This is a genomic window from Gilliamella sp. wkB292, from assembly GCF_001690235.1.
Classification (GTDB): domain Bacteria; phylum Pseudomonadota; class Gammaproteobacteria; order Enterobacterales; family Orbaceae; genus Gilliamella; species Gilliamella apicola_F.
Map to the genome: position 1 here is coordinate 1 of NZ_LZGO01000075.1, position 41,075 is coordinate 41,075.

General features: G+C 35.3%; 36 protein-coding genes. 23 read left to right on the forward strand and 13 right to left on the reverse strand.

Annotated elements, in window-relative coordinates; all coding sequences use genetic code 11:
• The first annotated feature begins 233 nt into the window (after positions 1-233).
• The 11 genes from A9G09_RS09895 (at position 234) to A9G09_RS09945 (ending at position 11,521) form a co-directional block, all read left to right on the forward strand.
• On the forward strand, positions 234-1,652 hold the full coding sequence (locus A9G09_RS09895; protein ID WP_065634673.1) for a hypothetical protein: 1,419 nt from the start codon (positions 234-236) through the stop codon (positions 1,650-1,652).
• Positions 1,653-2,015: 363 nt separating this feature from the next.
• Complete coding sequence (locus A9G09_RS09900; RefSeq protein ID WP_065634674.1) at positions 2,016-2,645, forward strand: nitroreductase family protein; 630 nt, start codon at positions 2,016-2,018, stop codon at positions 2,643-2,645.
• Between the two features lie 12 nt (positions 2,646-2,657).
• On the forward strand, positions 2,658-3,854 hold the full coding sequence (locus A9G09_RS09905; protein WP_065634675.1) for an FTR1 family protein: 1,197 nt from the start codon (positions 2,658-2,660) through the stop codon (positions 3,852-3,854).
• Between the two features lie 128 nt (positions 3,855-3,982).
• Positions 3,983-4,546 (forward strand): iron transporter, encoded by a 564-nt coding sequence (locus A9G09_RS09910; protein WP_065634676.1) that lies wholly within the window; start codon positions 3,983-3,985, stop codon positions 4,544-4,546.
• Positions 4,547-4,648: 102 nt separating this feature from the next.
• A complete protein-coding gene (locus A9G09_RS09915; protein WP_065634677.1) occupies positions 4,649-5,899 on the forward strand; it encodes a Fe-S-containing protein in 1,251 nt (416 codons plus the stop codon).
• A 21-nt stretch (positions 5,900-5,920) separates the two neighbouring features.
• Positions 5,921-7,210 (forward strand): ABC transporter permease, encoded by a 1,290-nt coding sequence (locus tag A9G09_RS09920; RefSeq protein ID WP_065634678.1) that lies wholly within the window; start codon positions 5,921-5,923, stop codon positions 7,208-7,210.
• 19 nt (positions 7,211-7,229) lie between these two features.
• A complete protein-coding gene (locus A9G09_RS09925) occupies positions 7,230-8,372 on the forward strand; it encodes an FtsX-like permease family protein (RefSeq protein WP_218056891.1) in 1,143 nt (380 codons plus the stop codon).
• A 9-nt stretch (positions 8,373-8,381) separates the two neighbouring features.
• Positions 8,382-9,041, forward strand: coding sequence for an ABC transporter ATP-binding protein (locus tag A9G09_RS09930; protein ID WP_065634679.1), 660 nt, complete (start codon positions 8,382-8,384; stop codon positions 9,039-9,041).
• A 21-nt stretch (positions 9,042-9,062) separates the two neighbouring features.
• Positions 9,063-9,536, forward strand: coding sequence for a DUF4418 family protein (locus A9G09_RS09935; protein ID WP_065634680.1), 474 nt, complete (start codon positions 9,063-9,065; stop codon positions 9,534-9,536).
• A gap of 108 nt (positions 9,537-9,644) precedes the next feature.
• The gene (locus A9G09_RS09940) at positions 9,645-10,856 is read left to right on the forward strand and encodes an ABC transporter permease (protein WP_065634681.1); all 1,212 of its coding nucleotides are present in this window, start codon (positions 9,645-9,647) and stop codon (positions 10,854-10,856) included.
• Positions 10,856-11,521 (forward strand): ABC transporter ATP-binding protein, encoded by a 666-nt coding sequence (locus A9G09_RS09945; RefSeq protein ID WP_065634682.1) that lies wholly within the window; start codon positions 10,856-10,858, stop codon positions 11,519-11,521. Before A9G09_RS09940 ends, A9G09_RS09945 begins: the two co-directional genes overlap by 1 nt.
• 28 nt (positions 11,522-11,549) lie before the next feature.
• Here the strand turns inward: A9G09_RS09945 and A9G09_RS09950 are convergent, their stop codons facing one another.
• Positions 11,550-12,131 carry a nucleoside triphosphate pyrophosphatase gene (locus tag A9G09_RS09950; protein WP_065634683.1) on the reverse strand — a complete coding sequence of 194 codons (582 nt, stop codon included), beginning with the start codon at positions 12,129-12,131 and terminating at the stop codon, positions 11,550-11,552.
• A complete protein-coding gene (locus tag A9G09_RS09955) occupies positions 12,128-12,538 on the reverse strand; it encodes a GNAT family N-acetyltransferase (RefSeq protein ID WP_065634684.1) in 411 nt (136 codons plus the stop codon). Before A9G09_RS09955 ends, A9G09_RS09950 begins: the two co-directional genes overlap by 4 nt.
• A 278-nt stretch (positions 12,539-12,816) precedes the next feature.
• On the opposite strand from A9G09_RS09955, the gene A9G09_RS09960 reads away from it, so the two are divergent.
• From A9G09_RS09960 to A9G09_RS09975, 5 genes are all read left to right on the forward strand, one after another.
• Positions 12,817-13,302, forward strand: a complete 486-nt coding sequence (locus A9G09_RS09960) for a GNAT family N-acetyltransferase (protein ID WP_065634685.1) — start codon at positions 12,817-12,819, stop codon at positions 13,300-13,302.
• Between the two features lie 87 nt (positions 13,303-13,389).
• Complete coding sequence (locus A9G09_RS09965; RefSeq protein ID WP_065634686.1) at positions 13,390-13,818, forward strand: universal stress protein; 429 nt, start codon at positions 13,390-13,392, stop codon at positions 13,816-13,818.
• Positions 13,819-14,197: 379 nt separating this feature from the next.
• Positions 14,198-14,326 carry a hypothetical protein gene (locus A9G09_RS13095; RefSeq protein ID WP_255307724.1) on the forward strand — a complete coding sequence of 43 codons (129 nt, stop codon included), beginning with the start codon at positions 14,198-14,200 and terminating at the stop codon, positions 14,324-14,326.
• Between the two features lie 61 nt (positions 14,327-14,387).
• Entirely contained in the window at positions 14,388-15,902 is a 1,515-nt protein-coding gene (locus A9G09_RS09970; protein ID WP_065634687.1) for a hypothetical protein, read from the forward strand.
• 39 nt (positions 15,903-15,941) lie between these two features.
• Positions 15,942-16,454, forward strand: coding sequence for a hypothetical protein (locus A9G09_RS09975; RefSeq protein ID WP_065634688.1), 513 nt, complete (start codon positions 15,942-15,944; stop codon positions 16,452-16,454).
• Between the two features lie 120 nt (positions 16,455-16,574).
• Here A9G09_RS09975 and rlmKL read toward each other — a convergent pair whose 3' ends face one another.
• The 4 genes from rlmKL to A9G09_RS09995 form a co-directional block, all read right to left on the reverse strand.
• Positions 16,575-18,695 carry a bifunctional 23S rRNA (guanine(2069)-N(7))-methyltransferase RlmK/23S rRNA (guanine(2445)-N(2))-methyltransferase RlmL gene (gene rlmKL, locus A9G09_RS09980; protein WP_065634689.1) on the reverse strand — a complete coding sequence of 707 codons (2,121 nt, stop codon included), beginning with the start codon at positions 18,693-18,695 and terminating at the stop codon, positions 16,575-16,577.
• Positions 18,696-18,929: 234 nt separating this feature from the next.
• A complete protein-coding gene (locus A9G09_RS09985) occupies positions 18,930-19,481 on the reverse strand; it encodes an MltR family transcriptional regulator (RefSeq protein ID WP_065634690.1) in 552 nt (183 codons plus the stop codon).
• A gap of 6 nt (positions 19,482-19,487) precedes the next feature.
• Positions 19,488-20,651, reverse strand: coding sequence for a mannitol-1-phosphate 5-dehydrogenase (locus A9G09_RS09990; protein ID WP_065634691.1), 1,164 nt, complete (start codon positions 20,649-20,651; stop codon positions 19,488-19,490).
• A 76-nt stretch (positions 20,652-20,727) separates the two neighbouring features.
• Entirely contained in the window at positions 20,728-22,602 is a 1,875-nt protein-coding gene (locus A9G09_RS09995; RefSeq protein WP_065634692.1) for a PTS mannitol transporter subunit IICBA, read from the reverse strand.
• Between the two features lie 303 nt (positions 22,603-22,905).
• Between A9G09_RS09995 and A9G09_RS10000 the strand changes: the two genes are divergently transcribed.
• Positions 22,906-23,658, forward strand: a complete 753-nt coding sequence (locus A9G09_RS10000) for a hypothetical protein (protein ID WP_065634693.1) — start codon at positions 22,906-22,908, stop codon at positions 23,656-23,658.
• 222 nt (positions 23,659-23,880) lie between these two features.
• Here A9G09_RS10000 and glmS read toward each other — a convergent pair whose 3' ends face one another.
• Entirely contained in the window at positions 23,881-25,713 is a 1,833-nt protein-coding gene (gene glmS, locus A9G09_RS10005; RefSeq protein ID WP_065634694.1) for a glutamine--fructose-6-phosphate transaminase (isomerizing), read from the reverse strand.
• 3 nt (positions 25,714-25,716) lie between these two features.
• Positions 25,717-27,102, reverse strand: a complete 1,386-nt coding sequence (gene glmU / locus A9G09_RS10010; RefSeq protein WP_065634695.1) for a bifunctional UDP-N-acetylglucosamine diphosphorylase/glucosamine-1-phosphate N-acetyltransferase GlmU — start codon at positions 27,100-27,102, stop codon at positions 25,717-25,719.
• 148 nt (positions 27,103-27,250) lie between these two features.
• On the opposite strand from glmU, the gene hemG reads away from it, so the two are divergent.
• Positions 27,251-27,823 carry a menaquinone-dependent protoporphyrinogen IX dehydrogenase gene (gene hemG, locus A9G09_RS10015; RefSeq protein ID WP_065634696.1) on the forward strand — a complete coding sequence of 191 codons (573 nt, stop codon included), beginning with the start codon at positions 27,251-27,253 and terminating at the stop codon, positions 27,821-27,823.
• Positions 27,824-27,950: 127 nt separating this feature from the next.
• Positions 27,951-29,777 (forward strand): translational GTPase TypA, encoded by a 1,827-nt coding sequence (gene typA, locus A9G09_RS10020; protein ID WP_065634697.1) that lies wholly within the window; start codon positions 27,951-27,953, stop codon positions 29,775-29,777.
• Positions 29,778-29,841: 64 nt separating this feature from the next.
• Here typA and A9G09_RS10025 read toward each other — a convergent pair whose 3' ends face one another.
• On the reverse strand, positions 29,842-30,261 hold the full coding sequence (locus A9G09_RS10025) for an RnfABCDGE type electron transport complex subunit B (RefSeq protein WP_065634698.1): 420 nt from the start codon (positions 30,259-30,261) through the stop codon (positions 29,842-29,844).
• The gene (locus tag A9G09_RS10030) at positions 30,261-31,973 is read right to left on the reverse strand and encodes a formate--tetrahydrofolate ligase (RefSeq protein WP_065634706.1); all 1,713 of its coding nucleotides are present in this window, start codon (positions 31,971-31,973) and stop codon (positions 30,261-30,263) included. The genes A9G09_RS10025 and A9G09_RS10030 overlap by 1 nt, the downstream gene beginning before the upstream one ends.
• 139 nt (positions 31,974-32,112) lie before the next feature.
• Here A9G09_RS10030 and sohB point away from each other — a divergent pair, with 139 nt between their 5' ends.
• The 3 genes from sohB (at position 32,113) to A9G09_RS10045 (ending at position 37,099) form a co-directional block, all read left to right on the forward strand.
• Positions 32,113-33,222 carry a protease SohB gene (sohB, locus tag A9G09_RS10035; RefSeq protein WP_065634699.1) on the forward strand — a complete coding sequence of 370 codons (1,110 nt, stop codon included), beginning with the start codon at positions 32,113-32,115 and terminating at the stop codon, positions 33,220-33,222.
• A 552-nt stretch (positions 33,223-33,774) separates the two neighbouring features.
• Entirely contained in the window at positions 33,775-35,475 is a 1,701-nt protein-coding gene (aspT, locus tag A9G09_RS10040) for an aspartate-alanine antiporter (protein WP_065634700.1), read from the forward strand.
• A gap of 28 nt (positions 35,476-35,503) precedes the next feature.
• Complete coding sequence (locus A9G09_RS10045; RefSeq protein ID WP_065634701.1) at positions 35,504-37,099, forward strand: bifunctional aspartate transaminase/aspartate 4-decarboxylase; 1,596 nt, start codon at positions 35,504-35,506, stop codon at positions 37,097-37,099.
• A gap of 763 nt (positions 37,100-37,862) precedes the next feature.
• On the opposite strand, the gene A9G09_RS10050 is transcribed toward A9G09_RS10045, so the two are convergent.
• The 3 genes from A9G09_RS10050 to A9G09_RS10060 all read right to left on the reverse strand — a co-directional run bounded on the left by A9G09_RS10050 (position 37,863) and on the right by A9G09_RS10060 (position 40,002).
• A complete protein-coding gene (locus A9G09_RS10050) occupies positions 37,863-38,048 on the reverse strand; it encodes a hypothetical protein (RefSeq protein ID WP_065634702.1) in 186 nt (61 codons plus the stop codon).
• Positions 38,049-38,329: 281 nt separating this feature from the next.
• Entirely contained in the window at positions 38,330-38,611 is a 282-nt protein-coding gene (locus tag A9G09_RS10055) for a hypothetical protein (RefSeq protein ID WP_065634703.1), read from the reverse strand.
• Between the two features lie 695 nt (positions 38,612-39,306).
• Entirely contained in the window at positions 39,307-40,002 is a 696-nt protein-coding gene (locus A9G09_RS10060) for a helix-turn-helix transcriptional regulator (protein WP_065634704.1), read from the reverse strand.
• Between the two features lie 534 nt (positions 40,003-40,536).
• Here A9G09_RS10060 and A9G09_RS10065 point away from each other — a divergent pair.
• A complete protein-coding gene (locus A9G09_RS10065) occupies positions 40,537-40,920 on the forward strand; it encodes an antiterminator Q family protein (protein ID WP_065633653.1) in 384 nt (127 codons plus the stop codon).
• The last annotated feature ends 155 nt before the right edge of the window (positions 40,921-41,075 follow it).

A 41,075-nucleotide genomic window follows, 5' to 3' on the forward strand; every position in this document is an offset into this window, starting at 1 on the left:
TACATTGATTGGGGAAAGTATGATAAAATATATCCTAAATCGGGCATCGGGCATCGGGCATCGGGCATCGGGCATCGGGCATCGTTAATTTTGATGATTTACTCTTTTTGGTAACTTGTCGTAATCAAATTGTTAAAACAATAAATTTTCATTCCTCTTTCAACACTCTATTATTCGCAATTAATTGGTCTACCTTTAAAATAGCTTCGCTTGTTATTTGTTTCTGTTTATGCATGTTTAATGTGCCAATTGTCGATGCATTAACCGCTAAAACTTCTTCTGCTATCAGAGGATCTTCTCCATTTATTTTATTTAACGGTGTTAATGATAATTTATTAACAATCAAGATTGGCAATGATGTTTATTTAAGTGATCCAGCTGGAAATATGATGAAATTAAACGAAAATGGTAATTGGGATAAAGTCCAAGCCATTCATTTTAATAATCCAGGTGATACTTTTAAAAGTGTCCAAACCATTGTCACACCCGATACAACAAACTATACTTTAGGCACCAATTTAGCACAAGATATTGATGGTGATGGCGATTTTACAATATCAGGCGCGATAAATGCCAATTGGCAAGATAAAAATGGTTTACAACTGCAAGCCTCTGATTTAAATGAATTACCTTCGAAATGTTTTGCTCCTTATAAACTGACTATAAATATTGATTCGAATGATGGTGTCCAATTAAAAACGGCTTTTGGAATTCCAAATCAAAAAACGTATGTAAAAAACTCTGCTGTATATTATATCTATCCTCATGATACTCAGCCATATGCTTGCTATGCTAGGCCGGGTAGCATGGAAAATAGCACGGGTATTTTTGCTGGTCCAACCAATATGTGGGATACATCAAAAGGATTTATAACACAATCGGGTTTATCTAGAAATTATAATCAGAATTTTCCTACTTTAGCTGGAAATGGTGTGTATTTCGATTTATTGATAACCAATGGGATGGAAAATTTAAATTGGCCAACAGTAAAAGTGGGTGATATTACTGCAACTGTAAGTAATATTACAAAAGACAGTGTAAGGGTGACATTAAATGGGCCAGCACCGACCTCTAGTGAATATGGTGCAACTGCACGTAAACCCTCGGTGTTACCTGCTAATTTTAAAATACAAGGTAATTTGAATGGTGTGAAGGTGGTTGAATATGGATTTCAATTACAAAAATGGTTTGTTGTTCGCGATAAGGATAAACTAGAAACTAGTGCTGGACAAGCCAACTGGTGTTTTGCGCTTGATGGTCAACCAGGTCGCCAAGAAACAATAACGGCTCAAGAATACCGTTTACCTGATCCGGTTGACTTTACGACTGCATCTGGTTCTTTTATGTTTGAAGGTGTAACAAGATATATATCAGGGTTAAATAATCCGAATATTCAAACAACAACAGATGGTGGGCGTTATTGGCGCCATATTAATGGTGGTGTTTTTAGTGAATGGGGAAATTTAACCAATTATGGTTTAAATGTTAATTTAGATAATTATTATTGGACAGGTAGAAGGCTTCAACAAAAAACTATTGATGATTGGGACTATTTTGTTGTTCGTCCAAGAGATGGAAATATATCGGCGCAGTTAGGTCACACAATTATTTATTCTACTTTTTGTTTTACCCCAGATTGGATGGATTGGTAATTTAATAGTAATGTTATTTCTTTTAATTTAGCTAATTTAGTTACATTGTCTATTTGTTGATTTGCGACGTTACACTAATTTTTGCACAGCGAAAATTAGTGTAAAAGCCATATTGGCGTCGGAGCAAATCGCAAAATGAGGTTAAAATATAACCAATTTCAGTGTTGATAGGTATAAATAACCATTAAAATCAAATCAAATCAAAATTCCCACTAAAATATTAAGTTATCTTATTAAAAATAAATTAGAAATATTTTTTGATTGTCAAATGATAATTATTATTATTTGTTGTTGATCATTACCATTATTAGCAATAAGATATCGCTATTATTACAAGTTAGCTAGAGGTGGACTGTGCCTTGCATGATGCGCAAATTAGTTATTGTTTTATTGTCATCAATATTTTCAATATCGTTATGTTATGGTGATATATCTTTACCCAACCCTCAAACCAAAGATGGAATGGGGCTATTTGAAAGTCTAAAAAAACGTGCTTCTACTCCCGGTGGTGGTTTCCCCGTTGGTAATTTATCTGATGATGAATTATCTACAGTGCTTTGGGCTGCAAGTGGCTTAAATCGTGGTAAAACGGGGTGGACGGTACCAATGGCGAATGGTAAAGCTCCCTATGTTCGTTTATACGTTGCGGGTGAAAAGGGTACCTTTTTATACGAATGGGATGGTCAATATTTGCGTGAAATTAATAATAAAGATATTCGTGCCGATATTGCGATGCAAAACTTTACCAAGCGCGCAGCTTATTCTTTAATTTTTGTGTTTGATCAAAACTCTCTTAAAGATACGCCAGTCGATCAGGCTAATGATTTTGCTCAAATAGCTGTGGGTGCAATGAGTCAAAACATTTACCTTAGTGCTGCAGCGTTAAAATTAAGCGCCAGATATATCCATTCTATTAAACCAGATGTCATATCCCAAGCGTTGCAATTGCCTGAAAATAGTAAACCAATTGGTATTATGTTATTAGGAAAATAAAAGGAATAAAAAGTGAAACGGTTTTTTGCATTAGTATTGTTGATAATTACAAGTGTGATTGTTTTTGCTCCCTCTTCTTACGCTGCTGAAAAAAAATATCAAAGCTGGAATGCTATCATTGATGAAATGGATAGCATACTCAATGATTCCTACGATATCTATTTTATGAAAGACAGTGATAGAGCAAAAGAGCGCGTAAATAACGCCTACTTCGGTTTCTATGAAAAGCATGGTGTCGAAAGGGCTGTGATGTCATATATTTCTGGTAAACGCGGTACCGATACCGAATACCAATTTGCTAAAATCAAACGTTTAATGACTGATGGCGCGCCAAATAAAACAGTACGAGCAGAAATCGACGTTTTATTAAAAATGCTACATGAAGATGCCAATGAGCTCGATGGCAAAAAAGAGAGCGGTTGGAGTATTTTATTAGCTTCATTTATTATTATTTTCCGTGAAGGATTAGAGGCTATTTTAGTTATTGCCGCTATATCGGCCTATTTAGTGCGTTCGGGCAACTTACCTATGGTTAAAGTTGTTTACATGAGCTCGTTATTTGCGGTATTTGCCAGTATTTTAGCGGCAATTGCGCTTCACTCTATTTTTGATATTAGTGGCGCTAATCAAGAAATGATAGAAGGTGTTGCAATGTTACTTGCCACCGTCGTGCTATTTTTTGTTAGTAATTGGATGTTTTCAAAAGCAGAAGCAAAAGCGTGGAAAAACTATGTTGAAGGTAAAGTGCAGACGGCGGTTTCATCGGGTAGTAGTTTTGCATTGGGATTTGCTGCCTTTTTAGCTGTTTTCCGTGAGGGTGCTGAAACTATTTTATTTTACCAAGCAATGTTGGCTGAAGCTAAAGAGCATATGGATATGGTGTGGTATGGTCTAGCCATAGGTTGTTTTGTGCTTGCTATTATCTTTATATTGATTCGTTTTGGTACTATGAAATTACCAATTAGACCATTTTTTATTGGCACAAGTACACTAATGTATATTATGGCTATAGCTTTTGCTGGCGGAGGTGTAAAAGAGTTACAAGAAGCCGATATAATTCCTGTAACGCCGGTTGATTTTGTGCATTCAATCGATATTTTAGGGATTTATCCAACCGTTGAAACGTTAATACCACAAATATTTATGATATTAGTTGTTATCATATCGGTGGTTTATTTGAAAGCTAAACATAATAAACAAAACGTTTGATCAATTTAGTTTGTTGTTTAAAAGTTGGTTAGATGTTGATTAATGATATTTCGAAGTCAATTTAAATAGCAAAAAAAGTAGTGATTGCTTTAATGATGAGTAATTAAATAAAAGTAAAGGAGTTTTCAATGAAAAAATTAGTATTAGTTGCGGGTATTTCATCAATACTTGCGTTATCATCTGTTGCTTATGCAGCAGCACCTGCTCCAGGCGAACAAAAAGGTTTTGAAGAGTTTCCAATCGGTGATGAAGTGACAGTTGGACCATTACATATTGGCGCGGTTTATTTTCAACCTGTAGATATGGAGCCAGCAGGCATGGGTGGTTTACCTGCATCAAAATCTGATATGCACATTGAAGCAGATATTTCAGCAGCAGAAGGCAATAAACTTGGTTATGGTGTTGGCGATTTTGTTCCTTACTTAACGGTTAAATATAAGATCCAAAAACAAGGTAGCGATAAAGCCATAGAAGGTAACTTTATGCCAATGAACGCATCGGATGGCCCACATTATGGTAACAATATTAAACTTGATGGTGCAGGTAAATATAAAGTGACATTTACTATCGAAAATCCAGAAAAACAAGGTTATTTATTGCATGTAGATAAAGAAACCGGAGTCGAAGGACGTTTTTGGACTAAACCAATTGAAGTTTCTTGGGATTTTGATTATATTCCTCGAGCATGGTAATGATATTTAAAAAATAGTATCAGTTATACTTAATATTTTGTAGTATTTATTATGGCGAGGTTTTCACTCGCCATAATAGGTTGTAACCATTAGGCAATTAATATGCTTCAATACCTTATAAAAATTACCGATAATACTTTTGTTCCCATTGTTGTATTAGCACTACTAAGTGCAATGATAGTTAGAGCAATACCTAATTATAATAAAAAAATCTTTACCTTCGGTTTTATAATAGGATTATTTGCAGCATTAGTTTATGCTATTTTGAAGCGAAATACAGGTTTTGCTGTTCGTGAATTTTATGATCTTGGCATCATCACCTTGTGGATGATAATTGCCATCCCATTGTTTATCTGCGCAATATTAAAAACACCAATCAATTGCCAGCTTGGCAAAATTCTATTTACCTTACTATCTGTGCTTGCTATTGGATTAATTGCTGCACAATTTTTACCAAATTTAATGCTTTATCCCTTTGAATTTTCAGTTGGGATGGAGTCAATCTTTAATAATGATTATCTATTCAAATGGGTTGGTTATTGCTTTGCTTTACTCGTTGCTGGATTAATTGCTGTATTTACTTTCCGTCTATGTAGGCGTTTATCTAATAAATTTGTCCAAGCAACTATTTTAATCGCTTTGCTTATATTTACGATTCAAAACAGTATCAATCTTATTCAAATTTTAATTGTAAGGCGATTTATTAAACCACAAAAATGGATGATGGAATTAGTGATTTTTGTATTAGGTCACGTTAATTTCTTTATCTTTATTTTTATGGCAATAGTGTTGTTATTGGCCATAGCGTTATATATCCAATCGAAAACAACATCATTAGTTGGCAGTAATCCAGCGCAAATACGTAAACTCAAGGCACAGTTACGTAGTGATAGGCGCACTTCATTATTACTCATCGCAGGTGCTGCAATAACTGCTTATACGGTAACAAGAGCACGTTACATTTTTGAAAAAGGTGTTGAACTTACGCCAGCTGAACCGGTTTCCCCTAATGCTGATGGTTTAATTGTTATTCCATTAGATAATGTCAATGATGGTAATTTACATCGATATGGTTACAAGGCTACCGATGGTACATTAGTTCGTTTTATTGTGATTAAAAAAAGCGAAAACGCCTATGGCGTTGGTTTTGATGCCTGTGATATTTGCGGTGCAAGTGGTTACTATCAACGCGGTAATCAAGTTGTTTGTATTTTATGTGATGTGGTGATGAATATTGCAACGATTGGCTTTTCTGGTGGTTGTAACCCAGTTCCACTTAAATATGAAATTATTGATGGGAATATGGTTATTCGTCCCGCAAACCTAGAAGCAGAAAAAGCACGCTTTAAATAAAGGTTAACAAAGGAAAAGTTTATGTTTCGCAGAATGTTAATTAGTGTATTAGTGCGTCAAAAAAAGAAATTATTTTTGATCGCTTTAACTGTAGCACTCGGTGTTTCACTTGCAACAGCAATGTTAAATGTTATGTTTGATGTTGGTGACAAAGTGAATCAAGAGTTAAAGGCTTATGGTGCTAATTTAAATATTGTCCCTCGCGGAACAGCGCTTGTTAGCGAAATGTACCAACTTGACGATAATAATGGCAAACAACAAGCTATGCAGTACATTAAGCAAGATGATTTAGTCAAAATTAAGATGATCTTCTGGGCTTATAACATTGTCGATTTTGCCCCCTATCTAACAGCTCAAGCCAATTTAAATGGCAAACCTATTACCATTGTGGGTACTTGGTTTAACAAACACCTGACTATTCCAACTGGAGATGAAGTTGATACCGGCATGTTAGCCATGAAATCATGGTGGACAATTGAAGGTAACACCATGAAAGATGATAATTTACAAGGTGTCATGGTGGGCGAAACTGTAGCTAAACAGTGGAATTTAAAGTTAGGTGATACCATCAATATTACGTCTCCACAAACAAATAATTCATTAACGTTAACGGTTAATAATATTTTTCACAGTGGTGGTGTAGAAGATTCACAGCTCTATGTCTCCCTGCCGGTAGTCCAAAAGTTAGCAAATAAAGAAGGACTCGTTGAACGAGTTGAAGTGAGTGCATTAACCACACCTGAAAACGAATTAGCACGTAAAGCAGCACAAGATCCTAATAGTTTATCAAGAACTGAATGGGATACTTGGTATTGTACCGCTTACATTAGTTCAATTGCTTATCAACTTGAAGAATTGATGCCTGATGTTCGGGTTAAAGCGATTATGCAAGTCGCTGAATCTGAAGGTTCTATACTGCAAAAAACACAATTACTCATGTTGCTATTAACCATTTTATCGTTAATTTGCTCGGCGTTGGCGATTTCAAATTTGGTCACAGCCAATGTTATTGAGCGAAGCACTGAAATTGGTTTACTTAAAGCATTAGGAGCAACAAATACAGCGGTCGCTATGCTGATATTAACTGAAATATTGATTATTGCCTTGTTAGGTGGAATTTTTGGTTACTTTATTGGCTTGGGATTTGCTCAAATTATTGGTCATACGGTATTTGGTTCATTTGTCGAGCCGAAAATGATTATTATTCCTTTAGTATTAATTATGGTTGGTTTAATTACCTTTGTCGGTAGTTTACCCGCTTTACGGATAATGATGTTTTTACGTCCAACAGATGTATTACATGGTCGATAAGAACAAAGGTAACTCGCTTATGATGAATAAAAATACACGCTTTATTATCAAAACCATTTTTAGCTCACTCATTCGTCGCCGATCGCGAATTATGATTGCATTGCTAGGGGTTGCTATCGGTGCTACCGTTTTACTTGGAATGATAACATTATGCTATGATATTCCGCGTCAAATGGGGCAAGAGTTTCGTTCTTATGGCGCAAATTTATTATTTATGCCCGCTAATAATCAACCGACTATGCCACTTGCTGATGTGAAACAAGCAGTAAATTTACTTCCTCAAGACAAGCTTTTAGGCGTCACTCCTTTCCGTTATGATGCTATTCGTAGCAATCAGCATCCTTATACCATTGTGGGTACTAACTTCGAACAAGTGACCAAAACTAGCCCTTATTGGCAAATCGAAGGAAGCATACCTAAAAATCCGAATGAAATCATGATTGGTACCGATATTGCTAATTTTACCAAACTGAAAATTGGCAGTACGATGCCGATTTCGGGTAAATCTAAACAAGATTCGCGCTTTGATGAAGATCTTAAAATTACAGGTATTATTAAAACAGGGCGAGCCGAAGATGGATTTATATTTATTGATTTACATGATTTAGAAGTTCTACTTGAAGAATCCGATCAGGCTGAAGTGGTTGAGGTGAGTATAACTGCTACTGAAGCAGAATTAAAACACTATGTTGAAACAATCAAAAACCACATTAATACTATCGATCCCCATTTAATAAAATGGGTAACACAATCAGAGTCTTCAGTTCTAGGTAAACTCTCATCATTACTTTATTTAGTCACTTTTGTGGTGTTAGTGCTTACTATGATTTGCGTTGCTACAACGATGATGACGGTTGTGATGGAACGCCGTAAAGAAATTGGACTCAAAAAAGCAATTGGGGCAAATAATCAAAGCATAGCTAAAGAGTTTTTAGCTGAAGGGTTGGTATTAGGTATCATTGGTGGCATGATTGGTGTAGTTTGTGGGCTTGTTTTTGCACAAGTTATTAGTACTAATGTCTTTGGGCGATCAATAATTATTGAGTTTTACCTTATTCCAACAACTATTATTATTTCTGCTCTTGTCACGGTAATAGCATGTTTAATTCCTGTAAAACGTGCTCTTGAAGTTGAACCCGCACTCGTATTGCGAGGTGAATAGGATCTAAGTATGAATATACTCGAAGTAAAGAATGTATCAAAAATATATGGCTCACTACATGCACTTTCAGACGTGAATTTAGCTGTTGAGGAAGGTAAATGGTTATCTATCATGGGACCTTCGGGTAGTGGTAAAACGACATTGATGAATATTATCGGTTGTATGGATAAACCGTCATTAGGCTCGGTAATTTTTGACGGACAAGATATCACCCAGCTTTCTCTACCCCAGTTAACCGAAATCCGTCGAGATAAAATTGGATTGATTTTCCAACAATTTCATCTTGTCTCATACTTAACAGCTTTAGAAAACGTAATGGTAGCGCAGTATTATCACAGTATGGTTGATGAAAAAGAAGCGTTACAGGCTCTAGAACGCGTTGGTTTAGCGGCCAGAGCAAAGCATTTACCAAGACAATTATCAGGCGGTGAACAGCAACGTGTTTGTATTGCTCGAGCATTGATCAACTATCCTAAACTAATCTTAGCCGATGAACCAACCGGTAATTTAGATGAAAACAATGAAGCAATGGTTATGAATTTATTACATCAACTGCATGAAGAAGGGAGCACTATTATAGTGGTGACTCACTCACCTGAGGTATCTCGGCATGCACAAACTACAGTTGTACTTGAACACGGTAAAGTGGCAAGTATTATTGATAATTAACCATTAAAAGAGGTTTATTATATGAAAAATCGCATGATTTCATCACTGTTTTTTATTGTGTTAGGCGCGTTATTAATATTGTTTCCAATGTATATTTTACCTGTTTGTCCCCTACCAGAACCTTCAGCTATGCCTGTTGATGCAATGAGCCAGGTAGCTGGCGGTGAACATATGCATAGTGCACCCGCTAAAATTATGAGATGTTTTTGGACTTTGCGAGCCGAACTCGGCATCGGTAGTTTAGTGATAGCCGTTGGTGTTTTGATGCTATTTAGTCGTACGATATTTGTCCGTATGGGATTAACAATGTCATTAGCTTGTATCTCGTTATTAGCGGCCGCGATTCCAACTATTTTAATTGGTGTTTGCCCTAACGAGATGATGCGATGCAATATGGGTGCTAAACCTGCTTTGGTTTTACTGTCTGGTTTGATATTTGTGGTATCAATCATCAATTTAGTCTATTTAAATAAAATATCCAAAAGATACGAGTAACAGATAAGCTAGTCAGATCATCACTCGCTTAAACAAGTTAACGCTTAGAATTTATCACTATAAATATTAATAGATAAATAAAGAGCCCAATAATTGCAGGAAATTAACATGCAAGAAAAGCCGATTACTATTTCTCATTTAGCATGGAAAAATATTCAAAGACGACCTTTTCGTAGTTGTTGTTTGATTATTATTATTACACTTTTTTCAGCCACACTATTTGGTGGCAGTGTGTTAATGAAAAATCTTAGTCAAGGTATTTCAGGCATGGCCGATCGGTTAGGTGCTGATATTCTTATTGTGCCTTATGGTTATGAAAAGAATATGGAAGTTGCTTTATTACGGGGTGAACCAAGTAGTTTTTATCTAAAAGTTGATTTAATTGATAAAATTAAAAATATTAAAGGGATTGAAGCTATTTCTCCGCAGCTTTTTATTGCTTCATTGAACGCGGGATGTTGTACGACTAAAGTACAGCTAATCGGCTTTGATGAGCAAAGTGATTTTGTTATTAAACCATGGTTACAAACCCAACTAAGCCAGCCATTAACCGACAATCAAGTTGTTGTGGGTGCTAAAATTACTTCACAAGTGGGTGATGAGATCCTATTTTTTAATCATCCTTTTAAAATAGCAGCTAAAATGGATAGCACAGGCATGGGTTTTGATACTTCAGTTTTTATGACAATGTCAGCTGCGCAAAAACTAATGAAAGAGGCTAAATTAATAGAAGGTGATGTTGATCATTTTTCTGATTATGCTTCTTCTATTTTTATTAAAGTAAATCATGACTATCAACCTAAAGATATTATTAATCAAATCATGCCAAAATTTGCCATGGACTATAATATCGATTTTGTTATGACTAAAGGGATGTTAAGTAATATTGCAAAATGGTTAAGTGGATTTTCAACTATTGTGTACAGTTTATCGGCTATTTTTTGGGTGTTAGCTATTATTGTGATCTTTGTTATTTTTTCATCCTCATTAAACGAACGTAAACGCGAGATCAGTTTATTACGCATACTTGGGGCATCACGCCGTGACTTAATTAAAATGTTATTAAAAGAGTCATTGATAATTAGTGCATTAGGTGGTATTGCTGGTATTATGATTGCTGCTATATTGATTTATGCTTTTAGTTTATTAATTTGCCAATCAATTGGTTTGCCATGCGTCAATATCTCGTTATTTGATGCAATAATATATGCCGTAATAGTGTTTATTCTCACCGTTATTATTGGCCCGCTATCTTGTATTTATTCTGCCTTATCTATGACTAAATTTGATACTTACAGCACATTAAGAGAGGGGGAATAATGTTACTTAGCGTTAAAAATCTGCGTAAAGATTATCGTCGCGCACAACAAACTTTTTCAGCTGTGGATAATGTTAGTTTCAACATGGAACAGGATGATTTTGTTTGTATTATGGGTAAATCAGGTAGTGGTAAAACGACTTTACTTAATATGATTGCAGGGTTACTGACGCCAACTCAGGGCAAAATTACCATTAATGATACTAATCTTTTTGAACTTAATGATGAGCAAGTTTCAGCATTTCGAAATCAGAATATTGGTTATATTCCCCAAGGCAGTAGTTTATTACCTAATTTAACAGCGCTTGAAAATATACGATTACCTTTTTATCTAACTAAGCGCGCCAATCAAACAAGCCTAAGTTATGCACAACAACTGTTAGAGAAAGCAAAGATAAGCCATCTGCAAGATGCTTATCCTGCAAATATGTCTGGTGGTGAAATGCGGCGTATTGCTATTTTACGTGCTTTGATTTGTCAGCCACAAATTGTGATTGCTGATGAACCAACAAGTGATTTAGATGACGAAAGTTCGACTGAAATTATGCAACTATTAACCGAAATTCATCAGCAAGGAACAGCGTTATTAATTGTGACACATGACCATGATGTCGCAAATTATAGCCAAAAAATAATTAAAATGGCTGCTGGTCGATTGGTCGAATAGTTTGCATATATTACATAAAATATGTGTATTACATGAAAAGTGGATTGCAGCCCATTTCTATCATAATTTTATTGAGCTTTAATAGCGGCAATCCCACCAATGAATTAATATCATCACCTTCTAACTTATCAAATAACGTTATTCCTAATTCATCGCATTTAAAGCTTCCGGCACATTGTAGTGGCCTTTCTTTTGCTATATAGGCATTGATTTCTGCATCGGTTAAATGACGGAACGTCACCTTAAAAGGTTCACATATTGTGTTCGATTGTCCACTAGCGGTGTTAATAACTGTCATACCCGTGTAAAAATAGAAGGATTTACCACTACTGTTACGTAATTGTTGACGAGCATTTTCAACAGTAAGGGGTTTACAAACTATTTTATCATCTAAAACACCCACTTGATCTGATCCTATGATTAAACAATTAGGATATTGAGTTATCAATGATTGTGCTTTAAGTTTTGATAGGCGTATGACTAGTTGTTCTGCTGACTCATTCGGTAATGGCGTTTCATCACAAATTGGTGGAACACATTGAAAAGCAATAGCTAACTTTTCTAATACTTTTTTTCGAGAAAGTGAAGTTGATGCTAAGATTATTTTCATTTAAGTTCTTCTTTTATTATCCAAGCTGAGGGGTGGCAGTTAAAACCGATATGACCGTAATACTCTACTGCTTGCGGCGCTGCCAGCAAAGTAATCGCACAATTTAAACCAGTATAATTTTGTATTTCTTTGATTAATTGTTTACCAATACCTTGTTTTTGGTATCTATTATCAACTGCAAGGTCAGCTAAATAAGTAATATAAACAAAATCGGTTAAGCAACGAGCAATACCAACAAGTGAATCGCCATCCCAAGCAGTAACGATTAGATTTGCATTATCTAACATAGCTTGAAACCGTTTATGATCATCAATAGGGCGGCGTTCACCTAAACTGCAATTATTATATAGCGTAATAGCTTGTGTTAATGTGGGTTTAATATTACATCTGTAAATGATATTAGTCATATGACTCCAATTTTAACTTAATCATACATAGATAGTGATAGCGATTTATGTTTTAAAGATTTAACTAAGTAATTACCACCAACTATCGATTGGGTATTATGTTATCGCTTTATTATTTAACAATCAATTAACTAAACAAGCCTAAAATTTAAAGTTGAATCTGCACTGTGATAACAATGATGTTACCTATGATATTAATAAAAATAATGAATATGATTTAATCGAAAAACAGGTGTAATTTAATTAAACAACCATTGTAAATGCTCAGGAAATGTCTTATGCCTTTAGTTACTTATAAAATTGCTAAAACTGCATGTGATTTTGAACAAGGGAAACAACTTTTTTCTGAATATGCTAATCTTTTTTGTCCAAGTTTGTACACGTTAACAATGGAGAATGCATTTAAATCCATTGTTCACACTTCATTATACCCAAAAGGAATGTTAATACTTGCTCACATCGGTATTTCGACTTCGGCAAGCATTGCAGGTTGCATTGGTCTTCGCCACTATGATAATTCAACTGCTGAATTAATAAATAAATATGTAAAAAAAGAATATAAAAGACTTTGTATTGGTCAAGAGTTGATTAAACTTGCTGTGCAACAAGCAAAATCACTTGGTTATGAAAAAGTTTATACCAATATATTATCGGCAATGACAGATGTTGTTGCTTTGTATGAAAAACTTGGATTTCAACTGTGTAAACCTCATAACGTTAATTCAGCTAAAGAAGTGATTTTGATGCAAAAAATCATTCGTTAATCAATTAAAAGCGAGTATGATGAATCAATCAGGATTGTATTAAAAATATAGGTAAGTTATAAATTTTTACACAGCGAGGTAACAGTTATGTATAATAAAATTTTGGTTCCTATTGATATCCTTGAGGACGAATTAACCCAAAAAGTCATTCCACATTTAGAATGTTTAGCTAAATTATCGAATGCCAAAGTTATTTTTTTTCATACTTTACCTGTTGCATCGGCCATTGTTAATGCCTATTCATTTGGATTTGATGAATTTAAAGATCAAGCAACCGTACAAACCGAGCAAGCACTACATAGGTTAATTGATTCGATTAATTTACCGCGTGAAAATTTATCATTTTCAATTGCTTTTGGTAATCCACGAGATGAAATTCTAGCTCTAGCTGACGAAATAAAACCTGATCTTATTATTTTAGGATCAAGGCGCCCAAATATTACCACCCATCTTTTAGGATCAAATGCATCGGGCGTGGTACGAGGCGCTCAGACTTCAGTATTAGTCGTTCGTTAGTTTTATAATTTAATTAATCATTATTAAGCAGGGAATTAATGAAGATTCCTTGCCTTTTTCGGAATTATTAAAACCAAAAACAATATTAACTTTATTGCTTTCTTATTTAACAATATAATTAATAATGTGTATTAAAGGTAACTAAGTTATTATTAATCGGCTTGATATCTATCTAGAACTTATGATCGAGTAAATTGATCATATTAGAACAATACTGTTAATCTATTTTACTAATATTCTTATAAAATAATAAAAGTTTAACAAAACTTAAAGATTCTGAGTTTGCTCAATTATATAAACTTGTTTATAATTTTGAGCACGTTAGATGGAAATAAAAATATGGAAAAAAAAGGAAGTTACTATTAGTATGATTAAAAATATGATAAAATACAATTGTATACAGGCCAGCCAGCCAGCCAGCCAGCCAGCCAGCCAGCCAGCCAGCCAGCCAGCCAGCCAGCCAGCCAGCCAGCCAGCCAGCCAGTCAGTTTCTAAAGTTATCTTGTAATGTTAAGTTTGCAAAAGCTTGTTTTTTTCGTCAAGTAAATCTCTTTTTTCTTATAGTTGTTTTGTTATTTTTTTTCAAAAATAATGCCCAAGCACTTACAGTTCAAACAGTTGAAGCTATTCGAGGTTCCCAACCCTATTTAACATTTGATAAAGGCTTAACTAAAGCGGAAAATGTTGATTCATTACTTGGAATTAAATTATCTGATGGTACATTCATTGCTGCTTCGCAAGATAATTCGACTAAATTACAACCCATTGAATTACCTTTTATAACTGATTCATTTAGTAAAATTCAGACATTTATACCCTTTCCTTCGTCGGGTAATAGTAGTTATCCTAATATTGGAATAAATAGTTTAATTCTTCCGCCTTATAACTATTGGGGCGATGATGATGGTGATAAAAATGCAAAAGCAACTGGCACTCTAAGTGTTAAATGGCAAGATGCAGGGGATAATGATATCACTAAAAAAGTTGGTATGAATTCTAGTAGTCAGTTGAACCCGTGTAAAAGTCCATATCGTTTAACAATAACGGCAACTAATGGTCAACTATCTACACAATATGGATTACCTAATATAAGTAATTTTTCTGGAGGTAGCCATACCTACTATTTAACACCCAAAAAAGGTAAAGCTTATGCTTGTTTTGCTCAGCCTAATTTAGTTTATGATAAAAGTACTTATTTATCGTCACAATATGATATTGATGTTGAAGGACCAGATTGGGGAACAAGTAAAGGTTTTGAGATACAAAACCTTGCAAAACCAGAACTGAATTTTCCAACTACAGGTTCAAATGGATTGTATTTTTATTTGTTATTAGGGGGAATTACTCCAACTCAAGTGATTAATGCTAATGGTCAAATTGTGACTGCAAGTAGTGGTGGAAATATTAGCTTACAGTTAAGTTTACAAGATGCGGCTTCAACAACTTGGACTGGTAAATTTAATTCAGTCGGTGAAAAGCAGACTTTATTAAAAATTACTTTGAAAGGTCCAAATAAAAATAGTACAAATAAGAGCTTTACTCCTTCAGTCTTTCGAATTTATGCCGATTCCACAAAAAAAGTTTTATTGTATAGTTTTAAAATACAACGTTGGTATATAGCACAACCAAGCGTTCAAATTAGTTCTTTCAATCAGGCTAAATCATTTTGTGATAGTTTAGGAAATGGCTATCGTGTACCAAATGTTACAGATTATACCAATGCAAACAATCAGAAATATGATTGGACAGGTGGCATTCCTGGTCGTTTAGGTAATATTGCTGCTTATCGACGTCAAATCAGTTATCGTAATGCAAACAATACCTGGATAGGGGGAATATTTAATGAATGGGGATGTGTCAGCAGTAGCTTATCCAATTCGCCTGGTGGGGCATATAAATGCAGTGGTTATGCTGGTACTGATTGGGATACATTTTATGGTTATTATTCCAATCAAATTTATCAAGGTTCTAATGTAAGTTATAAAGGAAATTATTACATTGTTGCCTCGAATGTTGGAGTGGTTGAGCCTGAAAGCTTTAATAGAGAAAATCGTAATGATCGTGCTGCTTGTGTTGTGCCCTAATTTTGCAAATAAACTATAGAAATAGGCGTTTTATTTTTTATGGATATTTTTGAAAAATTAATACAAAGTAAAAATAGTGACACTATTTATTTTTATAGAGAAGGTATTTTTGCTCAACTTTATGGTGTGTCACTATATTTGGCAATCAATCAATTAGAGTTACCGCTAACTTTACGAGCACGACGATATAAAAAGCTTTCAGATAGATACATATTATGTGCCGGATTACCGACTAAACTGTTAGAAAACTTATCTATAAAAAATTTGCAAAAAACATCATTTGGATATGAGTTGAAAAATGATTTGATTGTTGATTATCGTCATTATCAAATTTGGTATCAACAAAAACTTAACCAGTCATTGATTGAGCAAAATTTGCTTAATCGAACTCAACAAATAAATGAAAATTTAATCAGAGGGTTAAAGCCTATTTGGTTAAACGAAAAAGAGTATAATTTTATACAAACATGGCATCGAGGGAGGTATCGACCTGGATTAGAGCTTCAATTTATGGAAATGCTGCAAAGAAAAATTGCTTCCAGTTGTGCGTAGCACACTGGTGGCAATTTTTGATTAAAAAGTAGACAAAATAATGGTCTTACTAGTTAACTATACTTTTATAATTTATTTATAAAAAAGCAATACTGTCACAGTAATTGATAAACTTTCTAATTATTGATGTCTAACAATAAAACAGCAATGTATGTGTTTGTTACGTTTAAAATCTAGCGACTGGGTCTTGTCGGTAATGTCTTGATAGGTCAGTCCTAATTTTTGCATGCCGTCAGCATCCATTTTAAATCCACGTTTATTATTGGAAAAAACAATCGTCCCGTTAGGCCGTAATAAGCGTTTTAAATCAGTCATCAATTTTAGGTGATCACGCTGTACATCAAACGTATCATGCATTCTTTTTGAATTTGAAAACGTTGGCGGATCGATAAAGATTAAGTCAAATTGTTCTTCACTTTGTGCTAAATAAAGCAAGCAGTCAGCTTGAATTAAACGATGCTTTTTACCTGTTAAACCATTTTGTTTTAAATTACGATCCGCCCATTCTAAATAGGTGCGCGACATATCAACGGTAGTTGTTGATTTAGCGTTGCCAAGCCCAGCATAAACACTTGCACTACCTGTATAAGCAAAGAGATTAAGAAAATCTTTACCTTCGCTCATTTCGCCAATCATTTTACGAGCTAAACGATGATCTAAAAATAGACCTGTATCTAAGTAATCAGTGACATTGACCCAAAATTGGGTACGACGTTGGTTAATAGCATATTCATGTACTAAAAAGTAATCTTGTTTTTGTGCAAGTTTTTGGTATTGCTGTTTACCTTTCTGTTTTTCACGGGTTTTTAAAATCAATTGATCGGCATTAAGTTCAAGTACTGACATAGTGGCATTGATAATATCAAACAAACGTTGTCTGGCTTTTTGTTCTTCAATATTTTTCGGCGCAGCATATTCTTGAATTACGACTTTATCTTTATATCGATCGATTGCAACATTATATTCCGGCAAATCAGCGTCATACAGGCGGTAACACTCTAACTGTTGTTGTGCTGCCCATTTTTCCAGTTTTTGTTTATTTTTACGTAATCGATTCGTGAAATCCAAAGCTGGTAAAGTTGGTGAATTGAGTGATTGTGAATTATCTCGTTTAGCAATAACATAATTTTTTTGCACACAATCTAAAGGGCCATTTTTGGCTTTAAACTGTTTATCGGCGCGCATCTGTAAGCAATCTAATAATTGTGGTGCGCCACTGAATAATGATAATCGCCACCCACCAAAGTTTTGTTTAATTCGTTGACCTAATGCCGTATGTAAAGCAATAAGTGCAGGCTCACTTTCTAACCGTTCCCCATAAGGTGGGTTACTAATAATCATCCCTGTAGACGCTGTAGGCAAAGGGTTAGTGAGTTGAGTGACATCTTGCATAGCAAAAGTAATTAAATCACCTACACCAGCTTGAATGGCATTTTGTTCAGCACGCTGAAGAACAACCGAATTATTATCGTAACCGATAAATGGGGTCGTGCTTTTGCAAACATTGTGTTTAGCGGCAAAAAGTAGTTCATTCCAGCGTGTTGGGTTGAATCCTTTCCAAGCAAAAAATCCCCATTGTTTACGATGTAGTCCTGGTGGAATTTTTGATGCGATCATTGCCGCTTCGATTAAAAGTGTACCCGATCCACACATAGGATCGATTAATGGTTCATCGTTTTGCCAGCCAGAGCGCATAATGATTGCCGCAGCTAAACTCTCTTTTAACGGTGCTTGCCCAGTTTGTTGGCGGTAGCCTCGCTGGTGCAAACTGTCACCACTTAAATCTAAAGAAAGTGTAACACGATTTTTATTAAGATAAGCATAAAGACGAATATCAGGATCTTGCTTAGCAACATTAGGTCGCTCGTCAGTATGTCTTGTAAAATGGTCAACTATGGCATCTTTAATCTTTAAGGCACCATATTGACTATTGCGAATAAAATCATTTACGCCAATAAAATTAATCACAAAAGAGTTATCGACCGCAAAAATATCCGTCCATTTAATATTAACTACACACGAATAAAGATCTAAATCGCTATAAATATCAAATTCGGCAATAGGTAACAAAATACGTGATGCTAAACGAGACCATAATAACGATTGATATAATGTTGTTTCGTCAGCATTAAAATAGACGCCCGATTGCACAATTCTACAATCGCTAGCACCAATTTGTTCTAACTCTTTTTTTAATAACTCTTCCAGACCTCGCGAAGTACTGGCAAATAATGTTTTCATGCATAATCCACTTAACAATAAAATTGTAGGCATTATACCGACTAATAGTAACTGTGGGAAATAAAGCTCAAATAGAATAATAAAATGACTAAATAATCGATAATTTTGTGAAAAAAATAATCACTCAATTAAATCGTTAGTTATAAGTTTTTAGCCAACATTGAATGTAACAACAAAAGCCATGATTAAAACGCATAACTTTTTCAGGTAAATTAAGTCAAATCACTGCAAAATTTATGGGAAATAATCAATTTTTTGTTTATTAACAATTCGAAGCGTCAAATCTGTGATCGCGATGATTAATGCTGAACGAATCATTTGTTGATAGCGATTTTGAAACATGGACGATTTTAAGGTGTCAACAATACCCGATTGCTTGGCCTTTTCGTGTTGTGATGCCCAATTAGGTGGCAGTACCATATCATGTAATAAGCTAATTGGTCCTAGAATTTCATCATCTAGATAGGTGTAGCTTTTATCATCTTGTTCAAGTTCTTCTAAAATGGCAATTAATAGTTCAATGTCTTCATAATCTTCACGGCTGATAATGCCTAAAGCATACAGTAGTTTTAAGCATACAGAGGTGTCATTAAGTGGTCCATTTTTACCCACTAACGAGGGGATCACAAATTTTATAGCATGCAGCTCTTTACGAAAAACCTTTAGAATCAATTGATTAACACTGTCATTAATTAATTTAATTGCAACTACCAGCAAGTTGTAAATATCAGCTTGCTGGTTAAGTTTTTCAAGTATCGTATCTTCTTGTAATATCGATTCGGGCATTAGAAGTTAAATAAATTGATGATTTTGCATTGCAGTATAAATTTCTTCAATCTGCTTAACAATAGGATTATTAACATCAATACCTGAGAGCTCAGAAAAAGCCTGTTTTACACCTTTTTCTAAGATAAGTTCGGCTAACTCGACTGCTTGTTCATCATCGTTGTTACGGTAGTTAAGTGCTGCTGCAATACCAATAAGTAAATTCGTATTTTTAACTTGATATTCAACGGTACCAAGAAGCGGTTTAATTAAACGATCGCCGGCACCCAATTTGCGTATTGGTTGGCGTCCTACTCGAGCAGTATCATCGTGTAAATAAGGGTTTTCAAAACGGGTTAAGATTTTTTCGATATAAGCCATATGTTTTTGCTCATCAAAATCATAACGTTTAATTAATACTAAACCACTTTCTTCCATTGCTCCGCGAACAATTAACCGAATTCGTTCATCTAAAATTGCATCACGAATGGTGCTAATATTATTATAAAAGCCTAAGTAAGCGGTAATGGCATGCCCGGTATTTAGCGTAAATAATTTGCGTTCGACAAAAGCCATTAAATTATCGACTGGTTGCATTCCGTTAATCGATGGAATGGTGCCAACAAACTGGGTTTCGTCCACAATCCATTCAGAAAAAGTTTCAACTGTAACTTCAAGTATATCGCCTGTTTTTGATGTTGCAGGCGGTACTATGCGATCAACAGCGGAATCAACAAAACCAATATGACTGTTTACCCATTGATGTAGGTGTTGAGGTAAGGCTTTAAAAATTTCTTGCTTAAATTGGCTAGTACCTCGTACCATGTTTTCACAAGCAATAATATTAAGTGGTTTTGTCTGACCTTGTTGGTGTCGGGCAATAATACCTTGGGCAACAGCAGGGGCAATTCTCGTTAAAATTTGTGGACCAACTGCTGTCGTAATTAAATCGACCTTAGTGATGTAGTCGATAACTTCTGTTGATGTACTATTAATAGCATCGACATTTTTAACTATTTCTGACGTCGATTGCTCGCCAACCACATTTACCGGATATTCATGGCGCTCAGCAATGGCATCTATGATTTGTTGATTTACATCAGCAAAGGTAACATGTATACCTGTATCTGATAGTAATTTTCCGATAAAACCTCGGCCGATGTTGCCGGCACCAAAGTGTAATGCTTGCATAATAATAACCCTTAACAATATATTTAATAATCAATTTATTAGTTGTAATGTCATAATAAATGAATCACACCTTGTTTTAGCTTAATATTGCTAAAACTTCTTCAATACTATTTGTACTAGCCAGTTTAGCAATAATGGTTTCATCATCAAGCGCATTAGTTAGTTTTGCAATGACATTTAGATGTTCATTATTGCGAGCGGCAATACCAATGACTATTTTGGCTTTATCACTTTCTTCTTCGCCAAATTGAACGCCTGCTGGATATTGGCAAAATACAATACCTGTTGTAATGACTTCATCTTTTGATTCGATAGTACCATGTGGCACAGCTATCGATTCACCTAAATAAGTAGAAGTTAATTTTTCACGTTCCAGCATTGCTTCGATGTAAGCTGGTTTTACATATCCATTATCCACGAGTTTTTGACCAGCAAAACGAATCGCTTCTTCTTTGGTGTTGGCTGTTAAGTTTAGAAAAATGTTTTTTTCGCTTAGTTTAAATAATGCTTTATGCCCAAAAGATTGTGAGTTGTCGCTTGATACAGTCGATGATTTTTTATTGTTAGCATGGATTAAATCATTAACTAATTGAGTATATAAATCACTATCTAAAAAGTTAGTTAATGATATGTGATGCGCGTTTGGGGCATATTGTTTAGCTCGATCAGTGAGATCTTTATGGGTGATAACAATATCGACTTCGATCGGTAAATTATTAATCGCGGTGTTGCTGACATTAATATCTAAATTAGCATCCTGAATTTTTTTGCGTAAAACGCCTGCACCCATTGCGCTTGAACCCATGCCTGCGTCACAGGCAACAATGATTTTTTTCACTTGAGTTAAATCTAATTCAGTATTTTTATTACCTTTTGCTTCACTTTTCATCGCCGACATATCCGATTTTGCTTCATCAAGACTCTTTGTTGCAGATTTAGTGGTTTTTAATAGAATTGACGCAATCACGAAAGTAACAGCCGCCGCCGCAAGTACTGACACACTTACACCAACAATCGAATCTTTGGGTGTTACAGCAAGAACCGCAATGATAGATCCAGGTGAAGCGGGAGAACTTAATCCAGCGCCAAATAACGTTAATGTAAATACCCCAGTCATGCCGCCTAAAATCATGGCAATAATTAACCGAGGATTCATCAACACATAGGGAAAGTAAATTTCATGAATACCGCCGAAGAAATGAATAATTGCCGCGCCACTGGCTGAACCTTTAGCTGCGCCTTTACCAAATACCATATAAGCAAGTAATAAACCTAAACCAGGGCCAGGATTTGCTTCGATCAAAAAGAATATTGATTGAGCGTGCTCAGCTGCTTGTTGAATTCCTAAAGGTGAAAATACGCCATGGTTAATGGCATTATTTAAAAATAATATTTTAGCTGGCTCAACAATGATTGAAGTTAATGGTAACAAATTATGTTGAACCATAAAATCAACACCTTGCGCTAATACACTTGATGCGACAACAACAGAAGGGCCAATTGCAAAAAATGACAATAAAGCGAGTAACATGCCAATAATACCGGCCGAAAAGTTATTCACTAACATTTCAAATCCACTTTTGATTTTACCATCAACAGCTTTATCGAATTGTTTAATGACCCATCCTCCAAGTGGACCTACTATCATTGCACCTAAAAACATTGGAATTGACGAACCTACTATAACGCCCATTGTTGTGATTGCACCAACAACCGCACCTCGTTCACCATGGACTAATTTACCGCCTGTATATCCAATTAACAGTGGCAATAAATAGGTGATCATAGGTTCAACTAATTTAGCTATGGTTGCGTTTGGAAACCAACCGGTAGGTATAAAAATCGCCGTGATAAAGCCCCAAGCAATAAATGCGCCAATATTGGGCATCACCATATTACTTAGGAATCGCCCAAAATTTTGGACTTTCAATTTGATGTTTGCACTTGTCATAATTTAAATCTTTCCTTATTGATTGATATAATCATTATGCAGCTATTGTAGAAGGATATAGTTATTTGATTCATCAAAAAAAATTGACAAATGTGATCAGGGTCACAGTGTTTGTATGGGGCTATTTTTTATTTTTGTGATTAAGATCACAATTTTTGCGGTGGTCATAAGGGGCATCGGTAAAATATGTTTAAACCGTAAGTTTTATTAACACATCTTTGTAAGATTAATTGTTCTAAACTGTTAAGATTAATTGTATAATTTTTATAAATTTAAATAACAAAAAATAATCAGAATCGAATTATGCAAAAATTTTTAATCAGTTTAAGTTGTCTTTTTTTATTTAATGGATTGTGCTTTGCTAACGAAATTAATCGTATCCATATTAATAATAGTTATAATATATTTTCCGATCCTGAATTCATGCCTACTGAAAAAATAATAAAAAAACAGATAATTACAACTTACGCTCAAGATAATGATGGTCCGTTAAAAACGACTTATCATGCGAATGAGAAAGGCTTTTTTGAAAAAGCTATCACCAGTGATGCACAGTATAATATTAATGTTGATTATTCTGTTCGTTCAATCAAATACCTTAATAAAAAACTTTGGTTTAGATTAAATGAACAGCAGAACATTACCTCGATTGTTGATGATAAGCAACAAAATGTCAGTTCACTTATCTATAATCAGTCAGGTCAACTCATTGAAAAGAACACCGATGATGAGGTTTGGCAACAACCGCTAAAAAGGTTATATGAATATGCAAATAATAAAGTTGTTCGTTATACTGAGTGCTGGGAAGATGGATGTAGTTTAGGTGAATATTCTTATAATCCAGCAGGTTGGTTAATAAAGGTAAAAAGTAAGAGCATTGATGATAATGCCAATAATGGTCAATCTAAAAATAATAAAACCAACAATTCGAATTCATACAATATCAAATGTACCTTTGCCAAACATAATCAATATGGTGATTGGACCTATGGTTATTGCATAACGCCAGATGGTGTGACCAATACTACTTTTTATCGTAAGTTAGAGTATTGGTGATTTTGTTATTTTTTTATGACTCACTATCGGTTAACGACCAATTAAATTTTGGCTTTATAGCAGGCAAACATGCGTTTTTATCAAGGTAAAAAGTGATTTAATTGTTATAAAGATTTTTTGGTGAAGTGATTTCAATTTTTATCTGATTAATTTAATAAGAGAATGTAGGTTTTGATGATATCAAAACCATACATTAACTCCTCACATTTTATACAGCGAGATTTACTCCACTGTTACCGATTTTGCCAGATTTCTTGGTTGATCGACGTCAGTTCCTTTAATTAATGCTACGTGATACGCCATTAGCTGCGTTGGAACCGTGTAGTAGATCGGTGCAGTGAGTTCTTCTATATGCGGTAGGTTGATGATGTGCATCGTGTCATCACTGATAAATCCTGCTTCTTGTTCGGCAAATACGTATAGTTGACCGCCTCGCGCGCGAACTTCTTCGATATTGGATTTTAATTTTTCTAGCATTTCATTCGTTGGCGCCATCACGATGACAGGCATATCTGCATCGATTAGTGCTAATGGACCGTGCTTGAGCTCGCCTGCTGCGTAAGCCTCGGCATGAATGTAGGATATTTCTTTTAACTTTAAGGAAGCTTCCATGGCTATTGGGTATTCGTCACCTCTTCCTAAAAATAGTGCATGATGCTTATCGACAAATTGACCCGCAAGTTTTTTGATTTGTGGCTCTGTCATTAAAACTTGTTCTATACGATTTGGTAAGGTTTGCAGCGCATGGACTATTGCTTGTTCAGTACTTTCGGCCATGTCATTGAGTCGCCCAAGTTTGGCAACTAATAAAAGGAGTACGGTTAATTGCGTCGTGAAGGCTTTAGTCGATGCTACGCCAATTTCAACCCCTGCTTTGGTAAGGAGTACCAAATCCGCTTCACGTACTAACGTTGATGCCGCCACATTACAAACAGCTAATGTGCTTAGGTAGTTATTTTCTTTCGCTAAGCGTAATGCTGCTAGGGTGTCTGCGGTTTCGCCTGATTGCGATAGGGTAATAAATAGGCTATTTTTGCGACGAGCAGGCTTGCGGTAACGAAATTCTGAAGCGATTTCGACATCGCAAGGTATACCCGCTAAAGCCTCGAACCAATATCGTGCTACCATGCCAGCATTATAAGCTGTTCCACATGCAACAATTTGTACATGTTCTACCTGTTTTAAGATGGTTTCAGCCTTTTCGCCCAGTTCGGATAAGTCAACTTTGCCATGTTGCATACGACCTTCAAGGGTATTTTTAATGGCGTTTGGTTGTTCATAAATCTCTTTTTGCATATAGTGATTAAAACCGGCTTTACTTCCGGCATCGTATCTAGCATCAGATTCAACACAAGGGCGCGTTGTTTCACGAAAGTTTTTATCTAAAATGGTCACGGTGCGATGTGTCACTAGTGCGATATCACCTTCTTCTAAAAAGATGAATTGACGTGTAACCGGCAATAAGGCAAGTTGATCGGAAGCAATGAAGTTTTCACCAACACCACAGCCAATGACGAGAGGGCTGCCTGAACGAGCCGCAACTAGAATATCTGGATTACGTGTGTCCATTATAACTGTGCCGTAAGCACCTCTTAATTGAGGTATGGCTTTTTGTACTGCTTCAAATAATGGACAACCTTCAGTTGATATGATGTCGTGAATTAAGTGGGCAATCACTTCTGTGTCGGTTTCAGAGCGAAATTGGTAACCTTTGGCAATGAGTTTTTCACGTAAAGGTTCGAAGTTTTCGATGATACCATTGTGAACTACAGCAATAAAATCTGATACATGTGGATGGGCATTGCGTTCGACAGGTTCGCCATGAGTTGCCCATCGCGTATGGGCTATTCCTGTACTGCCTTTGAGTGGATGGGCTTCAACCGCATCTTTTAATGTTTGTACTTTTCCTACACGGCGAACGCGTTGCAGCTCGCCTGTTGGTGAGATAATAGCAAGTCCAGCTGAGTCATACCCTCGGTATTCCAGACGTTTTAATCCTTCCAATAATATTTCAGCAATATCTCGTTTGGCGATAGCACCCACAATTCCACACATAATTTATTCCTTATTATTTAACTTTGTTGGACGTTTCCAACCAGAAATCTGTTTTTGTTTTACTCGGCTTATTACCAATTCATTATCCTTAACGTTGCTGGTGACAGTTGTGCCGGCAGCAATAGTGGCACCTTTACCAATGTTAACTGGGGCAATTAGCTGAGAGTCGGAGCCGACGAATACGTCATCTTGTATAACGGTTTTAAATTTGTTTGCGCCATCGTAATTACAGGTGATGGTGCCAGCGCCAATATTAACGTTGTTGCCGATTTCACTATCACCAAGATAACTTAAATGTCCCGCTTTGCTTGCTTTGCCTAGATGAGCTTTTTTGAGTTCGACAAAGTTACCTACATGAGCTTGTTCATCAAGCTGTGAACCCGGTCTGAGTCGAGCAAATGGACCTATAGTACATTGCTGTGCTATTGTTGAATCTTCGATTATGCTGTAAGGACTTATGATTGAATTATCGTCAATAGTGCAATTTTTTAAAATACAACCTGCACCAATGGTGACGTTATTGCCTAACTTTACTTGCCCTTCAATGATAACATTACTGTCGATGGTGACATCTTTACCGTGGATAAGTGTGCCGCGTAAATCAAAGCGGTTAGGATCAAGTAATGTTACACCAGCTAGTAATAAGTTTTGTGCTTGTTGATGCTGGTATTGGCGTTCTAGGGTAGCTAATTGTAAGCGGTTATTAACACCTTCTACCTCAAATTGTTGCACTGGGTGAGATGTAAGGATAGGGTAGCCATCTTGATGCGCTAGCGCAATAATATCGGTTAGGTAATATTCTTTTTGGGCATTGTTATTGGTTATTTGCGATAGCCATTTTTTGAGTAGTTTACCAGTAACAAGCATTATGCCCGTGTTGACTTCATTTATTTTTTGTTGCTCTGGTGACGCATCTTTTTGCTCGACAATGGCAACGACTTGACCATTTTTCCGTTCTATTCTGCCATAACCCGTTGGATCATCAAGTATAACTGTTAATAGTGCTATGCCTTGTTCTGGTTTGCTGTTAATTAAGTTTTCTAAAGTTTGTTGTGATATGAGCGGGGTATCACCGTATAAAATTAAAATGTCTTGGTTATCTGCAATATAAGGAATAGCTTGTTGTACTGCATGTCCCGTACCGAGCTGCTCTGCTTGATAAATAAGATGCACAGGTTGATTTTTGAGTGCGTGTTCTAATTGCTCTTTTCCATGACCATAAACAATATTGATCTGATCGGTATTTAGTTGTTGAACTGTGTCAATAACATGTTGTAACATCGGTTTAGCGCCAATTTTATGTAAAACTTTAGGTAGGTTGGAGTACATCCGTGTGCCTTTTCCTGCCGCCAAAATAATAGCACTAAGTTTTGGAACTGAAATCGTCATAATCTGTCCGGTTTCTTTAATTTTGTGTAAATTTGTTTATTACTATAATCAAAGTTTTTAATGAAATCACCCCGAATTTATTAATTTTTATCATGAAAAAAGTAATAGTGAAATTTGCCAATGTCTTATTAGATAAGGAAGCAATGTTATGAGTCATGTTGTGAAAGTTTTATTACTTTATACTACGCATGAAAAGCAAACCCTTAAAATCATGCAACGCATAAAAACACAGCTAGGTGATAAATGCGACTGTGATGTTATTCAACTTTTGCCTAATAGTCATATTGATTTAACCAAATATCAGGCAGTTTTGTTAGGATCTTCAATACGTTATGGTTTTTATAGTAAAGTAATGAAGAAATTTATCGATGATAATTATCAGCAATTAAATTCTATTCGATCAGGTTTTTTTGGTGTTAATGTGGTGGCTCGTAAACCAAATAAAAATACGCCAGAAACCAATTTATATACTAAAAAGTTTTTAGCTAAAATTGCTTGGAAACCGACTATTAAAGCGGTTTTTGCTGGTGCACTTTATTATCCTCAATATAATTGGTTCGATCGTAATATGATTCGTTTTATTATGTGGTTAGGAAAGGGGGATACTGATGTGACTAAACCTGTGATTGAATACACCAATTGGACAAATGTTGATGAATTTGCCGCACAATTTTATCAGCAAGTCTGTGCACCATCAGTTTTAGATGGTATAAAACAATAAGATTTTTATTGATTTTTTATGAATAAATAGTCTGATAAATAAACTTTGTGATATAGATCAACATTTCGAGTAAAAAGGTGTACAATATTGCGCCTAAAGAATCTGTCTCCTAATTGGGATTTTAATTGTGATTGAAAATTTAAGAAATATAGCCATTATTGCGCACGTTGACCATGGTAAAACAACATTGGTTGATAAATTGTTGAAACAATCGGGCACGCTTGATAATTTGCGTGGTGATGATAACGAGCGAATAATGGACTCAAATGCGCTTGAAAAAGAGCGTGGTATTACTATTTTAGCTAAAAATACGGCTATCAATTGGAATGGGTATCGCATTAACATCGTTGATACCCCAGGACATGCTGATTTTGGTGGTGAAGTTGAACGCGTAATGTCGATGGTTGATTCGGTATTATTGCTGGTTGATGCAATGGATGGTCCTATGCCACAAACCCGTTTTGTAACACAAAAAGCGTTTGCTTATGGGTTAAAACCAATTGTTGTTATTAATAAAGTTGACCGTCCAGGCGCACGACCTGATTGGGTTGTTGATCAAGTCTTTGATCTATTTGTTAATTTGGGTGCAACTGATGAACAGTTAGATTTCCCAATAGTTTATGCTTCAGCATTAATGGGTATCGCAGGTCTTGATCATGAAAATATGGCTGAAGATATGACGCCATTATTTGAAGCAATTGTGAAATATGTTGAGCCACCAAAAGTCGATTTAGATGGTCCATTCCAAATGCAAATCTCACAACTTGATTATAATAATTATGTTGGTGTTATCGGGATTGGTCGTATTAAACGTGGTCGGGTTAAACCAAATCAACAAGTAACAATTGTTGATAGTGAAGGCAACAAACGCACAGGTAAAGTGGGGCAAGTTTTAGGTCATTTAGGTTTGCAACGTTATGAAGCTGAAGTTGCCGAAGCGGGTGATATTATTGCTTTAACTGGTCTTGGTGAATTGGGTATTTCTGATACAATTTGTGATAATAGTTGTGTTGAAGCTTTACCTGCGTTAACCGTAGATGAACCAACAGTTACTATGTTCTTTAACGTAAATAGTTCACCTTTTGCCGGTAAGGAAGGTAAATTTGTCACATCTCGTCAAATTTTAGAACGTTTAAGAAAAGAACTGGTTCATAATGTGGCGCTTCGTGTTGAGGAAACGCCTGATCCTGATGCATTTAAAGTGTCGGGTCGCGGTGAGTTGCACTTATCTGTTTTAATTGAAAATATGCGCCGTGAAGGTTATGAGTTAGGTGTTTCGCGCCCTAAAGTTATTTATCGTGAAATCGACGGTAAAAAACAAGAACCTTTTGAACAAGTAACGCTAGATATTGAAGAACAACATCAAGGTTCAGTGATGGAAGCACTTGGTTTGCGTAAAGGTGATTTAACCAATATGTTACCTGATGGTAAAGGGCGTGTGCGTTTAGATTATGTCATTCCTAGCCGTGGTCTTATCGGTTTTAGAACCGAATTTATGACAATGACTTCAGGTACTGGTTTACTTTATTCGACTTTTAGTCATTATGATGATGTTCGCCCTGGTGAAATTGGCCAACGTAATAATGGTGTGATGATTTCTAACGGTACAGGTAAAGCATTAGCTTATGCACTTTATAGCTTGCAAGATCGTGGTAAGTTGTTCTTGGGTCATGGTGCCGAAGTGTACGAAGGTCAAATTATTGGTATTCATACACGCTCTAATGATTTAACCGTTAACTGTTTAACGGGTAAAAAGCTAACTAATATGCGAGCATCAGGTACTGATGAGGCAACCACGCTTTCACCACCAGTGAAAATGTCATTAGAACAAGCATTAGAGTTTATTGATGACGATGAGTTAGTCGAAGTTACGCCATTGTCTATTCGTTTACGTAAACGTCATTTAACTGAAAATGATCGTAAGCGTGCATTTAGAAGTAACAATAAAGACTAATTGTTGAGAATGCTAACAGCCCAATAGGATGTTAGCATCTATTTTGCTTAAATTGAAAACCTCGCTAATTTGCGAGGTTTTTTCTTGCCTTAACTCTGGCTATTGCATCAGCAATGGATTGTTTTCGATCTTTTTGACTCGTATCACTTGTGTTTTTAACTTCCATTGTGCGTGGAAATAAGATCGTTGGTGGTACCAGTTGATTGTGATTCAACCGTTGTTGTTTTTTTTGTGTTAATTGTAACTCTTCACTTTCGGTTAATGCCTCGCCTAAAGTACTTAGGGTAATACAGTCGGTAGGGCAGGTATTGATGCAATTACTACATGATGTACATAACTTCGGCAAAATGGTATGTAATACTTGCTTGCTACCCACAATTGCATCTGTCGGGCATACGCGGATGCATTTGCCACAACCTATACAGTTTTGTTCATCAATAAACGCTTTATATTGTTGTTTGGTTTGCATAATCACTTCTTGCATTAACTTAAACCTACAATATTACCATCTTTGTCAATATCGATTTGTCGATAAGCCGGATTAGTCCCAAGCCCTGGCATAGTCATCACATTGCCCGCATAAACACGAATAAATCCCGCCCCAGCTGAAATTGCTAAATTGCTAATGTCAACGTCAAAGTTGGTTGGCACATTTTTTAAGTTGGCATCAGCACTAATTGACATTGGTGTTTTAGCAATACATAGCGGTAAATGATCAAGTTTTAATGCCTCAATTTCTTTGATATTTTCGATCGCTTTAGCTGATAAGTTAGCTTTGTTAGCACCGTATTTTTTCACCATAGTTTGGATTTTATCAATTAGTGGCATGGTATTAGGGTAAGGTAATTTAATTTCACTTGGCATATCACACGCTTTGATTACATGCTTAGCCAATTTTTCAGCGCCCTTGCCACCTTTAGTAAACACTTCACTAACTTCACAGGCAAATGCGCCATGTTCAACGGCATATTTTTGTAAGAATGCGAGTTCTTCTTCGCTATCATGTGGGAAACGGTTAATTGCAACTATGACTTGTAGTCCATAACTTTTGGCATTTTTGATATGCCATGCTAAGTTAGCGGCACCAATTTCAAGTAATTCAACATTAGATTCAGAGATTTCTTTTGGAATCGCTTGGCCCGGTTTAATATTATATTTACCACTGTTAGATTTTAAACTTCGAACAGTTGCCACCAATACCACGCAATCGGCTTTAATACCAGCTTGACGATATTTGATATTAAAGAATTTTTCCATTCCCATGTCAGAACCAAATCCAGCTTCAGTAACTACATAGTCGGCAAGCTTTAATGCAATGCGGTCAGCAATCACCGAGGAGTTTCCATGTGCAATGTTAGCAAATGGACCTGCATGAATTAACACCGGCGTATTCTCAACTGTTTGCATTAAATTTGGGTTAATGGCATTTTTTAGTAATACCGTCATTGCGCCAGCTACTTCAAGCTGCTCGGCAGTGATTGGTTCGCCTTGAATATTGTAAGCTAAGATTATGCGACCAATACGAGCGCGCATATCATGTAAATCTGAAGCTAACGCTAAAATTGCCATTAATTCTGATGCAGCTGTGATTTCAAAACCATCACGCCTTTCAACGCCATTTAAGCCTCCACCAACTCCAACAGTAATATTGCGTAAAGCACGATCGTTGTGATCGATAACACGTTTCCAAACGATACGATTGACATCAATATTTAATCGAGCCAATCCTGTTTGTGCGGTAAATTCATCACCCAAGCGATCTTCATGATATAAACGAGAATCTAATGCAGCAGAAGCTAGATCGTGAGCCGCAGTAATCGCATGAATGTCACCTGTTAAATGTAGATTTAAGGTTTCCATTGGTAATACTTCGGCTTGCCCACCACCGGCGGCACCACCTTTGACGCCAAAAACGGGACCAAGACTTGGTTGACGAATACAAGCAATTGCTTTTTTTCCAATATAGTTTAGACCTTCACTTAGTCCAATAGTATTCACGGTTTTCCCCTCACCTAAAGGCGTTGGTGTAATGGCTGTTACAAGGACTAATTTACCATTTTCTCTATTTTGGTTGGCGTTTATAAGTGATAAGTCAATTTTTGCGACATATTTGCCGTAAGGTAGTACAAATTCTTCAGGAATATTAGCTTGCTTGGCGATTTCGGTAATTGGACGTAAAGACATTTTAATTCTCATATAACTGTAAATTAGGCTATCAGTATAAATAATTTGATTTGCCGAATAAAGCAACAATTTTATCTTTGTTAATTTTCGGCACATTCCTTTATTATATTGTTATAATAATTGTAACATTCACTCTAAGGATAATTGTTAAATGAATTTTTTTTCACAATATGCACTTTTTTTAGCTGAAACCGTGACAGTGGTAGTCGCTATTTTAGCGGTACTGATTTTTATTATAAGCCAACGTCGAAAATCGGTAACGGCAGCAGGACGCCTTTCTGTTAAAGATATCAGTGAAGAATACGAACAAATTAAAGATGATATGTTAATCTCTAGCATGGATGAAGTTGAGGCTAAACAGTTTAATAAAGATCTAAAAAAACAGAAAAAAAATGAAAAAAAACAAGCAAAATTAGCGATAAAACAAAAGAAACAACAAACAAAAAGCAGTGAACAAACGGCAGATACCACGGCTGTAGATAGCTCAGCTATTGAAGCCTCAAACGAACCAACGCAAAAGTCCAAACCAAAGCTATTTGTGTTATCTTTTAATGGCAGTATGGATGCACATGAAGTTGAAGAATTACGCCAAGAAATTACTGCGGTTTTAGCCATTATTAAACCCGAAGATGAAGTTGTCGTTAAGCTTGAAAGCCCTGGCGGCGTCGTTCATGGTTATGGTTTAGCGGCTTCGCAACTATTACGTTTTAGAACACGTAATATTCCTTTTACCGCCGTTGTTGATAAAGTAGCTGCAAGTGGTGGATATATGATGGCATGTACCGCCAATAAAATAGTCGCGGCACCTTTTGCAATTGTCGGTTCAATTGGTGTGGTTGCGCAAATTCCAAACTTCAACCGTTTACTTAAAAAACATGATGTCGATATTGAATTACAGACCGCAGGTGAATACAAACGTACATTAACGATGTTTGGTGAAAATACGGATGAAGGTCGTCAAAAATTTAAGCAAGAGCTGGAAGAAACCCATCTATTATTTAAGGATTTTGTGAAAGAATATCGTCCTAATATCAATATAGATGAAGTTGCTACCGGCGAACATTGGTTTGCTACTCAAGCTAAAGATAAAGGTTTAGTTGACGAAATTAGCACCAGTGATGACTTTATCTTATCGCATCTAGATACCCATAAAATTATCTCGGTCAGTTATCAACGTAAGCAAAAACTCTCTGAAAAATTGTCAAAAAACGTAGTAAAAAGTATGGAAAGACTATTTTTTAGACAAGGAAATGGGCTGTAAAGCCCTTTTTATTTTCTACAATTTTTATTATTCAACAAAAATATATCGCATAGTAAAAAACTACATACGAGTTAGCCTTATATGTAAGGGAAACTTCAAAAGTAAGATATTTATATTTAACTTATTTGTTTAAATAATATTTTTTGAAAATAGTTTTTCGGATAAAACATATTTTGGAAATAAACAATTATGATTATGTTAATTGTTTATACTGACTAAGCGAAAACTTTTCCCATTCTCTTTTTTATGTAAAGTATCAAAGAAAATATTTCTATTCGTTGTATTTATAGGGGTATAGTTGCCTAACGATTAACGATGGTCAAACAAGTAAAAGTGTAGATCTTATAAAGATCTTAGTGTTATAAAAAAATGAGATATTGCATTGTTATTTTTTTATAAATAATATCAATTATAAAAATTAACTTTCTATTATTGCGATAGCAGTTTAATATATAAATGTATTCATAAAATTGAATGAATATTCTTTAAGTCCCTTTTTATTTCTTTTCTTACATTCTTAATTCATCTTTTTAGCACTTGAGGACAATTATTATGTTTCAATGGCTTTCACACTGGATTTTAAATGGGATTCAACACTCACCCGAAATACTTTTATTTCTTTCTTTGAGTTTAGGATATTTAATTGGCGCTATTCGGATTGGTAAATTCCAACTGGGTGGTGTTGCAGGTTCGTTACTGGTTGCCGTTGCATTGAGTGTTTTTGGCGTGACAGTTGATGCTGGCGTTAAGGCGGTTCTTTTCGCGCTCTTTATTTATGCAGTTGGTTTTGAAAGCGGACCACAGTTTTTTCGTTCGCTTGGTGTCAAAACTTTGCGTGAAATCTTTTTGGCGCTATTTATAGCCGTTGCAGGTTTAGCGACAGTTGTTGTGTTAGCTAAAGTATTCAATTTAGATAAAGGTCTAGCTGCGGGGCTTGCTGCTGGTGGCCTTACTCAATCTGCCATTATGGGTACCGCATCTGATGCATTAAGTCAATTAGGGTTAAGTGTAGAAGAACTTCATAAAATGCAAGCTAATGTCACTATTGGTTATGCAGTAACCTATATCTTTGGTTCTTTAGGCGCCATTATTATTTGTGTCAATATTTTGCCAAAAATCATGGGAAAAGATATTGCTGATGACGCTATAAAAGCACAAGCAGAACAATTGCATGGTTCTTTATTGTTAGGTTCTAATCAAAATTTAGCACTGTCAGATATTACCGGTCGTTTATATCGCGTGACGAATAAAATTGATCAGAATGTTAGCGAAATTGAGAAAACAGTTAATGGTATAAGTATTGAAAAAATAAAGCGTGGCAATAAAATTATTGAAGCCACACCAGACACTGTTATTGAAGTTAGGGATATTATTTTAGTTGTTGGTCACCGTGATGCAATGATTCAAGCAAGTGATCTTCTTGGTACTGAAATTAATTCAGTATCGGGTATGGATGTTGTGATGAATACTCAAGACGTTGAGATGCGTAATTCACGTTATGTCGGTGAAAATTTAACACAAGTCCTGTCATCTGAAGAGGTCATTCAATTAAAGCATGGTATTTATCTAATTGCAATTCATCGAGATGGCGAGTCATTGCCATTAAATAATGATATTTATTTAAAATTAGGCGATGTGATAACCATTTATGGCTCTGATGGTGATCTTAAACGTGTTGTTGATAAAATTGGTGCGCCGATTACCCGTAGTGAAAAAACTGACTGGATTTTCCATGGCTTAGGATTGGTTGTTGGTCTTATTATCGGTTTAATTGTTATCCGTGTGAGCGATATCCCAATTACATTAGGCGCTGGTGGTGGGGCTTTGTTGTCAGGTTTGTTATTTGGTTGGTACCGCTCAGTTCATCAAACTGTTGGTAACATTCCAAGTGGTGCTATTCAATTATTGAAAGATTTTGGCTTAGCTGGTTTTGTTGCTGTAGTCGGTTTAAGTTCTGGTTTACAGGCAATTAATACCATTGAAGAACAAGGGTTATCGCTATTTTTAATTGGAGTGGTTGTTACTGTCTTGCCTATGTTATTAGCTATTTACTTTGGTAAATATGTTCTTGGCTATAAAAATGTAGCGGTATTTGCTGGCGCATTAGCGGGAGCTCGTAGTGCTAATCCAGCTTTCGGTGAAGTGTTAAATAAGGCAGGAAATTCTACACCAACCAATTCTTTTGCTATTACTTATGCTTTAGCTAATGTTTTCCTAACTTTGTTAGGTCCATTGGTTGTGGCTTTTGTTTAATTGGAATATAAAAGTAAAGGTACAGATCATGAAAAATACAACAGACTTTTCAAAGTATGCCAATTTGAGTCCTTTTGAGTTAAAAGATAATTTAATTAAACTTGCACAAAGTCGTGCAGATCGCGTTATGTTAAATGCCGGTCGTGGTAATCCTAATTTTCTTGCTACTTTTCCTCGCCAGGCGTTCTTTCAATTAGGCGTGTTTGCTATTCAAGAATCAGAAATGTCTTATTCTTATTTGAATGAAGGGGTAGGTGGTTTTCCTATTAAAACCGGCCTAACTGGGCGTTTTGAGCATTTTATTCGACAAAATTACCAAACGCCTGGTGTTGCTTTTTTAGGTAAAGCATTTTCTTATATTCGTGATCAGTTAGGTCTTGATGAGAATAAGTTTTTGCAAGAAATGGTTGAAGGCATTTTAGGATGTAATTATCCCGTTCCCGATCGAATGCTAACCTTAAGTGAGGAAGTGGTAAAATCCTATGTGCTAGAACAAATGGGCGCACAGTATTTACATCGTGATGAATTAGACCTTTTTGCAGTTGAAGGCGGCACTGCCGCGATGGCCTATATATTTAATTCAATGAAAGAGAATGGATTAATCGAGAAAGGGGATAAAATAGCTATCGGCGCGCCTATTTTTACCCCATATCTTGAAATACCGAGTTTAAATGATTATCAACTGGTTGAGGTACTTATCAATTCTGATCCGAATTTAAATTGGCAATATCCTGAATCAGAATTACGTAAATTAGAAGATCCATCCATTAAAGCTTTTTTCCTTGTTAATCCGTCTAATCCACCTTCAGTTAAAATCGATGATAAAAGCTTAAAAATTATTGCTGATATTGTGAAAAAACGCCCTGATTTAATCATTTTAACTGATGATGTTTATGGGACTTTTGCTGATAACTTTCAATCTTTATTTGCTATTTGCCCTAAAAATACCATCTTAGTTTATTCATTTTCTAAATATTTTGGGGCGACAGGTTGGCGTTTAGGGGTAATTGCGCTTAGCCATGATAATGTTATCGACAAAACTATTAAAGCATTACCAAGTAAGACAAGAAAAATTCTTGATAAACGTTACAGCTCAATTGTTACCGATCCTGAAAATCTCAAATTTATTGATCGCTTAGTAGCAGATAGCCGAGCTGTTGCTTTAAATCATACAGCTGGTTTGTCAACGCCACAGCAAGTACAAATGGTTCTTTTTGCATTATGTGAAATGATGGATGCCGATCAAAGTTATAAGGCGACTTTAAAGACGATTATTCGTCGTCGTGCGGCTTCACTTTATCAGCATTTAGGTTTAAAACACAAAACAGATGAAAACAATGTCGATTACTATACGCTAATTGATTTAGAACATATTTGTCGAGAACTTTATGATGATAAGTTTGCTAAATGGATCTTAAAAAATAAAAATCCTTCTGAGATGCTATTTAGAATTGCCGATGAAGCAGGAGTGGTATTGCTACCAGGTAAAGGATTTGCTGTGCAGCATCCGTCTGCGCGTGCTTCCTTGGCTAATTTAAATGAGTATCAATATGCAGCAATCGGTTTATCAATGCGTAAATTGGCTCAGGAATATTATGATGAGTATAAAACAAAAAGTAAGTAACTGATAACACCAATTTAATCTTAACGAGTTAACAGTGTTAGGCCCTGACTTGATAGTTAGGGCTTTTTATTGTCTGTATTCAGTTATATTGCTTATTTCATTTAAAATCATATTATAGTTTTTTTTAAATTTGAAAAAATTACTCTCAATCGATAATAGTATCAAAGGTTGATTTGTGTGTTCGTGTTCGACAATAATTATAAATTGATAGAGTGTTTAAAACTGCGTTAAAAGTGAGGATAAAACATATCTGCATCAAAAAATTCGAATCTATAGTATCGTCATTAGGCGATGTTTTTAATTCTGTGCTATCACATTATTTACTAAGTTTGGATAATATCTAGGTTTTATCTATTCTTAAAATACGATTAAAGCAATTTATTTATCCAAAATTGAGAAATACTTTATTACTTATTCAATTATTCTATAACTTTTTTGTTGTTGCGATAAGCAACATTCATAAAAACACAAGCATACTTAAATGTTTTATAGTCTACAAGCTATGACAAGCTTCTTTTATGACTATTTGGATAAGACATTCAGTTATACATTGGCGTAACATTATGGTTATTTTTTAGTTTTGCCATTCTTTATAATTATTATTTTTTGTACTTTTACGGTAAAAGATCAAAAATTATCTTATAACATAATCTAAAAATTGAATGTATTATTTTAATAGATTAATTTAATAATTTATCTATTAAATAAATGCCATTATTTTTCGCAATTTTAATGTTTTTTATTTATATAAATAATGGGGCAATTAATCTTTAAAATCATTACGATGTTTGATTTCAAATTCATTTTTACAATTATGGTTGCAATATGCTAATCCATCAGGAGTTGGATTGTTGCAATTACGACAGTATTTGTTAATTTTTTGAGCAAATACATTAGAATCATTTAAGATTGATTCTATATCCTTTTCAGGACTGTTTTTTATTACCATACAAATTATCCTCAATAATGAAATAAGATTCTAAAATTCAACGATGATTTAATAACTTTATTTTGTTATTCAGTATGTCACTTAGATTAACTGTCTGATAAAAGGCTGGTATTTTTGCTAATAAGGAAAATTGTAAATTAATGTAATCTGTATTGTATATCTGTTTTAATATCAACCTATTTTTTATATCTGTCTCTGTTTTTTAGCATGAATACTGAGTTGCTTATCATCTAATTTATTTTCTGTTAATTTAATTAAGCTACATTAATAAGCATTTTTATTTAATAATTTAGTGAATGTTGTTTAAATTCAAACTGTGCTTGAGAATAACAAATATCAATAATAAATTGATGATATATCTTTGCATCAACACTATGGTTGTCTAACTTTAATTTAAGTAATGCCAATATTTGCCAATCATTTTCATTACTAAAATTTCCCATTAACTCATCAGCACGTTTATCGATCCATTCCTCTTGAGCATCTTGTTGTTCGATTTTATCGAGCATTTTGTAATAACTCGTTTCGTAGCTATTTTCGACTAATTGTTGCAACTGACGCATGATTCACCTAATTGTCATTAATAAAAAGTAATTAACAAGGCGACCAATCCCATAAAGATTAATATTAGATTGGCAAAGTAGATAAATCGGATTTCGTGTTTAGTTAATTGATAATCTTTGTCAAATCTGTTTTTGGTTTTAATATTAATAAAATCTCTATTAATCATGATATTTCCTTAAAAAAGGCCCCAACATGTTGGGGCAAAGGATGTGGTCTGTTCGCAGTCTTTCCCGCTGTCCTCTTCCTAACAACAGTGTGCGTGAGTGCTGACAGGATGAGATATGGCAGTATTAATTGTGTTATGTGCAATTAATACCGCCATCAGCCGTAGTTTACCGTCATACCTGTGACATGTATCAAAACCGCAGTATGTTCATATGCCCCTGCTAGCTACTTGAATCTTGTTAACGCATTAAATAACTCGTAGTCTTGTTTAATGACGCTGTTAACTTGATTGGTTTTGATGTGGCAATGATAATATATGTTATCAATTATGTCAATAATTAAAGTTATCGCCCTGTGGCTTTTGGTTATTGTTTGTTATCGCTAGAGGTAACGCTACATTATTGAGGTGAAACGGTCTCAGCCCAATAACGGGCTGTTGTGGAGGGGGAGTAAACTGTGTTATCAATTGTTATCATTCTAACCTGTGCTGGTTGATTGATATGGTGTGTTTTGTCTGATTATCGGGCTCTTAGTTAAGAATGGATGATTGCCACCAGACTCGTCCTAAAATAGTAATCTCATCTTGTGAAATGATTTCGTCCTCATAACCTGGATTATAACTTCGGATTTTGATTTGATTACCGGGTAGTTTTTCCAGAATTTTGATTCGGAGTAACCCGTCATGATTAATCGCATAAATTTTACCATCACGAATACTGGTATCGGCCTGGTCAATAGCAACCGTGGCACCATCTTGAAAAACAGGCTCCATACTGTCACCATAAACTGTTAAGCAAACTGCGCAATCTTTATCAATGCCATAGCGGCGCATGGTTGAACGAGACAGTCTCAATTTGTAACCATTATAATCTTCAATATCATCTGCAAATCCATCACCTGCAGATAGCCGTACATCCTTATAAAATGGCACTTCAACCTCATCATTATCAAGTGGTGTTTGACTATCCCAGTCATCGATAGTTCCCAGTATTTTTGCATTGGCTTGGTTTTTGCCCACGTCAGGTTTCCCGACGCCTTGGGTCAGCCATAACAGGTCAACATTTAAAGCTGTTGCAATTTCAACAATTTTGCGTGACGTGCTTGATTTACCCGAAACCAGTTTTTGAATGGCGGGTTGGCTAATTTTGACTTTCTCGGCTAATTGGTGCTGAGACAAGCCGGATGCTTGTAATGCCCAATTTATTCTATCGGTAAAAGTGGTCATAGTGTTACCTCGTGGTTATCGACCGAGTCAGTATATAACCCAAGTTATCAAATATCAATGATTAATAGCGATAATGATAATTGCTTTAAATGATAATATATGTTATCATTATTAATAATTAAAATTATCAAAATCAAATTGAATAATAACAATAACTTTAACGATAAAACGCCCAATCAATTGAGTACTTTTGATGATTTTAATTTAATGGGTAGTGTAATGCATTTGATTATCTGGCGTTAGCGGTTTGTCTTAGTGATGTTTTACTTTTTACTGAGTTATCACGGATGTAGCCTTCAGCTCATTACACTGCGAAGGTTTATAAGAAGGGCATGAACTTGTTTAGTTTCGATGTTTTTTCTAAGTAATAAGTAATAAGCAGTAAGTAGTTGTCAGGATAGTGTAACGCATAGACCTGATAATTTTAGGCTCATTAGTTTGTTTTAACTCAGTATAAAGAATAACACAAGTTACCCATTAATATTTTGAACCCAGTATCAGCATAAAAAATAGTGGAATAAAGAAGAGGTCACAATGAAAGAGACGAAAGATATTTTAACGGCATGGCGAAATACCCGCATTGTTAAGCGTATAGGAACAGAATATCCATCACAATCATCGGTTGTTGCTGGAGCGGCTCGAGATTTTGATTATCGTCAATATTTGACAGAGCAAGAAGCAGAGGTTGTTGATAATGCTGTTTTGAGTTTGAAAGAATATAATCCGGTGCAATGGACGGTGTTAGTGGCGTATTACTTAAAGAATGTGTCTTGTAATGCACAAGCGAAAGCGATAGGTAAAAGGCCTCACGACATTATCAATATTTTGAATCAGGCGCAAAGTTTTGTGGGAGGGAATATTTATCCATTTTTCAATAAAAGTAGTAAAAATGTTAAACATTGCAGTGAAAATGCTTGACATTGCGCAAATAAGCATATATAATTAGTCCATAATCAAAATTTAAACGCATAAAAAAGCCCGCTAGCAATAGACGGGCTTTTTTGTTATGTGATTAAAATTGATATTACCTATATAATTGCTTTAACATGAAGTTGTTTAATTTAAAATATTTT

Coding starts and splice junctions, on each gene's coding strand:
- A9G09_RS09895 (WP_065634673.1), top strand. CDS start 234: ATGTTTAATGTGCCAATTGTCGATGCATTAACCGCTAAAACTTCTTCT.
- A9G09_RS09900 (WP_065634674.1), top strand. CDS start 2,016: ATGATGCGCAAATTAGTTATTGTTTTATTGTCATCAATATTTTCAATA.
- A9G09_RS09910 (WP_065634676.1), top strand. CDS start 3,983: ATGAAAAAATTAGTATTAGTTGCGGGTATTTCATCAATACTTGCGTTA.
- A9G09_RS09915 (WP_065634677.1), top strand. CDS start 4,649: ATGCTTCAATACCTTATAAAAATTACCGATAATACTTTTGTTCCCATT.
- A9G09_RS09920 (WP_065634678.1), top strand. CDS start 5,921: ATGTTTCGCAGAATGTTAATTAGTGTATTAGTGCGTCAAAAAAAGAAA.
- A9G09_RS09925 (WP_218056891.1), top strand. CDS start 7,230: ATGATGAATAAAAATACACGCTTTATTATCAAAACCATTTTTAGCTCA.
- A9G09_RS09930 (WP_065634679.1), top strand. CDS start 8,382: ATGAATATACTCGAAGTAAAGAATGTATCAAAAATATATGGCTCACTA.
- A9G09_RS09935 (WP_065634680.1), top strand. CDS start 9,063: ATGAAAAATCGCATGATTTCATCACTGTTTTTTATTGTGTTAGGCGCG.
- A9G09_RS09940 (WP_065634681.1), top strand. CDS start 9,645: ATGCAAGAAAAGCCGATTACTATTTCTCATTTAGCATGGAAAAATATT.
- A9G09_RS09945 (WP_065634682.1), top strand. CDS start 10,856: ATGTTACTTAGCGTTAAAAATCTGCGTAAAGATTATCGTCGCGCACAA.
- A9G09_RS09950 (WP_065634683.1), bottom strand. CDS start 12,131: ATGAAAATAATCTTAGCATCAACTTCACTTTCTCGAAAAAAAGTATTA.
- A9G09_RS09955 (WP_065634684.1), bottom strand. CDS start 12,538: ATGACTAATATCATTTACAGATGTAATATTAAACCCACATTAACACAA.
- A9G09_RS09960 (WP_065634685.1), top strand. CDS start 12,817: ATGCCTTTAGTTACTTATAAAATTGCTAAAACTGCATGTGATTTTGAA.
- A9G09_RS09965 (WP_065634686.1), top strand. CDS start 13,390: ATGTATAATAAAATTTTGGTTCCTATTGATATCCTTGAGGACGAATTA.
- A9G09_RS13095 (WP_255307724.1), top strand. CDS start 14,198: ATGATAAAATACAATTGTATACAGGCCAGCCAGCCAGCCAGCCAGCCA.
- A9G09_RS09975 (WP_065634688.1), top strand. CDS start 15,942: ATGGATATTTTTGAAAAATTAATACAAAGTAAAAATAGTGACACTATT.
- rlmKL (WP_065634689.1), bottom strand. CDS start 18,695: ATGAAAACATTATTTGCCAGTACTTCGCGAGGTCTGGAAGAGTTATTA.
- A9G09_RS09985 (WP_065634690.1), bottom strand. CDS start 19,481: ATGCCCGAATCGATATTACAAGAAGATACGATACTTGAAAAACTTAAC.
- A9G09_RS09990 (WP_065634691.1), bottom strand. CDS start 20,651: ATGCAAGCATTACACTTTGGTGCCGGCAACATCGGCCGAGGTTTTATC.
- A9G09_RS09995 (WP_065634692.1), bottom strand. CDS start 22,602: ATGACAAGTGCAAACATCAAATTGAAAGTCCAAAATTTTGGGCGATTC.
- A9G09_RS10000 (WP_065634693.1), top strand. CDS start 22,906: ATGCAAAAATTTTTAATCAGTTTAAGTTGTCTTTTTTTATTTAATGGA.
- glmS (WP_065634694.1), bottom strand. CDS start 25,713: ATGTGTGGAATTGTGGGTGCTATCGCCAAACGAGATATTGCTGAAATA.
- glmU (WP_065634695.1), bottom strand. CDS start 27,102: ATGACGATTTCAGTTCCAAAACTTAGTGCTATTATTTTGGCGGCAGGA.
- hemG (WP_065634696.1), top strand. CDS start 27,251: ATGAGTCATGTTGTGAAAGTTTTATTACTTTATACTACGCATGAAAAG.
- A9G09_RS10025 (WP_065634698.1), bottom strand. CDS start 30,261: ATGCAAGAAGTGATTATGCAAACCAAACAACAATATAAAGCGTTTATT.
- A9G09_RS10030 (WP_065634706.1), bottom strand. CDS start 31,973: ATGAGAATTAAAATGTCTTTACGTCCAATTACCGAAATCGCCAAGCAA.
- sohB (WP_065634699.1), top strand. CDS start 32,113: ATGAATTTTTTTTCACAATATGCACTTTTTTTAGCTGAAACCGTGACA.
- aspT (WP_065634700.1), top strand. CDS start 33,775: ATGTTTCAATGGCTTTCACACTGGATTTTAAATGGGATTCAACACTCA.
- A9G09_RS10045 (WP_065634701.1), top strand. CDS start 35,504: ATGAAAAATACAACAGACTTTTCAAAGTATGCCAATTTGAGTCCTTTT.
- A9G09_RS10050 (WP_065634702.1), bottom strand. CDS start 38,048: ATGGTAATAAAAAACAGTCCTGAAAAGGATATAGAATCAATCTTAAAT.
- A9G09_RS10055 (WP_065634703.1), bottom strand. CDS start 38,611: ATGCGTCAGTTGCAACAATTAGTCGAAAATAGCTACGAAACGAGTTAT.
- A9G09_RS10060 (WP_065634704.1), bottom strand. CDS start 40,002: ATGACCACTTTTACCGATAGAATAAATTGGGCATTACAAGCATCCGGC.
- A9G09_RS10065 (WP_065633653.1), top strand. CDS start 40,537: ATGAAAGAGACGAAAGATATTTTAACGGCATGGCGAAATACCCGCATT.